Genomic DNA, 57671 nt, shown 5'->3' with positions numbered 1-57671 from the left:
GCCGCGAAATAACCGCCTTTCCAGCCGGTAGGCTGAACATGCCGGGCATCAACGCTCGCCATGTCTTCCTCGAACAGCGGTTCGCCAGGGTGGCTGAGCACATCGGTCGTGACCCAGTTGGTGAAAGTCACGGGATGCTCCCAACCGTAATGCTCCTCCTGCTCGGCCGTATAGTCAAGCAAGCTGGCCAACCAGTTTTCGAACGGAGCCGCGTCTTTTGTACCCGAAAAATACTTGCCCTGATAGGCCTTCACGTCGCTGTGCACCTTGTTCGTATTTTTGACCATACCCGGGTCCCATTCGGTTCCAAGATGCCATGCCATCAAGTACTTGCCGGCATTCGCCTTGTACTCCCCGCTTGCCGCACCCTGCTTCTGCGGGATCGTGACATCGCCGTATACCGCGGCCACCGCTTTCTTGATTTCCTCTTTGAACTGTTTCGTAATATCCCCCGAATAGGCGTCCTGCTGCTCGATCAGCTGTTCTTCAGGCGACCAGATCCCCTGCATAAAATACAGAGGGTCGTCCCCCTTGTCTTTGTTGTACTTGACGAGAGCCTGATAGAATACGGGCTGGTGAATCGTATAGACCCGTATGACGTTAGCGCCCATGTCGTCAATTTCTTTAAACCAGCGCAGATAATCTTCCTCGGTCGCCGGCAGCTCCCCCGGAAAATGTCCCGGTACCGTGGCGCCAAGATTAACGCCTTTAACGAATATCTCTTTCCATGTCCCGTCCTTCTCGTACTTCAGGAAACGGTCCCCCTGGGTTTTAAACGTAAATCTCGTACCGTCCGGATCTTTGTAGGCCGCAGCCGTCGGGTTCTTCAACATCAGTCCCGCCGCCCCGCCTCCGGCTATGAGAACCGCAGCCGCCGTGATCCAAATAAATAGTGTTTTACGTCTGATCATCGCCTCTTCGTTCCCACCTCGTTTTCGATTTTTGCCTCATCGGTCCGGGGCTTGGCCTTCGCCTAAATCTAATTTTTAACTATTCGGCCCCGATCTGTAAACTAGGCTAGTAGTTGGAAATTTCCCACCCCGCCGACCTAGCCCGCCACTCCCTCGTGCGGACCATAGAGCCCTGCCATCCCCTGTCAGCCGGCCCCGTTACGAATAACAAAGAAACGTAAACCAAGCCTTGAGGCGACAGGTTAACTGGACATTTATACGCCTCAAAATTGCTAAAGTTGTGGTCTATTTAACAGCTTTATCCATAAAGATTACAAAATTGATACCATAGTCCGATAAAGCGACAGCGAAAAACCGCGTCACATCAACGTTTGCCAATTTATGTCACATTACAAAAATGAGAACGTGGTCCCGGGTAGGACCTCCTGTCTTTTTTTCACCAAATCATTCCAATTACTGGATTCCAATTACCAGACTTTTCGTTCATTTTAGTGGTCCTTTCTCCCCGTTCCCCCGCTTCTTTTTGACTAGGATCATCGGGCAGGTTTTTCAAAAATCAATCGCTATGGGGGCTTTTTTTAAAATCGTAATTTGTTGAAATTTACCATTGGCGGCCTTTTTCCCGCCGAATTGCAAAACGTATGATCCCCCGGATTTCCAAAATAGGAAACAGGCCCCATTCCGTTCTTGGGTGTTCCACTCCCATACCTACCCCGGATCCCGGCGGCTGAACCTGGTAATTTCTGCTGTACGCTTCCTATCCATCGTTATGGCCACAGCGGCCTGGATGTCCGCCGATCCTGATCTCGCCCAGGTACGACACGGCCAAAAGCCCGTTGTCTCCCAGACAAGACAACGGGCTCCATTCGGTTATTTCTGCTTATGATCCTGCAGACGGGCGTACAATGCCGTAATCAGCCGGTCCGAGTACCGTCCGATTCTTACGCTGACCTCCGTGCGCATATAATCCCGCGTGATCGTAAAGGTATCCTCATACCCATGAAACGAATACCGGTACCAGATCATCTGGGTGTCCTTTCCCTCCTGGGTCAGATCGATGCGCTCATCGAGCATGGTTTGCTCCACCTTGGACAAATCCTTTTGGATGTCCTGCAGCAGGACCTGGGCCACCTTCGAATAAAGGTGCTTCAAAGCCTCGCTTGACGCCTCGATCGCCTGGATCCGCTTCTTCACAATCGATATCATGACCGGGAGCAGGATCCTGTCCCGCATCAGCTCCAGGTCCTCCCTGCGGGGCGGCCGGTGTTCCTCCGGCTGCTGCGAGCGCCGCTTCAGCAGTTCCTCCCGGTGCTGTGGCAGCATCATGCGGCTGGATTCCCAAATCCCGTTATTCTCAAGCTTCTTGCTCATTTATAATGCCCCCCGATTTTCATGGACCGCTCCGCTGCCTGGCCGGCGCCCGTAAGGGAAGAGGCTCTTACGATCGCCATGCTGCCGTACCGCTGCTTGATATGGTCCGTCGCCTTTTCCAGAGCCCGCAGCCGCTCCTGGTCTTCAAACAGCGTCAGCTGGTAATTCCGGTCGTCGCTGAGCTCGCTCAGCATGACCCCGGCGCGCCTAACGGGCATGCGGTCCCAGTGCTTATAAAAAATCGTTTTTACGGCTTCATACACTTTGTTCGTGTTGTTCGTGGGATCCGGCATCTTCATTTGCCGGGAAAAGCCTGTCGGCGCGTCATAAGGGCTGCACATGCAGCTGACCGTGACGACCGAGCCCATATATCCCTTCCGGCGGCAGTCGCGACATACTTCTTCCGTCAGCTCCAGCAGAATCGTGTCGACCTCCTTGGGGATGGCGTAGTCCCGGGGCAGCGTCATCATATGCCCGACCGATTTGGGAGGCTTGTCGAACGTTTCCGGGGTCACCTTGCTGTCGTCCATGCCATTGGCGGTGCGCCACATCACTTCGGCCTGGATATCCGACTGCTTGCCGAACCGCGCCCGGAATTTATCCTTTAGCTGGGGAAGAGGCGTTCTCGCCACATCCCCGATCGTCGTCATGCCAAGCTTGGCAAAATGGGCCGTCATGCGCGAGCCCACTCCAAACATCTTATGGACCGGCTGCGGCCAGAGCTTCTTCTCGATGTCGGCTTTGGGCAGTATAAAAATGCCCTCCTTGTTCTTCTTCGCCCAAATGTCGGTGGCGATTTTAGCCAAAATTTTGTTCGAGCTGATGCCGACCCGCACCCAGACTCCCGTCTCCTCCATCACCTTCTGCTGGATCGACTTCGCAATGCTCACGGGGTCGCCGAAGAGAGCCAGGCTGCCGGTCACGTCCAGAAACTGCTCGTCGATGCTGAATATTTCGACCAGATCGGTATATTCCTCGTAAATCCGGGTAATCTGAAGCGAGACATCGATATAATGCTGCATTCTTGGACGCATAATGACGAGATCCGGGCACTTCTTGAGCGCCTCCCCCAGCCGTTCGGCGGTGGATACCCCGTAGCTCTTAGCGATCGGGCAGGCGGCCAGAATGATACCCGATCTGCGCATCGGGTCTCCGGCAACGGCGAGCGGCCTGTCTTTATACTCCGGATGATCCGCTTTCTCTACGCTTGCATAAAAGCTCTGACAATCGGCCAAAAATATAATTCTCTCCTTTGATCTGCTCAAGCGCACACACCCTCCACATCCACTTTGGCATTTCGTTAAACCGGTTTGGGTCGGGCAGCTCCGAGAAGCTCCAGCTTCCTCAAGACCGCTCGTCAAAAAAACGATCCGGGCCGCTTCCCTCTCCACGAAGCATGCTCACTCGGTAAGCGAACGTATATTCGTATTATATACCAAACACATGTTCTCTATGCAAATGTATTTTTTGACAGCCTTCCCTTGCTGCTGGCAGACAGGCTGGCGTAAACCGGCATCCCGCGGTACACTGTTTACAACGATCATTCCACAAAAGGGGGAGTGCCTGATGTGCGGCCGTTATACACTGACCGTGTCGATGGAAGAATTGATGCTGCGCTATGAGCTTGAGCTTGCGCTGAACTTTCATCCCCGTTATAATATCGCTCCGGCGCAGAACGTACTGGCCGTCATTCATGATGGAAGCAACCTTCGCGCCGGTCAGCTTAAATGGGGGCTGGTCCCGTCCTGGGCCAAGGACAGCAGCATGGGGAGCAAGATGATCAACGCCAGAAGCGAAACGCTGGCGGACAAGCCGGCCTATAAGCTGCCTTTTGCGAGGAAGCGGTGCCTGATCCCCGCCGACGGATTCTATGAATGGATGAAAACCGACAGCGGCAAAGTCCCTTACCGGATCACCCTCCGGGGTGGGGGAATCTTCAGCATGGCCGGCCTCTACGACACCTGGCTGCAGGAGGACGGCAGTAAGCTGAGCACCTGCACGGTCATCACTTCCGGGCCCAATGCACTGATGGCGCCGATTCATGACCGGATGCCCGTCATTTTGCGCCCGGAGGACGAAATGGCCTGGCTGGACCGCGGGCAGACGGACGTAAACGCCCTGCAGAAGCTGCTCGTGCCCTATCCTGCCGAGGAAATGGAAGCTTACCCGGTCTCAAGGACGGTCAATTCGGTTAAAAACGATACGCCCGATTGCATCGAACGGGTGCCGGAAGGTGCGTAACCGTATATATGCCAAAAAAAGCGCCGCCTTGCGCGAACCTTTACGGTCCGGCTGGGCGGCGCTTTCTCGATTCTGCCTCCGGTTTCGTTCAGAAGGCAGTCCGGTGCTCCATCATCTGCTAAGCCAATTTATTCAACAATCAGGGTCCCCTTCATATCGCTGTGGCCGGCACCGCACATAACGGAGCAGTGGAACTCATGCTCACCTGCTTGATCGGCGGTAAACTCCGCAGAGCTTGGCTTCTGCAGGTCCACGTTGAAATCGGGAATGGCCAGACCGTGGTTTCCATCTTTGTTCTCCAGCGTAATTTTGACTTTTTCGCCCTTTTTGACCTTGATCTCGGATGGCTCAAACTTAAAGTTTGACGCCGTCACCTTGATTTCCTTCACGCCGTCCGAGCCGCCGGAAGACGAAGACTCGTCCGACGAGCCGCTCCCGCTTCCGCCGCTGCTTCCGCAGGCGCTAAGCACAAAAACCAACAGCAGCGTAAGTCCCATCAGCATCCATTTTTTCATGTTAAATCCCTCCATTTAAAATAAATAAGTATGTTGTTCTGTTATCCTTCCTGGCGGCGCCCCGCCTCTTGCTTCTCCTCATCCTCTTCCGTCAGTTGCCGCGCAGAGCTGCGGAATTCGTGAAGCGTCGTTCCCACCGCCTTGCCGAGCTGCGGCAGTTTGGACGGCCCGAACAGCAGCAGGACGAGCAGCAGCAACAGCAGCAGCCCCGGTACTCCGATCGTCGAAAGCATGGCCGATCCCTCCTTTTCCATGAAGTCGCATGACCGTCACGCAGTAGCCCGAAAGCACTGCCTGTTCAGACAAGCATGCCTCCCTGTTTCAAATACTTCTGGATCCCTTCCGCCGCCCGGTAGGCAAGTGCGCCGACAGTATCGGTCGGATTGTAGCCGCTGTTATGCGGAAATGCTGAAGCACCTACCACAAACACGTTTTCCGCTTCCCACATCTGCAGATAACTGTTCACCGCCGACGTTTCCGGGTCCGCGCCCATAATGACCCCGCCGGTATTGTGGGTGGATTGGTAAGGAACGATATTGTAAGGATCCAGCTTGTCCTTGACCTCCACATGGGAAGGACCCATTTCCTTCATGACCTCACCGGCCTTGTCTGCCAGAAACTTCGTCAGCTCACGGTCCTGATCTTCGAAATCAAACGTAATCCGCAGCAGCGGTTTGCCGTAAATGTCCTTGTAGGTCGGATCGAGATCCAAATAGTGGTGCTTCCAGGGCAAGCTTGCCCCCTGCGTCGCTACGGTCAGCACGCGGTTGGCGTACTTCAGCGTGGTCTTCTTCCATTCCTTGCCCCAGGTCGGCGTGCCCTTCGGCGCCGGATTGTTCTCGATCGGGCGCAGGCCGTTCTGGCTGATCCGGATGCCCGCCCCGTGCAGAAACTTCAAATCGGAATGGTCAAAGTTATCCCCGTTGAAGTCGTCGAACTCCATCCCGAGCGCCCCGGCACCCATGAACGTGCTGAACTCTTCATCATCGTAAAAGCCGACCGCGTGCCCGGAGTTGACCTGATACGCATAATTCCGGCCGATCGTTCCCCGGCCGGTTTTCCGGTCATAGGGCGTTCCGAGCTTGGAGCTCAGCAGCAGGCGCACGTTATTCAGCACGAAGCTGCCGAGAATGACCACGTCCGCCGGCTGGGTCACCTCTTCCCCGGTCACCGTGTTGATGTACACCACGCCAGTCGCCTTTTTGCCGTCATGGAGAATTTCGGTCACGTTCGAGAACGTGCGCACCTCCAGCTTGCCGGTGGCCATCGCCGTCGGGATCACAGTCACGACCGGATCCGCCTTGGCGCCGTACTCGCAGCCGAACCGCTCGCAAAATCCGCAGTACTGGCAGGCCGCACGGGAGACGCCGTCCGGGTTTTTGTAGTTCTCGCTCAGGTTGGCCGAAGGGATCATGTACGGATGGTACCCGAGCTTTTTCGACGCCTCCTCGAACCTTTGCAGGATCGGCGTTTTTTTCATCGGCGGAGTCGGAAACGGATGGGACCGTTTGCCAAGCATCGGGTTCGCTTCCGATTCCCCGGAAATGCCGGCCATCTGCTCGAACTTGTCGTAATACGGCTCGATTTCATCATACGTGATTCCCCAATCCTGCAGCTGCATGCCGGCGGGAATTTTGCCTTTTCCATACCGATCGACCGTCTGGCTGTAAATCTCAAAGTCATACGGCAGGAAGCGGTGCGTCTGCCCGTTCCAATGCGATCCGGCGCCGCCGAGCCCGTCCCCCAGCAGGAAAGAGCCATAGCTGCGCATCGGCAGCGCCCTCATCGATTCCGTATTGCGGAACGTGATCGTTTCCTTGGACAAGTCCTGCATCAGTTCAAAACGCCGCGCATACCGCAGCTCATCATGATCCATGAAATAATCTTCCGTACTCCGGCTTTTTCCGCGCTCCAGTCCGACGACCTGGACGCCCGCTTTGGTCAGCTCGGCTGCAATGATGCCGCCGACCCAGCCCATTCCAACAATAACCACTGGTACTTTAGGTAATTTGGCCACGTCTGATGTCCCCTTATATCTGTGAAATTTATTCGCTCATGTGAGCCTGCAGGCTTTTCGGCTGGATCTGGACCAGCCCTTCCTTCGTAATCTGCTGGGCGTAGCTCATCTGGTTGCCCGGAAAATTCCGCATCTTCCACCCGTTCATATTCCGGTTGCCGCCATAGAGCGGATCGGCGTATACGCCCTCGATCGTCAAATTTTTCAGCATGTTGAAGAAGCTGCTGCTCGTCACCCCGCGCATGGGGAATTTGTCCCCTTTCTCCATAGCGGTCAGCACTTCGTCCTGCTGCTGGCCCTCAAGCTCCGTAAAAGCCTTTTGGTGCTTTTGCTGGCAGTAGCTCTTCAGTCCCTCCAGGCCCAGCGTGAACATCTCGTTGCGCTTCAGCCGCGACTGCTCCCCCTGGGTTGTCTGGGCCTGGACAAAAGGACCCATCATATAGTCCCGCGCATTATACCCCCATGGGCCTGCGAGCTGATGATCAATAAAAAAGGCGACGCCCAGCGCCTTGGCACCGGGACCGTTCTCATCTTCGGGATAAATCCTTTCGGCCGCCGCTTCGGTCATTTTAAACTGCTCCTGGTTAAAGAACATCAGCGCATCCTGCAGCGATGCCTCAGGCTTGCTGTCGGCAGGCGCCGTCTTGGGTGCCTGATTTTTCTCCAGACTGTCCGTCAGGACGCCTCCGAACACACCGCCGACGACCAGACCGCCAAGCGTCATTCCCGAGGCTTTCAAAAATTTTCGCCGGGATTCATCCGGTTCTTTCGACCGGGCCGGCTTGCTGCTCTTCCCCAATTTCAGTCCTGGCAACATGATCCCTCCAATTATGAATATTGTGGATGCAATAAAGAAGACCACTTCGAATCAGTTACCCAAAATTTCTCTGTTTCAAACGCAATATCTGACATCAGACGTCATATTGCGACCAAATGACTAGGACGAACCTCGCGGTTTCCATCACAACCGCTGGATTGATCTTCAAAGGAAGAGAGTCCGCCAATCACCTGACCGCCTAATACGTCAAGAAGTTCGGGCAGGTTACGCTGCTGCCTGCTTTGAATACAAAAAAAGCCCCCCGGGTTTCTCCCGGAGGGCTGCATTCTAAGCGCTTGTATGCTTTTTTAGCGAAACATTCCCCACAATTTGATCAGGTGGAACGTATTATTGGGATCGATCTTTTGGGCGATCACAAACCGGACGATTTGTCCTTCCTCGGCGCCGGTCAGCTTCTCGTTCAGGATGGACGATGCCGACTTGACCAGCCGCTGTACCCTGGCCGGATCCTGCAGGTCCTGTTTGTTTACGCCTTCGATCAATTTTTTAATGCGCTCCTTGGTGGCCGGATTTTTCATCTTCAGCTTGATCCGTGCGACCAATTGGGGGCTGATTCCGTACTGCTGATAACCCATATTGGCACCTCCCGTCTAATGCAGTCCAACTAAGTATATGACGGGAGGGGTTGTCCACTGACCTAATCGACCAAATCTCCTTGAAAAATCTGTTCCTGCTGCAAATAGTCTCGCAGAGGCCCGTACGCCGGGGAGGTCCAAAACGCCGGATCCGCCACCAGCCGGGCGGCGTCATCCCTCGCCTGCTCCAGCACGGCAAAGTCGCTCACCATGTCCGCCAGGCGGAACTCGGGCAGACCGCTCTGCTTCGTGCCGAAGAAATCTCCCGGTCCGCGAAGATCCAGGTCGCGCCGGGATACTTCAAAGCCGTCGTCCGTCTCGGTCATGACGTTCATGCGCTCCTGACCGACCTCCGACTTCGGGTCGGCGATCAGCACGCAGTAAGAAGCGTGCTCACCGCGTCCGACACGGCCCCGAAGCTGATGCAGCTGCGACAGGCCGAAACGGTCCGCGTCCATAATGACCATCAGCGTCGCATTCGGCACGTCCACCCCGACCTCGACGACGGTGGTCGAGACGAGCAGCTGCACCTCGTTTTCGTAGAAGGCCCGCATCACTTCCTCCTTCTCGGCCGGCGTCATACGGCCGTGCAGCAGGCCCACCTTGTAGGAAGGGAACGCCTGCTGCATCTGGACATGCAGATCGATCGCGTTCTGCACATCCAGCTTGTCCGACTCCTCGATCAGCGGACAGATCAGGTACGCCTGGCGCCCCTGGTCCACCTCGCGGGCGATGAAGCCCAGCACCCGGTCGAGCATATTGTGCTTGACCCAGTACGTCGTGATCGGGATCCGTCCTTTCGGGCGCTCCGACAGCGTGGACACGTCCATGTCGCCGAACGCTGTAATCGCCAGCGTCCGCGGGATCGGCGTCGCGGTCATCGTCAGCACGTCCGGATTATACCCCTTGCGCCGCAGAATGCCGCGCTGGTTGACACCGAACCGGTGCTGCTCGTCGGTGACCACCACGCCCAGCTTGCGGAAAAACACGTCCTCCTGGATCAGGGCGTGCGTTCCGACGACGATGTCGGTCAAGCCCATCTGCAGCGAGGCGAGCAGGTCCTTGCGCTTGCGCCCCGTAACGCTGCCGGTCAGCAGGCCGACGGTGATGCCGAACGGCTCAAACAGCTTCTGCAGCGAGCGCGTATGCTGCTCGGCCAAAATTTCGGTCGGCACCATCAGCGCGCCCTGATAGCCCGAACGCACCGACGCGTACAAGGCGATCGCGGCCAGCACCGTTTTGCCGGAGCCGACGTCTCCCTGCAGCAGCCGGTTCATGCAGTGCGGCGAGCGCATGTCCTGCAAAATTTCGAGCTCGACCTTCTTCTGCGCATCGGTGAGCTCGAACGGCAGGCTGCGCACGAACTCGCGCATCGTTTTGTTGTCCACCGTATGGACGACGCCGTCCATCCGCTCCCGGTTCAGGGCGCGGAACGCCTGCATTTTCAGCTGAAACAGAAACAGCTCCTCATAGACCATCCGCTCGCGACCCTGCTGCCCTTCCCCGGTATCCTGGGGCTGGTGGATCGTGGCGATCGCCTTTTTCCGCGGCATCAGATGGTACTTCCGCAGCAGTTCCTCCGGCAAAATTTCCGGGATCATTTCCCCGTACTGCTCGAGCGCCTGGGTCATCGTTTTGCGCATCCAGGTCTGCGTAATTTTGCCCCCGACCGAATAGACCGGCTGCACCGTACCGCTGCGCCATGCCCCCTGGTCCGGAAACTCCGATTCCGACACGGTCAGCTGCATACGGCGCTGGTCCCATTTGCCGACGAGCACGATTTCGCGCCCGGAGGTCAGCTGATCCTTCAGAAAATGCCGATTGAACCAGGTGGCGGTGAACATCCATTCCTCAGCCATCATTTTGCAGCTGAGGCGGGACTTTCGCCCGTACCGCTGCAGTACGGGAACGCCCATCACCTTCGCCTGGATCGTAATTTTGTCCCCGTCCTTCACGTCCTGCAGCGAACGGAGCCGGTAATCCTCGTACCGGAACGGATAATATTCCAGCAAATCCTTCACCGTAAAGATGCCAAAGGCGTGAAGCTCCCCTTCCTTGAGGGCGCTCACGCCGCGGACCTGCCGTACCGATATTTGTTCAAGACTCAGACTCATGGTTATCCCTCATTTAAGCGGGCCATATAAACACGGCCAGCGTCCCGGGCCCGACATGGGTTCCGACGACCGGTCCGATGTTCGTCAGAACGACCTCCTGCAGCCGGAAGTCCCGCGACAGATCCTCGAGCACGGGCTCGGCTGAAGCCGGGTCGGCCGTATGGCCCACTGCCACATTGATGTTTTGAACGCCGCCCAAATCCTCCCGAAAACGCTCCAGGATCCGGGCCAGCGCCTTCTTGCGGCCTCTGACCTTCTCCACCGCATAAATAATGCCTTCTTCGTCAATGGACAGAATCGGCTTGATGTTCAGCAGGTTGCCGATCATGGCCGCCGCCTTGCCGATTCGTCCTCCTTTTTGCAAATATTCCAGCGTGTCCACGAGAAAATACAGCTTGCGCTGCCTGCGCACCTCTTCAACGGAACGCACGATCTCCTCTGCGGTTTTGCCTTCGGCAGCCAGTCTGGCTGCATGCACGACCAGCAGGCCGAATCCGTAGGACGCCGATTTGGAATCGACGATCGTAATATCCGGGTCGCCCTCCAGCATGGACTTGGCAATCGTGGCCGATTGATACGTGCCGCTCAGCCCGGAGGAAATATGAAAGGAAATAATCGGCGAGCCCGGATAATCATTCATAATTTCTTGATAAACCTGCATATAATCTGCTGGAGAAGCCTGCGACGTAGTCGGAAGCTGCTCGGACTGGACAAGCCGTTTGTAGAACACCTCGGCGGAAATGTCCACGCCGTCTTCAAAGGTATCCTCGCCGAACATCAGCCGGAGCGGAACGACGTGAATGTCATGCTGCTTCGCGATATCCTCAGGTATATCGGCCGTACTGTCCGTTACAATTACCGGTTTGGTCATCGAATGGGGCCTCCTTCATTTTCATTCAAACTTCGATTTTCGGTCCCAAGGCTGCTCTCAAGATTCCACTGAAAAAATGTAATAGTACAGCGGCTGTCCGCCCTGATGCACTTCAATTTCCGCATCCGGGTACTGCTCTGCCAGCCACGCAGCCAACTCGCCCGTCATTTCCGGGTTCGCCTCTTCCCCGGCGAGAATGGTCACAATTTCGTCCCCGTTCTCCAGCATCTTGGTCAGAAGCTCCTGGCATGCAGGCAGAAGACCTTCGGCAGCCGTCACGATCTTCGAATTTTCGATGCCGATAAACTGGCCGGCTTTAATATCCAGCTGATCGATTTGCGAGTCGCGCACGGCATAGGTCACTTGACCCGACTTGATCCGGCCGATCGCTTCCAGCATGCTGCTCGTATTCGTCTCCTCGGAATCTTCCTCCGAAAAGGCGAATGCCGCGGCAATGCCCTGAGGCACCGTCTTGCTCGGAATGACCTTCACGCTGCGTTCGCCCTCAAGCAGTTCTCCCGCCTGCTGGGCGGCAAGCACGATATTGGAGTTGTTCGGCAAAATGTAAATATGGTGCGCGGAAATGGACGCGATCGCGTTCACAAAGTCCTCCGTGCTCGGGTTCATCGTCTGGCCGCCCGAGAGGACGACATCGACGCCCAGGCTCTTGAAAATGTCCGCAATGCCCTGTCCGGAGGCCACAGCGATAAACCCGTAAGGTGCCAGTTCATCGGCCGGCGGCTCGGCAGGCGCCTCTTCCGGCGTATGGTCCATCGATTCGACCGGAATATCGGCAAAAACCTCCGGCATCGGCGCGATGTCCATCCCGGCCGACAGCAGATCCCGGTGCTGCTCGCGCATATTCAGAATATGAATCTGGGTAATTTCGCCGTAACGCAGCGCCAAATTCAGCACCTCGCCCGGTGCTTTGGAATGCACGTGAACCTTGATAATCTCGTCATCGGCAATGACGATAATCGAATCCCCGTTCATTGACAACGCTTTCCTGAATTGATCCTCGTCGAAATGCGTACCTGCCGCATCCCCTAACTTCCGGTTAATGAAAAATTCCATATCATATAAAAATTCGATGTCTTCCGTTTCCAGGCGGGACTGCGCAATATCCGGGACTTCTGTCGCCACTGGCGCTGGCTTTACCTGGGTTCTTGCTGCCGCCGGTTGATCCTGGGCCGGCTGTACCGCACTCGGTGCCGCAAAGGACTGGTAATCATAGCCGCCTTCGCTGACGCTGTGCAAATATTGCAAAAATCCCTCGTAAATATAAACCAGACCTTGTCCCCCCGAATCGACAACCCCCACCTGCTTCAGGACAGGGAGCATCTCCGGAGTCTGGGCTAACGTTTCTTTTGCTTTGGCGAGCACCTGTTCCATGAGCTCTGTAATATCCGGTGTGCGCCGTGCCAAAAATACCGCATGCTTCGCGGCTTCCTTCGCAACCGTCAGGATCGTGCCCTCTACCGGCTTAACTACCGCCTTGTAAGCTGCGTCAACTCCGGTCTGCAGCGCCTGCGCGAACTGAACCGCATTCAGTTCATCATAGGTTGCGGCGTAGCGTCCAAAGCCCCGGAACAATTGGGAGGTAATCACGCCGGAGTTCCCCCGCGCGCCCATGAGCAGTCCCTTGGACAGCACGCCTGCGCTGTGCCCGATCGAATTCGAATTGTTTCTCTTCAGTTCAGCGACGCCGGCGCCCATCGTCAGATTCATGTTCGTTCCCGTATCACCATCAGGTACCGGAAACACATTCAATGAATTGACATGCTCGGCATGCTGCTGCAATTGTTCCGCCCCAGCCAGAACCATAGCGGTAAAATCAGTTCCATTCAAAGAACGCTTACTCAATGATAAATCCCCTTCCTAGCTTGATCCCTAAGCCATTGGCGTCCTTATAAATACGAATCAATGCACGTTTTCGTTTCGCCATTCGTCCAATTTTCGGATAATCCTATTCAAAAAAATAAATGTTAATTGATCCCATCTCAAAATAGTATGGGCTAATCAACATTGTACTATAAGACACCCCAGAAATAAATGTTTTTGCAGGCGGTTGACGAAGCATTTTTTGCTATGATAAAATATACAAGTATTGTTTTATGCAGGTGTTTGGAGCTAAGGAGGTGTAATCTATGTCTCGCAAATGTTATGTGACTGGCAAAAAACCAGGCAGCGGTAACCACGTATCCCACGCTAACAACCGTAACCGTCGTTCTTGGGGTGTAAACGTTCAAAAGGTTCGTATCCTTGTTGACGGCAAACCGAAGCGCGTTTATGTAAGCACTCGCGCGTTGAAAGCAGGTAAAGTTACCCGCGTTTAGTAATGACATATAAGCAAAAAGCACCTAGTTTCCAGCAGGTGCTTTTTTAATGCCTTTGGCCGGTATCAGTTGGCAGCCATGCCGCTGGCATCTGTCAGAGGTTTTTTTTGAAATATAAGGGTCAATCCGCCTGTGTTCTTATACCGGCCTTATATTTCATCCGCGAAACGCGAGCTCCGCCTGTAAGAAAAACGTCTATTGATGCGCTCTCATGGGAAGACCGACCGCGAAGCAGAAGTTTTTCTTGCGATCATAGAATCGTTCAGCTCCGCTGAACCTTGTATGTTCTATGATCTTCAATAAGGCGAAGCCGTTTACGGTTGTGCAAGCGGCATACCAAAGGGTATCAAGATCAGCTTTTGTGAAACGTGTTTAAAAGAGCCTTCACGAATCCTCCCAAAAACTTTGGCAGCTTAAACGTATAAAATTTCATATCTCACCCTCCCCATCATTCTCATGTCATCACGGTATGGTATGCCCTGAACCAGATCAATGTTAAGACGGAACAAAAAAAAGGTTACATGAGAACCTTGACTCATGTAACCATATGTATGCTCAAAGAGCACGCCCTATTCCTTTAGCCTCAAGCTGAAGCCGGAGACAATTGATAAAATTGGTAGACCGACAGCATAAAGATAAACAGCAGGTAGTACAGGATCGAAAAGATGACGTAGCCGATCCTTAATCCCTTGCGTTCGTTTTTCCGGAAATAATAAATGGCCAGCACCACCGCGATCAGCGAGGCGATGGCATTAAACGGCGATTTCAGAATGGAAAATATACCGAGCAACAGGCCTGTTCCGATACTGGCCAAAGTCAGATACAGCGCGTCTTTGAATTTCATGAAATTATTTTCCCCCGACGCTGCGGCGAATGGCCGAAATGGCAGCGGCTCTGTCGGGCTGCGCGTACACGGCGCTTCCCGCCACCAGCACGTCGGCACCCGCCTCGGTTACCAGCGGCGCCGTCTCGGACGTAATGCCGCCGTCCACTTCGATATGGACGTTAAACAGCGACAGTTCGTTGAGCCGCTGGCGGATTTGGCGGATTTTGTGAACGGTGCGCGGAATGAACGCCTGTCCCCCGAAGCCGGGGTTAACGGTCATGACCAGCACCAGGTCCAGATCCTCCAGCACTTCGCTGATCGCAGACGCCGGTGTACCCGGATTCAGGGCAACCCCCGCCTTTACGCCCAGCTCTTTAATCATATGCACAACGCGGTGCAAATGCGTGCAGGCTTCCGCGTGCACTGTAATGAAAGCCGCTCCCGCCTTGGCGAAATCCGGGATGTACCGCTCCGGATTCTCGATCATCAGATGCACATCCAGCGGCAGGGTCGTGTGGGGGGCAATGGCGCTGACGATCGGCGCCCCCAGCGTAATATTCGGCACAAAGTGCCCGTCCATGACGTCCACATGAATCCAGTCGGCTCCGGACTTCTCCGCTTCGGCAACCTCCTGACCCAGTTTGGCGAAGTCCGCCGACAATATCGATGGTGCGATTTTAATCATCGTGTTAATACCTCCGCTTCTTTTCTTTCATTTCCGTATAAAACTGCACATAATGCTCGTAGCGGCTTAATGCGATATCCCCGCTCTCCTTCGCCTCAACGACTTTGCAGCCCGGTTCGTGCGTATGGCTGCAGCCGCGGAATTTGCATAGCTCCGCGTAAGGCGCGAATTCCCGGAAGCAGGTGGACAATTCCTCGACGCCGAGCTCCAGAAAATCGAGCTGGCTGAACCCCGGCGTATCGGCGACAAACCCGCCGTTCTCGAGCTCGATCAGCTCCACATGGCGCGTCGTATGCTTTCCCCGCCCCAGTCTCATGCTGATGGCGCTCGTCTCGAGGGAAAGTCCGGGAACGAGCCGGTTCAGAAGCGAGGACTTGCCGACGCCCGATTGGCCCGAAAACACGCTGATGACGTCCGTAAGGCGTTCCTTCAGCTCGCTGCTTCCCAGGCCGGAACGTGAACTCGTAACCAGAACCTCATAACCGATCCGCTCATAGAGCTCCTTGACGGCCATTACCGGGTCCTGGGCATCCGTATCCGCGGCAAGCAGATCCTGTTTGGTGAGACAAATGATCGTCTCCAGGCCGGAATGCTCAATATGGACCAGAAATTTGTCAAGCAGGGACAGGTTGAGGTCCGGTTCACGAACGGAAAACAGCAGGACCGCAAGCTCCGCATTGGCAACGGGCGGGCGGATCAGTTCGGATCGGCGGGGCTTGATCTCATCCACCATCCCCTCACCGTTCTCGGTAAGGGAGTACACCACATGATCCCCGACAAGCGGAGAGGTGCCTCTCTTCTTGAAGATCCCCCGCGCACGGCACTGTACGGCTTCGGCGCTTCCTACGGCTTTTCCGTTCTCCAGCGGTTTGACATAGTAGTATCCGCTCAGAGCTTTCACGATTACTCCATCAGGCATACATTGCAAGGCCTCTCTTTCTTTCCGGCTTCTGCCGGTGAGGCAGGAGCCGGAGATAATATGATTTGTTAAAAGTTAACTAACTTTGACATCTATTCAATATGTCCGGATGACACGTTGGTTATCTGTAAATGACGTTTTCGGTGTCGGGCCCCTTACCCTTGTCCTTACCTTTGCCCTTCCCCGGGTGGTCGTTCAGAAATCCGGTCTCGTCTGATCCTGGATCATCCCCGTTGCCGGAATCTCCCTGATCACCGGGTTCACCCTCATGGCCCGGATCACCGGGATCCTCGCTCCCCATGGCCGGGAGCTCGATCGTCGGAACGGTGCCATTTCGTACATCGGTATACCGTATCGAATACGTATCGAACACCTGTCCGTCGCGAAGCACCGTGACGACAGCGTCCCTGTTCGGATCGACCACCAGATCGATCGGCAGCACCTGCGTCGTTTGGACCGTCTTCGTTCCCCAATCGACCGTTTTGCCTTCGGTATGGGCGTCCGAGTATTTGATCTGGATTTTCGTATTTTTGCCTTCCTCGACCGGAGCCACAGGCAGGTTCAGCGTATAGTTCAGGGCATCCGCCGGATAGCCTTTGCTTATCGTGAGCGTGATTTCGGCATTCGGCGTGGCCGGCATATTCGGGTCAAACGGGAACTGCTTGATGACCTTCCCTTTTTCCACCGTATAGCTGTCTTCCTCGACGACCCGCAGCAGCTTCAGCTTCTTCTGCGTTAGAAGATCTTGAGCCTCCTGCAGTGTCTTGCCGATCAAATCGGGCATTTTTACGGTTTCTGGGCCTTGGCTGACCGTCAGTGTAATCTCCTGGGTATCCACATCGATTTCGTCGTTAGCTCCAGGGTCAGAACTGATGATCAGTCCCTTTTCAACATTGTCGCTGAATTCCTCTTTCTTTTTGATGTTATCGTCTTTAATGCCCTTGGCATTCAATGCTTTTCTCGCATCGTCAAACGTATAACCCTTCACGTCAGGCATCGGTACCTTCGGCTTCTCCGTGCTCACCGTCAGCTGAATCGCCGCGCCTTCTTTGACGACCGTGCCTTCCGGCCTGCTCTGTTTATAGACGACGCCATCACCAAAGTCCTTGTTGTACTTCCGGATGACCGGATCTTCCACCAGGAGCCCCTTGTCACTTAGCGCTTTGCGCGCCTGATCCTCGGTCATGTTAATGACGCTCGGTACGGTGACGTTCGGCACGACCAGCTTCTGGTTGACGTACCACACCACACCGCCCAAAGCCAATAGAACGACCAGGGTCAAGCTGATCCACAGCGCTGCCCTGCCCGACTTTTTCTTCTTTGGCTTGCTTTTGCCGACCACCGGCTCGTCCGCCTCGTCATCGTCCTCCACGGCCTGTGCTTTCGCTCTCGAAATGGAGCGCGGCTGGGGCTTGATGGCCGGAATGACGCGGGTCCGATCCTCATCGTCCATATCGTCAAACTCGATCTTCGGCTCATTCCGGCGCTCCGGCAGCAGGCAGGTCTCCAGGTCCTGAAGCATTTCCTTGGCAGACTGGTAACGCTCCTGCGGATTTTTGCGCATCGATTTCAAAATGATGTTCTCGACGCTCTGCGGAATGAGAGGATTCACCTCACGCGGCTCCTCAAACTCCTCTTGAAGATGCTTAAGCGCCACGCTGATCGGGCTCTCCCCCAAAAACGGCAGACGTGCGGTCAGCATCTGGTACAGTACGATACCAAGAGAATATAAATCCGACTTTTCCCCGGTCACCACGCCCTTGGCATGCTCCGGAGAAAAATAATGAACCGATCCGACCACCGAACCCGTCTGCGTAATTGTCGTCGACGTAACGGCGCGGGCAATCCCGAAATCCGTTACCTTTACCCGGCCGTTGCGGCCGATCATAATGTTATGCGGCTTGATATCCCGGTGGATGATTTGATTCTGATGCGCGTGATCCAGCGCGTCGCAAATCTGCGAGGCGATTCGCACCGCTTCGTCCACCTGCAGGGGAGCCCGCTCCTTGATGATCTCATCGAGATTATGTCCCTCGACGTATTCCATAACGATATAATGAATGTCGTCTTCCTGGCCCACATCATAAATGCTGACCACGTTCGAATGCGATAGCGAAGCCGCTGACTGTGCCTCCCGGCGGAAACGGCGAATAAATTCCTCATCGTGCACAAACTGTTGGCGCAGCACCTTAATGGCTACGTTCCTGCCCAGTAAAATATCATGAGCTTTGTAAACGAGTGCCATTCCGCCGCCACCGATCCGCTCGATCACCTCATAACGACCGCCCAATTCGTGTCCGATCATGAATCCCACTCCTTTATGCTTTGCCCGGCGACTTCGTCTTGAAGTTCGAACAGGGCGACGGTAATGTTGTCATCGCCTCCGGCGAGAAGTGCCAGTTGAAGTAAACGGTCCGCTCTTTCTTCCAGCGGCAGCTCGCGGTTTCCGGATATTTGCCCGATGTGCTCGGAGCTGACCAGATCGCTTAAGCCGTCGCTGCACAAGAGCAGCACCTCTCCGGGGGAGAGGCTGATGGGATACAGGTCCACGGACACGTCGGCGTCCGTTCCAAGCGCGCGCGTAATCGCATTGCGCATCGGATGGACTTTCATATTCTCCAGGCTGATTTGTCCGCGTTTGTACAATTCATACACCAGTTTATGGTCTTCCGTTAATTGGACGACCTCGCCGCCGGCAACCTTGTAGGCCCGGCTGTCGCCGATATGTCCAATGTAGCCGGATTCCCCGCTCAGGAGCAGGGCCACGACCGTCGTTCCCATATTGTAAAATTCCTCGTGTTTGGAGGCCTCGGTATAAATCACATCATTGGCGTGCAGGATGGCGTCGCTAAGCGCGGCCTTCAGGCCTTCCGGCGAAATGCCCGATTCTAGCGAGGACAGGTCGCCCGTCATGGTTTCGACGGCCAGCCGGCTGGCCGTATCGCCTGCCTGATGCCCTCCCATGCCGTCAGCGACGATCCCGAGGGTATAGCCCTGCGGCAGCTGGCCGACCCATACCGAGTCTTCATTGACCGAGCGAACCCGGCCAACGTTACTGACATGAACAGTTTTGATCAAATTCCTCTCACCTCAACTCCATGTGCTTGGCCCGCAGCTGTCCGCAGGCAGCCGCGATATCGTGGCCCTGCTCGCGGCGGATCGTCACGTTCACGCCGCTATCGGCGAGAACCCGTTGAAACTGGAATATATCGTTACGGGACGTTCTGACATACTTCCGCTCCGGTACGTGATTGACCGGAATCAGGTTGACGTGGCACAGCATATCCTTGAGCACGTTCGCCAGCTCCTGGGCATGCTCCGGACGGTCGTTAACGCCGCCGATCAGCGCGTACTCAAACGTGATCCGCCGGCCTGTTTTGGCCAGGTAATAGCGAAGGGATTCCATCACATCCTCGAACGGATAACGGCGGTTCACGGGCATCAGCTTCGAGCGGAGCACATCGTTCGGCGCATGAATGGAAATCGCCAGATTGATCTGGGTGTCCTCGTTAGCGAATTTATATATGTTCGGCACGATGCCGCTCGTGGAGACGGTAATATGCCGCTGCCCGATGTTCAGTCCTTTTTCATGAATCATAATACGCAGGAACTTCATCGTCGCTTCATAGTTTTCAAAAGGCTCGCCCGAGCCCATGATGACGATGCTGCTGACGCGCTCCCCTTTCTCGTCCAGAATCTTCTGGGCCTGCACCACCTGGGCCACGATCTCCCCGGCCGTCAGGTTCCGCTTCAGACCGCCCAGCGTCGAGGCGCAAAAGGTGCAGCCGATACGGCAGCCGACCTGGGTCGTGACACAGATGCTGTTGCCGTAGCTATGCTTCATGATGACCGTTTCAATCGCATGGTCGTCATGCAGGCCGAACAGAAACTTGACGGTTCCGTCCTTAGATTCCAGCTTCGTAATTTCCTGCAGCGTCACAAACTGGAACTGGTCGTCCAGCTTTTTGCGGAGCTCCTTGGAGAGGTTCGTCATTTCGTCAAAGCTGTTGACCCGTTTGACGTAGAGCCAGTCAAAAATCTGGCCAGCGCGGAACGCGGGCTCGCCGTTTTCCTTCGCCCAATCTTGCAGGTCTTCCAAATTCAAATCATATATAAAAGGTTTCATCTTCACCACACCTGTCTTTTCATTCATATGCTTATTGTTTCTCATTCTTCCTATTTTAACACAAATAAAAGTAGCGGTAAAAGAGAAAACCCGCCAAGCTCGCGCCCGGCGGGTTACAGGAAGCAGCGGCTGCCCGTGCGGGCGGTCCGCTAGTTTAGGAGAGTCTCTGAATCCGTGCAATGTAAAATCCGTCGCTATGAAAATGCTGGGGCAAAATCTGTACGCCGCCGCCCCGCGTCAGCGCCGTGCCCAGCAGCCGTTCCCAGGCAGGAGGCGCCTCCGGTGCTATGGCGAACTCCGGGTGGTTCCGCAGGAACCGCTCGACGTTCTCTTCGTTCTCCCGCGGCTCGATCGTACACGTGCTGTATACGAGAATGCCGCCGGGCTTGAGCAGAGCCGATACCGATTCCAGCAGCCGGTACTGCAGGGCCGCGATCTCCTCGATGTCCCCCGGGGTCTTGGCCCATTTCAGGTCCGGCTTGCGCCGGATAACGCCAAGGCCGGAGCATGGGGCATCCAGCAGAATGCGGTCGAAGGACGCCGCCGGATACCTTCCGGCCAGTTCCAGCGCATCGCCGGTTACCGGCTCGATGGCGTCCAGCCCGAGCCGCTCGGCCTGCTCGCAGATCAGCTTCTGCTTATGCTCGTGCAGATCGTTGGCGATGATCTTCCCCTCGTCCCGCATCAGCTCGGCCATGTGCGCCGTCTTGCCTCCGGGGGCGGCACAGCAGTCGAGCACCCTCATGCCGGGCTCGGGACCTACCGCATCCCCGACCAGCATCGAGCTCTCGTCCTGCACGGACAGCTGGCCGTCCCGGTACCAGCCGGTCAGGGCCATGTTGCCCCCGCTGCGGACGAGAATACCTTCCGGCGTAAGCGGAGACGGCACCGCGTCCATGCCTTTCTCCTCCATCTCGCCAAGCAGGCCGTCGCGGCTGATCATCGTCGTGTTCACACGGACGCTGACGGCCGGAGGCTCGTTGTTCGCCCGGCAGATCGCCTCGGCCGCTTCTTCCCCGTACTGCCCGATCCAGCGCTGAACCAGCCATTCAGGATGGGAATGCTCCAGCGCGATCCGTTCGGCCGGTCCGAGACTTTCCGGCAGAACCAGCTTGTCGGGACTGCGCAGCACGTTCCGGAGCACGCCGTTCACCATGCCGGAAATGCCTTGGTGGCCGCGGCGCTTGGCCAAGTTCACAGCCTCATTGACTACGGCATGGGAAGGAATGCGGTCCAGGTACATGATCTGGTACAGACTGAGCCGCAGCAGGCTTCGCACCCAGGGCTGCAGCTTGCTCACGCCTTTGCTGACAAAGCGGTTCAGGAAATAATCCAGCGTGTTCATCCGGGAGATCGGACCGTACACGAGCTCGGTCGCAAGGCCGGCATCCTCGCGGGACAGGTTCGCGCGCTGCAGCGCAGCGTTCAGCTGCAGGTTGCTGTAGGCGCCTTCCTGCTCCACGCGCGTCAGGATATCCATCGCCAGCTCGCGTGCCGAGGGCTGGCGGCCTTTCCGTTCTTGAGTTCCGCGTCCGCTCACTTCAGCACCGTCCCGGGCGTCATGCTGGTTCCCCGGATAAACTGCCCGGCATCCATCGCCTTCTTGCCGCTCGGCTGAATATCGGTCAGCCACAAGGCCCCGTCGCCGGTTTTCACTTCAATCCCCTCCGGTGTAAGCTGAAGGACCGTTCCCGGAGCCGCTTCCTTGGATGCCTTCTCTCCTTTGCGGGAGCCCCAGACCTTGAACACGTCGTCGTTCCAGAACGTAAACGCCCCGGAAAAAGGCACCAGGCCGCGAATTTGATTGTAAATATCACGCGTCGACTTGCTCCAGTCGATTTTCTCGTCCTCACGCTTCAGGTTCGGGGCGTATGTAGCCTGCGAGTCATCCTGCACCGTCACCGGGACGCCGCCTTCCAGCAGCCGCGGCATCTGTTCTTTGAGCAGCGCCGCCCCGGCGGTGCTCAGCTTCTCGAACAGCGTTCCCGAGGTATCTTCCTCGGTGATGGGTACCTCTACTTGGGCGATCATGTCGCCCGTGTCCAGCCCTTCGGCCATGTACATGAGCGTAATGCCCGTCACCGTCTCGCCATTGATGATGCAGCGCTGAATCGGTGCGCCGCCTCTGTATTTCGGCAAAAGCGAGCCGTGAACGTTGACGCAGCCCTTGGCCGGCAGATCCAGCACCGCTTTCGGCAAAATTTGCCCGTAAGCGGCCGTAACAATCAAATCGGGCTTGTAAGCCGCGAGCTCGCTTACCGCTTCGGGATTACGCATTCGCTGCGGCTGCAGCACCGGCAGACCGTGCTCAAGCGCCACTTCCTTGACGGGCGTCGGCATCAGCACCTTCTTCCGTCCCTGCGGACGGTCCGGCTGCGTGACGACGGCCACGACGTTATAGCCCTCCGCAAGCAGCATGCGGAGACTGGGAACGGCAAACGCGGGCGTCCCCATAAAAACGATATTCATCAGGCATTACTCCTTTCCGGCGCGTTCCGGCGTATACTCATACACTCTTTCTGCAATGTCGGTAAACAGCACGCCGTCCAAATGATCGATTTCGTGCTGGAAGCAGCGGGCCAGCAGGCCGGTGCCCGTAATCGTCACTTCCTTGCCGTTCTCATCCAGCCCTTTCACCGTAACCTGCTCGGCACGGCGCACGTCTCCGTTTAATCCGGGAATGCTCAGGCAGCCCTCCGGGCCGAACTGCTCGCCATCCTTGGCTACGATTTCCGGGTTGACCATCTTGATCAGGCCGTGCTCATCGCCGACATCGACGACGATCAGTCTCTTCAAAATGCCGACCTGCGGCGCGGCCAGGCCAACGCCCTCCGCGTCGTACATCGTGTCCGCCATGTCGTTCAGCAGCTTTTTGACATTAGGGGTAACTTCTTTCACTTCTTTAGCGGTTTTATGCAAAACCTCATCCGGTTCTTTCACAATAATTCGGATCGCCATGCTGACACCTTCCTTATCGGGTTCAAATATTCATTGTTGGTTATTCATCCATGATTCCATATGATGACGGTACCCCGCTTAGGGCTGCTACATCAGCATTTGCGGGTCTACATCAATACTGATTTGAAGCTTCGGATTCTGCGCGGTATCCTCGAGCTGCTCGGCGGCTTCCCTGACCAGGCCGACAGCGTCGATGGTCCCACGCCATTTTATCATACATTGAAATCTGTATCTATTTTTTATCCGGGGCACAGGAGATGCCACCGGCCCCAGCACGTCAAAAGCGTCCGAGGTCAGCCGGTCCAGGCTGCCGTACCAGCCCTTCTGCCGCGCTTTGCCCTGGAGGACGGATACCATGTTCTCCGCCATCCGGACGAGAAACGGCAGCTGCTCATGCGACAGCGTGACCAGAATCAGCCGGCAGTACGGCGGATAGTGCAGGTTCCGCCGATGCTTCAGCTCCTCCCGGACAAACGAATCGTAATCATGCCCGCTGGCGTGAATAATCGAATAATGATCCGGTGTATAGGACTGGATCATGACCTCCCCTGGCAGCTGGTGGCGGCCGGCGCGGCCGGCGACCTGGGTCAGCAGCTGAAACGTCTTCTCTGCGGCCCGGAAATCCGGCAGGTTGAGCGCCGAGTCGGCCGTAATGACGCCGACCAGCGTTACGTCCGGAAAGTCGAGCCCTTTGGCCACCATCTGGGTGCCCAGGAGCACGTCCGCTTTTTTGTCCCGGAACTGCTTTAGCAGCTTCTCGTGCGATCCCTTCTCCGTCGTGGTATCCACGTCCATCCGGATCACCCGGATCCCGGGAAACAGCTTCGCAAGCTCTTCCTCAACGCGCTGTGTACCGGTGCCGAAATAGCGGATATGCTCGCTTCCGCATTCCGGGCACACGGACGGCGCCGGCTCGGCATAGCCGCAGTAATGGCAGCGGAGGTTGTTCGATTTCTGATGGTACGTCAGCGAAATGTCGCATTCGGGGCAGCCGGCCACGTAGCCGCAGCTGCGGCACATGACGAACGTGGAGTAGCCGCGCCGGTTGAGCAGCAGCACGGTCTGCTCCTTGCGTTCCAGCCGGGCCGCAACCGCCTGATGCAGCGAACGGCTGAACATGGAGCGGTTGCCTTCTTTTAATTCTTCCCGCATATCGATGATTTGTACTCCCGGCAGCTCATTGCCGAGCGCACGGGCTTTCATCTCGAGCAGCATTGGCGCAAACTCGTCATTTGCCTGCGATCTGGCGGCATGGTAGCTCTCAAGCGAAGGCGTCGCCGAGCCCAGAATGACCGCCGCGCCATGCTGCATCGCCCGCTGGACGGCCACGTCCCGGGCATGGTATTTCGGGCTTTCTTCCTGCTTGTACGACGTTTCATGTTCCTCGTCCATAATGATGAGCCCGATCTTGGCAAACGGTGCGAACACCGCCGATCTGGCGCCGATGGCGACGGCCGCCCGGCCTTCGCGGATTTTACGCCATTCGTCGTAGCGCTCCCCACCCGACAGGCGGCTGTGCATGACGGCGACCTGGTCGCCGAAGCGCCCTTTGAACCGTTCCACCATCTGCGGTGTCAGCGAAATTTCCGGCACGAGCACGATGGCCTGCCGGCCCTGCTCAATGCAGCGCTGGATACTCTGCAGGTAGATTTCGGTCTTCCCGCTGCCTGTAACCCCATGCAGCAGAAACACCCCGTGCCGCTGTGCATCGAGCACCGAGACAATACGGTCATAGGCGTTCTGCTGCTCCGCGGTCAGCGGCAGCGGATCGCTTGGCTTAAACCAGCGCCCCCGGTAAGGGTCCCTGAACGCTTCTTTGTCCTCAATCGTAATGTAACCTTTATCCGCCAGCCCTTTCACGGTCGCGGCCGACACCTGCATCGTCGCCAGGACATCCTTCAGCGCAAGCGGAAGCATCTCTTTCATTTCCACAATAAACTGCAGCACCTCACGCTGACGCTGTGCTTTCGGCGCGAACGACGCCAGCGCAGCCTCCGCTTCGTCCGGTGTTACCGCCAGATCGACGGCTTTCAGCGTCTTGATCTGCAGCTTGTCCTTGATGGATTGGTTTTCCTGCAGCACGCCCCGGCGCAGCAGCGATTTGATCACCGGTGCGCTGTCCGGAAACTGCCTGCTCAGCTGCTTGGAGGTGACCTCACCCTTTTTTTCGACGAAATCAAGAATCGCCCGCTCACCGCCGGAAGGCTCCAGTTCCAATTCGAACAAGCCGCCGGAATACAAATCCTCAGGCTCCTTCGGCTGCGGGGTTCCGAGCGAGATAAACCGTTCGGCCTTGCCCTTGAGGGCCGTAGGCACCATGACCTGAAGCGCCGTAATCATCCGGCAGGCATACCTGCGGCTCATCCACCCGGCCAGTTCCACCAGCTCTTCGGACAGCGGCGGAATGACGTCCAGCACTTCCTGGATGGCCTTAAGCTTCATACCGGCAGCCGCGGGCTCCGGCTCAAGGCCGACCACGAATCCCTGGACCGTGCGGTGGCCGAACGGCACACCAACCCGGCTTCCCACCTCGATCCATGCCCGCATGGATTCGGGAATGAGATAGTCAAAGGGACGGTCGGTATCACGCACCGGGACGTCGACGATCACCTTTGCCACACGCATCTCCATCAGGACAAAGCCCCGTTCATCCGGGCCGCAGCGATCGTCAGCAGGCGCCGGGCCACTTCGTCCTTGGTCATTACGGGCATTTGTTCGACCAGTCCGTCGGCATCGTACACCTGAACGATGTTGGTATCGGATCTGAAGCCGGCTCCCTCCGCCGTTACGTCATTGGCCACGATCAGATCGGCGTTTTTCCGTTTCAGCTTATCCTGGGCATATTTCTCCACATCATTCGTCTCAGCTGCGAATCCGATCAAAAACTGCTTTGTCTTCGTCTTGCCGAGCTCCTCCAGAATATCCACCGTTTTGACGAGCTCGAGCGTCATCGTATCCCCCGACTTTTTCATTTTGCTTGCGGCCGTCACCTTCGGACGGTAATCTGCGACAGCCGCCGCCTTGATGACCAGGTCGCTGTCCTCCCAATGTTCCAGCACCGCCCGGTACATCTCCTCTGCGGACTGGACTTTGACCGCGTCCACGTCTAAAGGGGGCTCAACGTCCGTATGGCCGTAAACGACATGCACCTCCGCGCCCATGTCTTTGGCGGCCTTGGCGATGGCAAACCCCATTTTCCCGGAAGAATCATTGGTGATGTAACGCACCGGGTCGATTCGTTCAACCGTTCCGCCCGAGGTGACGATGACCTTTTTCCCGCGGAGCAGCCCCTGCCCTTGTACGGATTCATTGTGAGCCTCAAAATAGCGCTCCACCACCTGGACGATCGTTTCCGGCTCCTCCAGCCGTCCCTTGCCCACATAGCCGCAGGCGAGCAGTCCTTCGCCGGGCTCGATCATCATCACGCCCCGGGACTCGAGCAGCCGCATGTTGGCCTGAACCGCCGGGTGGGCATACATATGCACGTTCATGGCCGGTGCGATCATGACCGGCGCTTCGGTGGCGAGCAGCGTCGTCGACAGCATGTCGTCCGCCAGACCATGGGCCATTTTTGCGATCATATTGGCTGTAGCCGGTGCGATGAGAACGAGGTCGGCCTCATCGGCCAAATGGATATGGGAGACAACGGATGGATCGCGCTCATCGAACGTGTCGCTGTATACCGGATTTTTGGACAGACTCTGAAATGTCAGCTCCGTAATAAACTGCTTCGCCGATTCCGTCATGATCACGTGGACATCTGCGCCTTTTTGCACCAGCTTGCTGCACAGACTGGCCGCCTTGAACGCCGCGATTCCACCCGTCACGCCGAGCACGATGGTTTTGCCGGTTAACATACGATTTCCCCGCTTTCCGTTTCATTTAGATAGAGAAAAAAATACAACCTTGCGGTTGTATCTGGAAGACGTCTATACGCTCTTGCTGCAAACTTATTATGAGTTCTTGTTAAGATCTGCCGCATAACAGCAGAAAAAGCCCCGTCCCGGGAAGAACAGGCTTACGCCTTATTCTCATCCCGTTCTGCGACCGGTTCCGGAATCACCCGAATCATATCCCCATAAATTTCCTCAAGCGCCACGCCCACGTATTTGTGGGATCTTGGATGCTTCAGGTCGGTCTTTGCGCCCTCGCGCAGCTGTCTCGCACGGCGGGAGGCCGCTACGACCAGCGAGTATTTACTGTCGACTTTATTCATCATTTCATCAATCGATGGGTACAACACTTGGCGACACCTCTTTTATTATTCTCAAATGGCTGCTGTCTTCGTTTATTTCTTGATTTTACAATGTTCGGCGATAATAATCGATTCTATTCGTTTGCAGGCGCAATCAATCTGATCGTTAACCACCGCATAGTCATAATGCTGCATCAAATTGATTTCGTCAACCGCCACCGTCATGCGGTGGTCGATCGTCGCCTGGTTCTCCGTACCTCGCCCGATGATCCGGTCCTTAAGTTCGTCCAGAGAAGGCGGCAGCAGGAAAATAAATACCCCCTCGGGAAACTTCTGTTTGACCTGAAGGGCACCCTGTACCTCGATTTCCAGAATAATATCGTTTCCGCTCTCCAGCGTCTTCTCTACGAAATCACGCGGCGTTCCGTAATAGTTCCCCACGTACTCCGCATACTCCAGAAGCTGGTCGTTCTGCATCATATCCAGAAACTGGTCACGGGTTTTGAAAAAATAATTGACCCCGTTCACTTCTCCCTGGCGCGGACTCCGTGTCGTCGCCGATACCGAATAGACCAAATCCGGCAGCTTCCCGCGCAGCGCGCTGCACACGGTTCCTTTACCGACCCCGGAAGGTCCTGACAATACAAACAATATTCCCTTTGACATATTACTCCCCATCTTGTTATTCGTCATTATCGTCATCTTTGCTGGACAGGCGATGAGCCACCGTCTCCGGCTGCACCGCCGACAGGATGACATGGTCGCTGTCCGTAATGATTACGGCGCGCGTCCTGCGGCCATAGGTCGCATCGATCAGCATGTGACGATCTCTTGCTTCCTGAATAATCCGCTTAATAGGCGCTGATTCGGGGCTTACAATCGAAATGATACGGTTAGCCGATACAATATTCCCGAAGCCGATGTTAATGAGTTTGATTGCCATATTCAGGTTCTTCCCCCTATTCATTTGACTCTCTCCTGTTTTCTGTCGAAATTGTGCCTTACTCTATATTGGCCAGTTGCTCTCTAATTTTTTCCAGCTCCGCTTTCATTTCGACAACACGGTTTACCAGAGTCAGATGATTGGCCTTGGATCCAATCGTATTGACTTCCCTGTTCATTTCCTGAATCAGAAAATCGAGTTTTCTTCCGACCGGTTCATCCGCACGAAGTAATCCTTTGCATTGCTCAAAATGGCTGTGCAGACGTATCAATTCCTCATCGATATTGCAGCGGTCTGCAAAAATAGCAATTTCCATGCCAAATTTATGTTCATCAAAAGCAAACGAACCGTCATTCAGTTCAGTCAGCCTTTGTCTGAGCTTATTGCGGTATTCTTCGACTACGCTGGGTGCGAGCTGTACCATTTCTCCGTGTAGCTTCTCCAGCCGGTTCAGGCGCTGCTCCACATCACGGGCAAGGAAGCTTCCTTCAGAAGTCCTCATCGCGACGAGTCCTTCCATGGCCCTTACAAGACCTTCTTCAAGCACGCGTCCCCACTCTTCAGGCTCCGGATCCTGGTTTGTCCCGACTTCCTCGGGTGTCAGAAACACGCCCGGCAGGGACAGCAGATCTCTTACCGTCAATTCGCCGTTCAGGCCATGCCTCTCGGATACCTCACGCGCCGCCTCCATATAAGTATTGACGGCTTTATGATTTAACAAAACAGGCGGAGCGGTATTCTCTTCCGCCTCCTTGTTAATAAAGACATCGATCCGGCCGCGCTTGACAAACCGCTGTACCGTTCTTCTCAAAGGGTCCTCAAAGCGTGTCCATTCACGCGGCAGGCGTATGACCACTTCGCAGTATCGGTGGTTCACGGATTTCACTTCAATTTCCACTTTATACCCTCCGAAATGAAGGGCGGATTGACCGTAACCGGTCATGCTGAAAGACATCGGCACCACATCCATTACACTATTGTAATTGATAACTATCTGTGAAACAAGGGGGGCTGCCGGCGTCCGGATTTCTCCCACACATGGCTGATGAGCTGGGCGCTCATGTCATACAGCATAAACGGCGTCATTAAGTAAATTCCGTTAAAATGCTCCATCGCCACGTCGAGCAGCTCTTTGGCAATGGCAACCCCCATGGCTCTTCCTTCTTCGCCTTCTAGGCCGCTCATCCGGCGGCGCACATCGTCCGAGAGCTGGATTCCCGGCACCTCGTTGTGCAGGTATTCTGCATTGCGCCCGCTCGCCAGCGGCATGATGCCGAGGAAGATCGGAATGTCGAGGTGGCTCGTCGCTTCCTTCAGCGCGCGGATCAGCTCCGGATCGTACACCGGCTGGGTCATGATATAATCGGCGCCGGCAGCGATTTTGCGTTCCAAACGCAGCACGGCTTTATCGAGATGCTTCCCGTGAGGGTTAAACGCCGCGCCGACGACGAAGTTCGCCTTTTGCTTGAGCGGCTTGCCGGAGAAGGCGATTCCCTCATTTAACTGCTTGATCATTCGTATAATCTCAAAAGAAGTCAAATCGTATACGGAGCTCGATCCCGGCAAATCGCCGAAGCGTGCGGGGTCGCCCGTGACAGCCAGCACGTGATCGATGCCAAGGGCATCAAAGCCCATAAGGTGCGACTGCGTTCCGATCAAGTTGCGGTCCCGGCAGGCGATGTGCACAAGCGGGCGCAAACCGGTCTCCGCCTGCACCAGATGGCCGAGAGCCATGTTGCTCATCCGCGTAACCGCAAGCGAGTTGTCGGCGAGGGTCAGCGCGTCCGCCCCGGCATCCTTCAGCACCTGCGCCCCCTTCATAAATTTGGCGATATCCAAATCGCGCGGAGGGTCCAGCTCCACGATGACGGTGTGACGCTCTTTGACGAGGTCGACCAGGTTCGGGCTGCCGCCTTCACCTTCACCGTCGCCGTCTGGCGCGAGATGTTCATGAATTTCGATCGGGGCAGGGGCGATGTCAATCGGCCCGTACGTAATCGGCTGCGGCTCGTACCCCTGAAGCGCGGACGAAATCGCCGCGATATGTGCGGGCGTCGTCCCGCAGCAGCCGCCGATAATCCGGGCGCCGAGATCGGCGAATTTCACTGCCATCTGGCCGAAATAATCCGGCTTGGCCCCGTACTGATATTCCCCATCCACATAATCGGCAACCCCGGCATTCGGGTACACCGACATCGGCACGGACATGTGGCCGCCGAGGGTCTTCATCGCGCTCATAATGCCGTTAGGGCCCGTGCGGCAGTTGAAGCCGATCACGTCCGCGCCCTGCTGCTGCATCATCCGGAACGCTTCCGGCATCGTATAGCCGTCCAAGGTCCGGGCTACGTCCTCAACCGCGAACTGGCAGATGACCGGCAGCGGGCTGAGCTTGCGCACGATAGACAAGGCCAGATACAGTTCTTCCACATCGTAGAAGGTTTCGAGCAGGATGCCGTCCACTCCTTCCTGAAGAAGGGCCTGAATCTGCTGCTCGAAGTATTTCTTAAGCTCGGCCGTCGAGACGTTGGTCCGTTTGCCGCCGCGGATGGAACCGATGGCTCCGACCACATAGCCGGCGGATCCCGCTACTTCCCGTGCAATCCGGACACCCGCCCGGTTGATATCCTCCACCTTCGACTCCAGGCCGTATTTGGACAGCTTGTCGAAGTTGGCCGAAAACGTATTGGTCTCAATGATTTGAGCCCCGGCTTCCACATAACGCCGGTGAACATCTTTGATGACCTCCGGTGAGGTCAGGTTCAGTTCTTCATAGGAAATTCCCACAGGAAAGCCCATTTGATATAGAAAAGTGCCCATCGCTCCGTCGCCGATCAGCACCTGTTGATCCCACGCTTGACGCAAATCCGGTTTCATGTTGGCTCCTCCACCCCGAAAAAGTAGTTTCACATTAATGTATCATAAATCGGCGCACAAGATAAGTCATAGAATCCTCCAGTTATTTTACTAGAGTCGGATTTGGACGATCTGCGCCCCCAAGAAGCAGGAAAGCCCGGCGGATCGTATCCGCCGATACGCTCCCCGGGCTATTAAGGTGTTAACGCAGGTTTTTCAAAAGTCCGGGCGATTAAACGTCCTGAACGCTTCCCGTATACACGACAGCCGCAGGGCCTGTCATATAGACGTGGTTGTCTTTCTCGCTCCACTCGATGAACAGGTCTCCGCCTTTCAGCCGGATCGATGCCGACCGGTCGGTTAAACCGTTCAGCACGGAGGATACGAGGGTTGCACACGCCCCGGTTCCGCAGGCCAGCGTCGGACCGGCACCGCGCTCCCAGACGCGCATGTCCACGGTACCGCGGTCCTTCACGGTCGCGAATTCGACGTTCACCTTTTTCGGGAATACCGGATGCACTTCCAGCTTTGGTCCCCAGGTGGCGAGGTCGAAGTTCACCGCATCTTCCACATAAATGACACAGTGCGGATTGCCCATCGACACGGCCGTAAACCGGAACTGCCGGCCGTCAGCCTCGATCGGCGCATCCACGACCGGGTTCGCGTCAATCGTCGTCGGTACGCTCAATCCGTCGAGCACGGGCTCGCCCATATCCACCGTGACGGTGGCGGCCAGGCCGTTGTCCACATGGATCGTTACCGGCTGCACGCCGGCCCCAAGCGTTTCGATCGTAATTTGCTCACTGCTGACATAGCCGTGGTCGTACACGTATTTTGCCACGCAGCGGATGGCGTTGCCGCACTGCTCCGCTTCCGAGCCGTCCGAGTTGATGATGCGCATGCGGAAATCCGCCTTCTCCGACGGCAAAATATATACCAGTCCGTCCGCTCCGATGCCGAAATAGCGGTCGCACCATTTCAAGGCGAGCTCTGCCGCGTTGTCCGGCAGAGCCTTCTCGCCGTAGATAACGATAAAGTCGTTCCCGAGTCCGTGCATTTTTGTAAATTCCATGGATGGTGCCACTCCTTTGTTATGCTAGCTTTTTACTGTCCACTAGCATACCTCAAAGGACCGGGCCGTGCTATTGACTTTATGCAGAAATGTTTGTACTTTTCGCCACGAGGCGGCCGCTTCCCCGCCGCTTGTTGCGTCTTCCGCCCCATACGCTGCCGATGCCCATCAGGAAGGTAGGCACGCCGGCGCCGACGATCGTAATGCACCATTCGCGGAAGCCGAGCGGAACGGTTTTAAAGATCGGCTGCAGCGGCTCGATGTACATGACGCCGAGCATGAGCAGGACTGAGGACAGCACCGCCAGCACCAGGTACTTGTTTTGCAGCGGGTTGCGGTGGAAGATCGATCTGGAGCTCCGGCAGTCGAACACGTGGATGAGCTGGGCCATAACGAGCGTGGCGAAAGCTACCGATTGGGCTTTGGTGACCTGAGCGGCGTTGTGCGGATCTACGCGGAGAGTTAGCCAGAACGCGCCGAGCGTGCACAAACCGATCAGGAAGCCGCGGCTGATAATCTTCCATCCCAGCCGGCGGGCGAATATATTTTCTTTGGCCCCGCGCGGCTTGTGCTCCATGAGGTCCTTCTCCGGCTGATCCACGCCAAGGGCCATCGCCGGCAGGCCGTCGGTCACGAGGTTGACCCACAAAATCTGGATCGGCAGCAGCGGCAGCGGCAGGGCGAGCATCATCGCAAAGAACATCGTCAAGATTTCGCCGACGTTCGATGCAAGCAAATACCGGATGAATTTGCGGATATTCTCATAGATGCTCCGGCCTTCCTCGATCGCCGCCACGATCGTCGAGAAGTTGTCGTCGCTCAGGATAAGCGCCGATGCTTCCTTGGTGACGTCGGTACCGGTAATGCCCATGGCAATGCCGATGTCGGCCGCCTTGATGGCCGGCGCATCGTTGACGCCATCGCCGGTCATGGCGACGACATGGCCTTTGCGCTGCAGCGATTTGACGATGCGGAGCTTATGCTCAGGCGACACGCGCGAGTACACATACACGTTGTCAACCTTCGCATCGAGCTCCTGGTCGTCGATCTGCGACAGCTCCTGGCCGGACATGGCTTCGCCTCCGCGCGGCATAATGCCAAGCTGTTGGGCGATCGCCTCGGCAGTCGTGCCATGGTCGCCGGTGATCATCACGGTCTTGATGCCAGCGCGGCGGCAGGTGCCGATCGCATCGCGCACTTCGCGGCGCGGCGGATCGATCATGCCGGCGAGGCCGACGAAGACGAGCTGGCTCTCGGCGTCCGCTTCGCTGTCCAGCGAATCATGCGGGCGCAGGTCGCGGTATGCCGTCCCCAGCACGCGAAGCGCGGAGGAAGCCATCTCTTCGTTGGCGGCAAGCACCTTCTGCCGGAGCGTGCCGGTAAACGGCACAACGTTGCCTTCCCACAATATATAAGTGCACTGGTTCAACAGCACATCGGGCGCGCCCTTGGTGCATAAAATTTTGCCGCCCTGGTGGCTCACCACGACCGACATCAGCTTCCGTTCGGAATCGAACGGAAATTCCTTATCCCGCTGATACAGTGCCGACAAGGACTGCGTCGTCATCCCCATTTTGGAAGCGAGGGTAATGAGCGCCCCTTCGGTCGGATCCCCTTTCAGCTCCCATACCGGGCCTTGAGGCTCCTCCTTGCCTTTGCGCTTGCCGCGCGACTCCGGAGCCGCCGTCTCGTAAATTTCCGCGTTGTTGCACAGCGCGCTGATCTGGAGCAGCCTGCGCAGCCCCTGGTCGTTCTTCACGTCGACCGGCTTCTTTTCTTCGAGGATTTGTCCGGTCGGCGCATAACCGTCGCCGGTGACCTCCAGGCTTCTTCCCCCAACCCATACGCGCGTAACCGTCATTTTGTTTTGCGTCAGCGTTCCGGTTTTATCAGAGCAGATGACCGATGCGCAGCCCAGTGTTTCGACCGACGGCAGCTTGCGCACGATCGCTTTCCGCTTGATCATCCGCTGCACGCCGAGCGCCAGCGCCACGGTCACGATGGCAGGCAGGCCCTCGGGGATCGCCGCAACGGCCAGGCTGACGCCGGCCAGGAACATGCCGACGGCAGGCTGTCCATGCAAAATGCCGGCAACGACGACCATGACCGTAAGCCCCAGCGACAGAATGATGAGCATTTTGCCGAGCTGCTCCAAGCGGTGCTGAAGCGGCGTTTCCTGCGAGTCTGTATTTTGGATCAGATCGGCGATTTTCCCCATTTCCGTATCCATGCCGGTGCGCACAACAACACCTTTGGCGGTCCCCCGCGTCATCATGGTTCCCATGAAGCCGGTGTTCTTCTGATCGCCAAGGGGCACGTCCGCTTCTTGAATAGGCTGGGCATGCTTGCCTACCGGCACCGATTCTCCGGTCAGCGCGGATTCTTCAATATAACAGCTGCTCGTTTCCAGCCAGCGGACATCGGCGGGCACACGGTCTCCGCTTTCCAGCAGAACGACGTCCCCGGGAACGAGCATTTTGGCCGGCACCTGAACTACCTTGCCTCCCCGAAGCACCTTCGCTCCCGGAGCGGACAGCTGCTTCAGCGCGCGCAGGGAGCGTTCCGCCTTGAACTCCTGGATGAAGCCGAGGACCCCGTTCAGCAAAATGATGGCGATAATGGTGATGGCGTCCAGGTATTCGCCGAGGAGGCCCGAAACCAGCGTTGCCCCCATCAGCACCAGCACCATGAAATCTTTAAATTGGTTCAGAAATAAGGCCAAAGGAGAAATACGCTTTCCTTCCGAAAGCTCGTTCCATCCGTTTTTCTTCCGTCTTTCCTCCGCCTCTTCTTCCGAAAGGCCCTGCTGCGGGTGAACGCCGAGGACATGCTGCAGTTCTTCCGCGTCCAACTGATGCCATTTTTTTTGTTCCATAGCTTCCCTTTCCCTCCCGGTCTTTGTGCGCTGCGGGTGTTCAACAGCTTTTCCACCTGTTCTATCGTAAATGTATTCGGACAGGGCCTAAAATATCACAAGCCTGGCCTCTTAAGTTTTTGGCCAAACTATGGCATCATAGTATGGAGGCAATCGTAACCAAGTACAGCGTAAAGATGGGAGATACACTATGGCATTAGATGGAATCGTAACGCGGGCCCTTGTCCATGAGCTGCAAAGCATTCAGGGCGCCCGGATCAGTAAAATATACCAGCCCAACGATCACGACCTGCTCTTTCACCTCCGGACCCGGGAGGGCAACGCCAAGCTGCTGCTGTCGGCCAACCCGACGTATCCGCGGGTGCACTTCACCGAGCGAAGCTTTCTGAATCCGCAGGAGGCGCCGATGTTCTGCATGCTGCTGCGCAAACACTGCGAAGGAGGCATCATCGAAGACATCCGGCAGGTTGGAATGGAGCGGATCATTCATATTACCGTCAGACAGCGGGATGAGCTGGGGGACGTCTCTTCAAAGCAGCTCATCATCGAATTGATGGGCCGGCACAGCAACATTATTTTGTCAGACCCTTCGAGCGGGACGATCCTGGACGGCATCCACCATGTCACCCCGAGCATCAGCAGCTACCGGGTCATCATGCCGGGCTTTTCCTATACGGAGCCTCCGCAGCAGCATAAGCTGAATCCGCTTGAGGTTTCAGGGGAGCTATTTGCACAAAAATATACCGAGGAAGCGGACGCCGAACCGATTTCGTGGATCGTGGATACGTTCAGCGGCGTAAGCCCGCTGGTTGCTCAGGAGATCGTGCATCGCGCCGGCCTTCAGTCCTACTCGGAAGAAGGGCCCGAAGCTGGCGAAGCACGCCGAAGCGCCCTATGGAACGCCTTTACCGGGCTGATGGACAGTGTCAGACAGCAGGCGTACCAACCGATGTCGGGAGCGAACGCCAAGGGGAAAATGGTTTTTTCCGCCGTCGAGCTGACGATGATTCAGGAAGAGGTCAAACGCTATGAATCCATCAGCACATGCATGGAGGATTATTACGGCGAAAAAGCCGAGCGCGACACCGTCAAGCAAAAGACGAGCGATCTGCTGCGTTTCCTGCACAATGAGCGCGCCAAAAACATTAAAAAGCTGGACCACCTGCACGCCGATCTGGAGGAAGCGGCCGATGCGGACCAGTACCGGATTTACGGCGAGCTGCTGTTTGCCTCCCTGCATACGATTGCAAAGGGGGACAAGGAGGCGGTGCTGACCAACTTCTATGACGAGGACCAGAAGGAAGTGGCCATTCCGCTGGACCCGCTGCTCAGCCCTTCCGATAACGCCCAGCGGTATTTTAAGAAATATAATAAGTACAAAAACAGTCTGGCCGTCATCGACGAGCAGCTTGCTATAACGAAGGAAGAGATCCGCTACATGGATGACCTGCTCCAGCAGCTGGCCCATGCATCCATGAACGATATCGACGAAATCCGTGAGGAGCTCGTTCAGCAGGGATATCTCCGCGACCGCAGCAAAAAAACGCGCAAAAAGAAGAAAAACGACCGCCCCACCCTGCATGTATTCACATCATCCGAGGGCATCGAAATTTACGTAGGCAAAAACAACCTGCAGAACGAATACGTGACCAACAAACTGGCCAGCGGCAGTGATACGTGGCTGCACACCAAGGATATCCCCGGGTCCCACGTCGTCATTCGCAGCAGCCAGTTCGGGGACCAGACCCTGGAGGAAGCCGCCCAATTGGCCGCTTACTTCAGCCAGGCCAAGGAATCCAGCAGCGTGCCGGTCGACTGCACCCTGATCCGCCATGTGCATAAGCCGAGCGGCGCCAAACCGGGCTTTGTCATTTATGATCACCAGCGGACGCTGATCGTCACGCCTGACGAGGAATTGATCAAGTCGCTTCCGAGCGTCATTAAATAATCATACAAAGCTTGAGATTTCAAAATAATAGAAAGAATGCGGTTGGACCGTGCTCAATGAACGTCCGTAAACTTGAGCACCCATAATAGAAAAGGCTATATCCTCCGTTCCTAAGAGCGGGTGGGATACAGCCTTTTTTGATGTCTTCCTGATTTATTGTCCCGTTTATTTCTTCCGGATTTCCCGGTTTAAGCGCTCGATGATGTCCGGCAGCTGCTGCATGCCAAGATCCCCTTCGCCCCGCTTGCGGACCGCCGCTGCACCCGCCTCCTGCTCGCTCTTGCCGACGACGAGCACGTACGGCACTTTTTCCAGCTCGGCTTCGCGGATTTTATAGCCCAGCTTCTCGTTTTTGGCGCTGACCTCAACCCGGATGCCCTCGTTCGCAAGCGACTGCTTAACCTGATAAGCATAATCCAGATCGTGCTCGGATACCGGGACGACCTTGGCCTGGACCGGTGCCAGCCACAGCGGAAAAGCTCCCGAGTAATGCTCCGTCAGAATGCCGATGAAACGGTCGATGGAGCCGTAGACGGCGCGGTGAATGATGACCGGGCGATGCTTCTGGTTGTATTCACCGACATAGCTGAGACCAAACTTCTCCGGCATTTGAAAATCGAGCTGGATCGTCCCGCACTGCCAGCTGCGCTTCAGGGCGTCGAGAATATGAAAATCGATTTTCGGACCGTAGAAAGCTCCGTCCCCCTCGTTCAAGCGGTATTCGATCCCCCGCCGCTCCAGCACGCTGCGCAGCGACTGCTCGGCCTGCTCCCACAGCTCATCCGAGCCCATGGAATCCTCCGGCCGCGTCGACAGTTCGATCCGGTAAGAGAAGCCGAATATGCCGTACATATAGTCGATCAGGTCGATGACGCCGGCGATCTCCTCCTCGATTTGGTCAGGTCTGACAAAGAGGTGAGCGTCATCCTGGCAAAACGTCCGCACACGCATCATGCCGCTCAGCGCGCCCGAATACTCGTGGCGGTGAACCTGTCCGAACTCGGCCAGCCGGATCGGCAGCTCGCGGTAGGAGCGAAGGCCGCTTTTGAAAATCAGCATATGCCCCGGGCAGTTCATCGGCTTCAGCGCATATTCCGTCTCGTCTACCTGGGTAAAATACATGTTGTCCTTGTAGTGATCCCAGTGCCCGGATTCCTCCCACATCCGCTTGTTCATCATAAGCGGGGTGCGGACCTCTTCATATCCTCTAGTGGCGTTCAGCTCACGCTCCAGCTGCTCCAGCTCGTTGCGGATGGTCATGCCTTTAGGAAGGTAAAACGGCATGCCCGGCGCTTCCTCTGAAAACAGGAACAATCCCTGTTCCTTGCCCAGCTTGCGATGGTCGCGCTTCTTCGCTTCCTCGAGCATGTGAAGATGCTCGTCAAGCTGCGCCTTTTTGGGGAAGGCGGTGCCGTAAATCCGCTGCAGCATCTTGTTGTCCGAGTTTCCGCGCCAATAGGCTCCAGCTACGCTCAGCAGCTTGAACGCTTTGATTTTGCCCGTGGAAGGAAGGTGCGGTCCTCGGCACAGGTCCACAAACTCTCCCTGCTCGTAAATCGAAATTTCGGCGTCCTCGGGCAGGTCCCGGATAAGCTCAAGCTTCAACGGTTCCTGCAGCTGCGCGAACAGGTCCAGCGCTTCCTTACGGCTGACCGCCTTCCGCCGGATCGGCAGATCCTCTTCCGCGATCCGCTTCATTTCCCGTTCAATCCGGGACAAATCATCGCTCGTCAGCGGGCTTGGAAGATCCATGTCGTAATAGAATCCGTCCTCGATGACCGGCCCGATCCCCAGCTTGACGGAAGATGCTCCGAATAAACGCTTCACGGCCTGTGCCAATAAATGCGCTGTGCTGTGCCGGTACACCTCGATCCCGTCCGGACTGTCCACCGTCACGATTTCAATGCTGCTGTCCTGCTCAACCGGCGTGCTGAGATCCACCAGGATCCCGTCAATTTTGCCTGCTGCGGCATTTTTCACGAGGCTGCTGCTGATCGATTCGGCGATGCTCTCCAGCCGGACGCCCTGCTCGAATGCTCTTACCGAGCCGTCCGGCAGCTTGATTTGTATTTCCTTGTTCATGTTCTTCCCTCCGTCAAATTCGGTCTATTTGGTGAACGCAAAAAAACGCATCTCATCCCAAGGGACGAGTGCGTTCAGCTCGTGGTTCCACCCTAATTCGACCTGCATCCGACGGTTCATCCGAACACGTACATATGCAAAGCCCTTATTAAGCATCCGATATCGGGGATTAACCGGTTCCTTCTACTGCCGCGGCTTGGACAGCGGGTTCAAAGGGACGGCTGCAAAGGGGTAATTTCTGAACCGGTGTCAGGAGAAGCTTGCACCACTCACTTCTCTCTCTGGGCAGTCCTGGATCGAAATCATGTCTTTGGTCATCGCCTTACTGTTTGTGCTTGTTGCTTGGTTCAACATTATAGTACGGCCCGCAAGCCCGGCGCAAGCCCCATTTTCCAATTTTGCAAAAAAAGGTTAAAACTCGCCCGGGCACCCATGACTATTTTGTTCCCCGCTGAAGCTGTTCCAATACGGTCACCGGGATCGTACGGCTGCCGATATCGCCGTGGAAGACGACGCCCTGCCGCTCCCCGTGAAAATCGGAGCCCGCCGTGACGATCAGCCCATGCTCATCTGCCATCCTCAGGTACCGCTTCTCATCGGCCGGGCCGTGGTCGGAATGGTAGACTTCGATACCGGCAGGTTTCGCTTCCCTAACAATCCGTTCCACCAGCGCGTCATCGCCGTAGATCCCCGGATGGGCCAGCACAGGCGTTCCGCCGGCTTCCCGAATCCAGGCGCAGGCATCCGCAGGTGTGATCCGCGGAACGGATACGTAGGCAGGCGCATCCTCGCCCAAATAGCGGTTAAAGGCGTCCCGCATGTCAGAGGCATAGCCCTTCTTGACCAATACGTCGGCCATATGCGGCCGCCCGACACTTTCATCCGGCTTCAGCTCGCGCCCCAGCCCGGCAATGACCTCCTCGAGCGTGATGGAAATTCCAAGCTGCTGCAGCTTGGCGATCATCTGATCGTTACGCCGTTCCCGGGTCTGTCTCAGCTCGGCGAGATGGTTCAAAAACGGCTCATGTGTTATGTCGATGTAATAGCCCAGGACGTGTATATCCTTACCGCCGGCACGGGTGCTGATTTCGACGCCGGGAACGACGGTGATGCCGAGCCGCTGCCCGGCTTCCAGTGCTTCCGGAATGCCTCCCACGGTGTCATGGTCGGTAATCGCCACGGCCGCGAGTCCCTTCCCGTGGGCGATCCGGACATTCTCCGAGGGTGGCTGCATCCCGTCGGAAGCCGTCGTATGCGTATGCAGGTCACCGTATTTCTGATCTGTGGACAAGTCCATTCCTCCTTCACTCATTCAGCGTCTTAAGCTGCGAAATATTCTTTTAACTGCCGGCTTGGCCCTATTCCCCCTGCTGTTCCTGCTGCTGTTTAAGAAAATTCAGAAAGGTCACGGCAGACAACGGAAGCAGGGTGGATTTCAAATGAATGGCATAAAACTGCCGCTTAAATTCGGCGTCCCGGATCGGAATGATGGTAAGCAGGTTCAGTGCGGTTTCATGTTTGACCGAGGCCGGCGACAGCATCGTAATGCCGAAACCGGCCTCGACGGCGGATTTCACCGCTCCCGTGCTGCCAAGCTCCATCGCGGTCTGCAGGCTTTGTGGATCGATCCCCTTGTGGATCAGCACACTTTCCATGACCTGGCGCGTGCCCGACCCTTTTTCCCGCAGCACAAACGGATAGGCAAGCACTTCCTCCAGCTCGACCGATTCCCGCTCCGCCAAGGGATGGCCGATAGGCACGATCAGCTTCAGCTCGTCCTGCATGACGGGATCGATGACCATATCCGGATGGTGGATCGTCGCCTCGATCAGGCCGAAATTCAACTGATGCTTCGTAATCTCTTCGATGATCTGTGTGGTGTTCATCACTTTCATCATAATGCTGATGTGCGGATACTGCTGTCCAAACGGACCGAGCAGCCGCGGCAGGAAGTATTCGCCGATCGTGAGGCTGGAGCCGAGCTGAAGCCGGTCCTGCAGCATATGGGTATGCGATGCCATCGCATTGTCCGTTTCCTTAACCAGGGCGATGCTCTTTGCCGCATACGGCAAAAGGGTGATCCCCGCTTCGGTCAGCTCGATCTTCTTGGTGGAGCGGATCAGCAGGCGCGTCCCGAAATATTCCTCCAGGGACTGAATCTGCATCGTAACGGCCGGCTGGGTCATGTGCAGCGCGCTCGCCGCCGCCGAGAAACTCCCACGTTCCGCCACGGTATAAAAAATGTGGAGCTGGTGAAAATTCATGGCATGCTCTCCCCCTCGTCGTTCTTATATTGTATCCGATTCGGCCGTGAACCACCAACGCCGTTTAACATTTTCAGCGACAGGTAAAGTCTGCGGAACCCGGCACATGAATCAACAAAAATGAGCATGGCTTCCCGGAGGGGGAATCCATGCTCACGCTTACAAAACGCGGTTATTTCCGCTTGCGAGTATTTTTAATCAACGTCATTCTCCGCGAATGGCGCAGCCAGGAATAATAAGACTTCAGGTCCCTCAGCTCGATCGTCTCCGACATTTTGCCAAGGAACGTCACGATAATCATCTTGTGCAGCGGATTTCCGCTGATGTCGGTTTCCCCTTCGATCTCCGCAAATTCCGCGACGACGACAAGATCCTCGTCAATCAGGTAAACGTCCTTCTCATTCCGGTAGTAGGGAGCGATCCGGCCCTGCTTCAGGCACTCCCACATCCATGCGGCTATATCATCTATACTATGGATATCACTATGAATCCGGTCGTTGTACCTTGTCTTCGCATGATGGGTAATGACGATGTCGGCCACCCGCTTATCCCCTAAGGTCACAAAAAAAGGTTCATAGGTGCTCCATCTTTCCATTCCTTTGTCGCGCATGGACTATCACTCTCCACTACATAGGACTTTGTATCTATGTATTTATGCCTATTATATTACATCATTACCACGTTCTTCACAAGCTCCAAACTACGTATCCCGGCATATTTTCATATACGGAAAAGAGGACCGTCGTATCTACACCGTTTCTTTCCGCTCCAATCGGATCATTTCCTTGCCGGATTCACAGGCTTTGCCGGCGCTGAAGCCGGAAGCCATGGTCTAAAAAAAGAAGCAGCCGAATTCGGCTGCTTCCTGACCATACGATAACTTTCCAGGTGGGATTGAAACTGATGACAGGCAGATGAACCTCCTACTATAAGCCATAAAATCTGGTCTTATCCGGTACGTCGCTCGAATATTCCGTTTTGATCTCGTTGCGGTAGGAGCGTTCGATTTTACGCACATAGGAAAGGCGCCGGATATTTTTGGCTACTTCCTCGGCCCGGTCCGCATTCACATACATGACGACATAGTGCATCCGGCGAGATATATAGTGAACGGTCCCGTACTTCTCCAAATTCCGCGCTGCCTTGATATCGCTAACCCAAATGATATACCCCGTCCGTTCTGCAAACATGATTTCCCCACCTCACTTATACTGGCTCTCTATATTTTACCCGCCGCAGGAGCATTTGCCCCCGCCCCCGCATCCTTTCAGATGCGAATCGTTGCCCGGCACCTTGATCGTTTCCGATACGGAATAAGCGATCATTTCGGACATTTGGTGCAGCATGTCATCCAAGTTCTGTTCGGCCAGCTTGAAGCGTCTCACTTCCTCGAACTGCTCCAGCTGCTTCTCCACGGCCTTGACCTCATCCTTTGCGCTGTGGTAATTCGGATGGAAATGGCCGAAACGCTGGGTCTCTTCGAAAAGCTCCTTCTTCTTCGCCAGAAGCCGGACAAGCTCCTGTACGGCCGGATTGCTGCCAACCTGCTGCTTCCAATATAAATAATCGGACACCTCAACCGACTGATTGATCATATCGCCTAATTCATAGGCGTTCATCAGCACGGCTGCCATGTCGACCGTGTTGATCTCCGATACGCTCATGAACTTCATCCCAATTCTATAAGAATGTTCTCCTCCGTCTGGAGTAGACTCTTTTATCATATCATAACCTTGGGCCCATAAGAAGAGGTTTGAACGCACTTCCTGCGGATACCCTCAGGTGAAAGAAGGCACAATCAGCCGGATTTGCTCCCAATCCCCCGGCGAGAGCAGAGCCCCGTCCTCATAACCGTCCCGTTCCGGATCAAAGAGAGTTCCTTCCACCGCCCAAGGGTGGCTCCGAATCGCCCTGGGGATGAATTCCAAACGGCTGCCTCCGCGGGAAATCAGCACCTTGGTCTGCCATTCCAAAGCCTGTTCCATAATGTGCTGGGCCGTCGTTCCGTGATAATTCCGGAAATCCTGGGTCCACATTTTCGGAACCTGCCCGTAACCCGGAAACAGGGACTCCGGTTTCGGAATGTCGGAATCCGGCTCGAAATACTGGATATTCCGGCCGCTGTACACCAGACCGCCGGCGGCGGAAAGCCCGGTTTGGCGGAACTTTTCTTTATCGATCCGCTGTCCCGCCAGGTCCGGTGTGGAGTCATGGATCAGCGGATATGTGGAAACGGTACGGCCGGGTTCAGCGATCGCCTTTAAGGGCGAGAGTCCCGACGAATCCAGGATTTTCCTCACTTCCGGCACCGCGCCGCGGTTCACGAGAAAATGCTTTGGACCGATCCGCTGCAAATGACCCTTCAACTTCGGATGCGTTTCGATCCGATCACCGTCTTCTTCAGCCGAACACGACAGCACCGTGGCTTCCTCAAAGCGGGTCCGGCCGATTTCCCGGCCCCACTGCTCCAAAGCCAGCCTTACGTTCTCCGGGACGCCGCCACTCGAGAAGTTGTCCAGCAGCTGCGTCATTTCGGCCGCGCTCATGCCGTTCTCCACCGCCCGGGCCGTGCTGCTGCGGGTCAAACGGTATATGGACATCCGTTCGCTCTGTACCCGCTCCGAGCAGGCAAGCAGCTTCCATCGGATCCGGTACGGCACATCCGGTGGAACGATGACGTCAAAATCCGGCTGAACATAGAAGCGCCCCTCTCCCGCCTCTCGATCTTGGCCGCCCGAAACCAGAACGAAGGCCGGATCCATGGCCCACCGGAAACAGCAGCGTCCGCTGCCGTCCTCACCGGTATCGCCCCAGCCAAACCCCGCCATCGCCGTCATCCATGCCCGGGCTCCCGCTTCCGAAGCAGATCGGGTGAGCAGAACCTCCCGCTCCATCCAATCCAGCATATTCGTCATATCGTACCAGACGCCTGGTTGGAAAGAAGGATGGCAAAGAAGGTAGCGGAAATGCTGCAGCGCCGGACTGTTCATGCCGTATCGGTCCAGCACCGCCGGGAGCAGCACCCGGTTCATCTCCTGTTCAGACAGCCCCAGCCACTCGCCGAGCCGCTCCTCTTCCAGCAGAATCTCCTGGCTTTCTTTCACCGCAAGGCCGAGCCACAGCATCATATCGAGCAGCACCGCGGCCGCAAGCGGATAGATTTCAGCATGCGCGTATTGGAGCTGCAGCGCTTCAAGGTCGGAATCTTTCAGGTGCACGGCTTCCAGCAGCTTCTGGATATTTTTTTTGTGTACCGTTCCTTTCGCCGTTAAGGGAAGCCCGTGCTCGGCCGCAGCCGCAAGCGCATGCAGCAGATCCAAGGCCAGGCCCGGCTTGGCTTCGCTGATCCGATGCACTTTTGAATCCGGGACAACTTCTGCTTTGGGGGTAAAAAACTGCCGATACAGTAGACCCAGGCTTTCCAAAGGAATGTAGTAGAGCTTTTCTCCCCAAGCCTTTTTCACCGCCTGGATCAGGCCGGCTCGTCTCAAACGGATAAAGGACAGCTCAAGCTCCGCACCACTTCGGCCGCTGCTTTTCACCGTGGTCCGGGCGTCGTCGCTGAACGGCTGCCCGGCAAAACGGACGATCAGCCGTTTAAGCAGCTCCGCATCCTCCGGAGCCAGCGTACGCAGGATGGATCGGATCGCGGATTCCTGCGGCCGGTCTTCGTTCATTTCAGTGCTCATGGTCGGGATGATGCCTCCTTTAGGTCTGGAATGGGACGGTCCTTCGCAGGACGGGAAGAAGCCCGCTCATGACTGGACCCGGAACGAAACAGCCCGGGATCCGAATCATATCGGACGGAATACTCGTACCCCTGTTCGACCAGGAACAGCTGGCGGCGGATGGCAAAGTCCTCTTCTTTGCTTTCTTGGGATACCAGTGCGTAAAAATATGCCCGGTTGTTTCCGCTTTTCGGACGCAAAATCCGTCCCAGGCGCTGGGCTTCCTCCTGCCTGGAGCCGAAGCTGCCCGATATTTCAATCGCCACGGAAGCGTCCGGCAGGTCGACGGCGAAATTGGCTACCTTGGAAACGGCCAGCACTCTGATCTCGCCCCGTTTAAAAGACTCGTAGAGCCTTCCGCGTTCCTTGTGCGCCATTCGCCCTGAAATCAGCGGAATGCCCAGCGATTCGGACAGCTGCTTCAGCTGATCGATATACTGGCCGATAATGAGGATGCTCTCCTCCGGATGCTTAGCGAGCAGCCTGCGGACGACCTCGAGCTTGCCGGGATTTTCGGCAGCGATGCGGAACTTCTCCTTGCCCTCCGCATACGCGTATGCTTCACGCAGCTCCGGCTCCATCGCCACCCGGACTTCCGTGCAGTCGACCTTCGCAATCCAACCCATGGACTCCAGCTCCTTCCAGGGCATCTCGTAGCGTTTCGGCCCGATCAGCGAAAATACATCCTGCTCGCAGCCGTCCTCCCGTACGAGCGTAGCGGTCAGTCCCAGCCGGCGGGTCGCCTGGATATCGGCCGTCGCCCGGAACACCGGAGCCGGCAGCAGATGCACCTCATCGTAAATGATGAGCCCCCAGTTCCGTTCGTTAAACAGACGCATATGCTCAAACTCGTCCTCTTTGGAGCGGCGGTGCGTCAAAATTTGATAGGTGGCCACGGTGACCGGGCGCACCTCCTTCTTCTGCCCCGTATACTCCCCGATCTGGGAAGGATCGAGCGTCGTCTTGTCCGTCAGCTCCGCGATCCACTGTCCGACGGAGGTCGCATTCGAAGTCAGAATCAGGCACTCGCACTGCTGTTTCTCCAGCACGCCAAGGCCGATGACCGTTTTTCCGGCTCCGCAAGGGAGCACCAGCACCCCGCTGCCTCCGCTCCCGGCCACCCCTTCAAAAGCGTCGGCCGCCGCCTGCTGGTAGTCCCGCAGCGCAAATGAGCCGCCCCGCGCTTTCCAGCCCAACTGCAGCGGCTGTCCCTCATGATATCCGGCCAAGTCCAGGACCGGATATCCGAGCCGCGTCAGCTCCTGCTTGATCCGTCCGCGGCGGACCGCATCAAGCTCGGCCTGCTCCGGCGCGGCGCGCCGCAGCCCGCTGGCCTGCACGGCGGGGATCGCCAGCAATTCATCCAGCAGCTGCGGATCGGATGCCGTCAGCCGGAGCTTCCCGGCCTCCGCTTCCCCTGCCTCGATCCGTAGCTTCCCGTATCTGCCCACCAGGCTGCGGATGTCCTGGATTAACGCGGATGGAACCTCCCATCTGGAAATCGAAGCCAGGGCGTCGACGATTTCCTCTGCGGCCCATCCCAGCGAAGCGGCATTCCACAGCGATAACGGAGTGATCCGGTACGTATGAAACGCAGAAGGACTCTTGACCAGCTCTGCAAAATGGGCCAGCTTCCCGCGGGCTTCCTCAAACCCCGGATGTCCGCATTCCAGCAGGACGGTCCGGTCCCGCTGCACGATGCACGCTTTTGTATCGCTCATCAAATCCCCTTCTTTCAATCCGATTTGTTCTTTCAGCCTTCAAACATATGAAAAAGTTCATCTCCTAGAGCGGAAATGAACTTTTCCTCTTCCATTTCAAGTTTTCCCATCGTCCGCCAAAACATTCGTGCCTTCAGGAACCATCACTCTGCAAGACCGGGAGACTCGGCGGCCCGGGCCTGCCTATTCCCATCCCTGATAGGATTGGGTCATCGTTACCAGCAGCTTGGCGGCGCTCAGCATGGCCGATTCGTCAAAATCAAACCTTGGATGATGATGCGGGTAGACGGCCTGAAGCTCTTCGTTGCCTGCGCCCACGAACATAAAGCACCCGGGGATTTCCTGCAAATAGTATGCGAAGTCCTCCGCAGGCATAATCTTCTCGCAGCGCTCCACCTTCGATTCCCCGAACACCTTCGGTGCTTCGCGGAAAAACCTCTCCGTCTCCGCTTCATCATTCACAAGCGGCGGGTAGCCCATCAAATATTGAATTTTCGACTCGGCTCCATAAGTCTGCGCCGTAAGCTGGGTTATTTCTTCGATCCGTCCGCGGATCAATTGGCGCGTCTCCTCATCAAATGTCCGTACGGTCCCGGTAATCCGGCACGATTCGGCGATGACGTTCTGCGCGCTTCCGCCCTGGATCGTTCCAATCGTAACGACCGCCGGCCGAAGCGGGTTGACCGAACGGCTGACGATGCTCTGCAGCTGCATGACCAGCGCCGATCCGGCCACCACGCTGTCCACCGTCACGTGCGGCATGCCACCGTGGCCGCCTTTACCGATGATATCGATAAAGAACTCATCCGCTGCCGCCATCATCGGGCCCGGCGTGCTGGCCGCGGTCCCTGCCGGGAACGGCGTCCATAAGTGCACGCCGTACACCGCGTCGGCCCCATCCAGAACGCCGGCCTCGATCATCCCCTTGGCTCCGCCCGGACATACCTCCTCCGCCGGCTGAAATACGAACCGGATCTCTCCGGGGAGATCATCCTTCCGGGCGCTGAAGTATGTCGCCACCGCCAGCAGGATCGACGTATGCCCGTCGTGACCGCAAGCATGCATGACGCCCGGAACTTCGGACGAATAATCGCACGACTTTTCATCCTGGATCGGAAGCGCGTCCATGTCAGCCCGCAGCACGACCGTTTTCCCCGGCTTGCTTCCTTTTAATACGCCGACTACCCCATATCCGCCGCCAAACCGCGTCCGGACGTCGATCCCCAGCTCCCGCAGCCTGTCCGCCACGAACGCCGACGTCTTCTCCTCGTGGTAAGACAGCTCCGGATGCCGGTGCAGATACCGCCTCCACTCCACCATTTGCGGCTGCAGCTTGCTCAGCAATGCTTCTTCTTTCATATGTATCCGTCCTCTCGCCATAGAATGGATGTTAAGTTGCCGATATGTCATCCCACATCACGGTTGTGAACCCTTTTTTCTATTGTAGCAGAAACGCTTAAGATGGGGTATCGCCCCAATACTGCCAAGGCTTGCACAAGTGTTTAAAACATAATATCATGAGTAAAGAACTTTACAGGCAACCAATAGAGGAGGATTTAGTAACCATGATTTTTGAAAATACGGGACTGGACGGCATCAAAGCCGACCTGGCGTTTATGGACGAAGTAGCCGAGAAAGTAGGCTTTGTCCGCTGGCAGTGGGAATACTACCGCGCTACATATGACTATAAGATCGAAGATAAAAACACCAATTCGGAGTATTTCGTCCGGATCAACACCCGTGCGGTGGAGGGCAAGCTGGAACACCCAAGTGCCGTGCTGCAAATTGAAGCCGTGTACATGGGCAAAGCGACCTTCCCTCACGGGCTGGAATACGAATCTCCGATTCCGTCGTCCATCATGGGGATTGCAACCAAGAAGCTTCAGCAGTTTAAAGCCGCTCTGGAAGCCTAAGCAGGTCTCATATGAGAGAAGAAAAACCCCAACAAACCAAGAGAGGGACGCCGGATTTCCAACTGCTCATCCTCACCTTGCTGTTGGTTGGTTTTGGGCTGGTCATGGTATTCAGCGCCAGTTCGAGCTTGGCCATCGCTAGCAAGGATTTTCACTATGACTCGCTGTATTTTACGAAAAGACAGTTCATGTGGGCCGCACTGGGAACCATCGCCATGTTCGTCGCGATGAACATCCCTTACACCAGGTACAAGAAGCTGTTTGCCCCGCTGTTTATCGTGACAGTCATTATGCTAGTGCTGGTACTTTTTATAGGGAAAAGCCTAAACGGCGCCCGAAGCTGGTTCGGTGTCGGATCTCTCGGCATCCAGCCGACGGAAATCGCGAAGATCGCGATTATCCTGTATCTGTCCGCTTTGATCAGCAAAAAAGGGGAGCGCTTCCGCGACCTGCGGACAGGCTATATCCCGGTCATGGTTATTGTCGGCTTCGTCGCTGGGCTCATCATGATGCAGCCGGACCTCGGTTCCTGCCTCATTCTAGTGGCCACGAGCGCCCTGATCATCTATGCCGGCGGCGCGAGCCTCAAGCATATGATAGGGTCAGCCCTGCTGCTGATCCTCGGTGCAAGCCTCGTGCTCGGAGCTAACGCCCTGATCAAGTCGGTGTCCCATAGCGGGGAGCAGGCGGTGCAATCGAGCAACTATAAGCTCGGCCGGATTAACGCCTTCTTGGACCCGACTAAGGATCCACAGGGGGAGGGCTACAATCTGCTGCAGTCGCTGACCGCAATCGGTGAAGGGCAGTTGACCGGAGCCGGATTCGGCAAAAGCGTCCAGAAGCTTCATTATTTGCCTAACCCCTATAACGACTTTATTTTCTCCGTCATCGGCGAAGAGTTCGGGTTTATCGGAACGTCGATCTTCCTGATCGTCTATATTTACTTCATCTGGCGCGGAATCATCATCGCGCTGAGGTGCCCCGATCCGTTCGGAACGCTCGTCGGCATCGGGATTATGGGCTTGATTGCCATCCAGGCGTTTATCAACATCGGAGGCGTCACCCAAACGATCCCGCTGACCGGGGTAACCCTACCGTTCATCAGTTACGGCGGAACTTCCCTGCTGATCATGATGGCGAGCATGGGGATCATGCTCAGCATCTCGCGGATCAGTACGCTGCCGTCGAAGCAGGAGCAGGTGAAGTCGGTGACTGTCAAGAAACCGTCGGTCGCCGTCTCCTCCCGCAATCAGACACGGCGCTTTAACTGAACCTTCAGGGGATACCCTGAGGCTACTCATACCAAAAAGACTAGAGGACGCTTAGGTCCCCTAGTCTTTTTTTGTCTTATCGTGTGTTCGTGTGCTTATTTGGTGCGCGTAGGCACCTCTTCGATCATGTCATCTTTAAAAGCGACGCCTTCCACTTTCACGTTCACTTCGACCACACGCAGACCGGTCATGCTTTCGACAGCTTCACGCACGTTTTGCTGAAGCATGCGGGATACTTCGTGAATCGGGGTTTCGTACAGCACGATGATTCGCAGGTCAATGGCCGCTTCCAGCTGGCCTACCTCCACCGTGACACCCTTCTGCACGTTTTTTCCGCTCAGGCGCTTGGCCCATCCTTCCGACAAACCACCCGACATAGCTGCGATCCCTGGTGTTTCGAGTGCGGCCAGTCCGGCGATTTTCGCTACGACATCATCTGCAATCCGTATGGTTCCATTCTCTAGTTGGAGTTGTTCCGACATGCTCCATCCTCCTTTACATCCATTATCCGTTATTGTAAATCCTAACAGGCCCAAAAAGCAAATCCCAAGCCCTGCCGATTTGTTTACAACCTTATGCAATTTGGGTATATTGAATAAGAATCGAACTTACATAAGGCAAGAGGTGTCAAAAATTGAAAAAATGGATCAGCCCCACCCTGCTCATCGCCTTCTTTATCCTTAGTGCTGTGGGACATTTCGCAGGCTGGGACGCAACGCTGCAGTTTATTCTGTCCGCGATTTCTGTCATCTTTGTGGCCGGATTTTTGGGCAAAGCGACGGAGAACGTATCGCATTATGCCGGACAGCGGCTCGGTGGATTTCTGAACGCCACCTTCGGTAACGCAGCGGAGCTGATTATCGCCATCTTCCTCGTGAAGGAAGGCTTGTTCGACATGGTCAAAGCCAGTCTGACCGGTTCGGTAATCGGAAACTTGCTGCTGGTACTGGGACTCAGCATTTTTGCCGGAGGACTGAAGTTTAAAGTTCAGAGCTTCAACGTATCACTGGCGGGTATGAACGGCTCGCTGATGCTCGTCGCCGTGATCGCCCTGATCGTGCCTGCGGTCTTCCTTCGCAGCCATTCCATTACCGGAAGCGATACCCAGCTGCTGAGCCTTATCGTGGCTTGTATCTTAATCGTGGCTTACCTTGCCTGGCTTGTCTTCTCGATGATTACGCACAAGAAGTACTTGGCGGATGTCACCGACGAAGAGGATGAAGAGCTGCCTCATGAACGCGAGCCGGAATGGTCCAAGGGCAAATCGATCCTGTATCTCCTTCTGGCGACCGTTATGGTCGCTTTCGTGAGTGAATGGCTGGTAGATACGCTGGAGACCTTTACGACGCGATTTGGGCTTAGCGAGCTGTTCGTGGGCGCGTTCCTCGTGGCCATCATCGGCAACGCGGCAGAGCACAGTGCGGCTGTCATGCTGGCTATGAAGAACAAGATCGGCGCAGCGGTCGAAATCGCCGTTGGCAGCAGCCTGCAGATCGCTTTGTTCGTCGCCCCCGTGCTGGTGCTGGTCAGCTATTTCTTCGGGCCTACCACGATGGACCTGGTGTTTACAACCATAGAGCTGCTTGCGATCGGCGTGTCGGTATTTATCGCCAAGTCTATTATCCAGGATGGCAAGACGAACTGGTATGAAGGTCTGCTGCTGCTGGTCGTATACGTTATTTTGGGCGTATCATTTTTCTTGGTGTAGCAAGGCAGCTTAAGCTCTTAACCCTGCATAGCAGGGAAACGCAAAAAAGGCATGCGCTCCAGCGGAGTGCATGCCTTTTTATACGTATAAATTTATAAATCTCGGGACCTCCGATGTGAAGGCCAAGCTGCAACTACTCATCATCGTGTGATACAGGTACACAGGTGGTCTGTACTTTGCATCTTATGTAAGCCTGCCTGCGACAGGCTGATGATTTAGGCTTCCCTGTTGTTCAGGGCTTCATAGAGGTTGGCCAGATTCTTCTCCAGCTCACTGACCAGCTGTTTGCCAGTAAGTTCGGGCACAAGACCGGCACGTACGGCAAAATCAACCTCACGTGAAAATCCGTACATCTGGGTGTCCAGCACTTCCTCATAGAGAGGGCAATAGCGTGTGGCCAGATTCTCCATTTGTACTTCAATAAGCTTCTCTATTTTCTCTGCATCATCTTTCAGCAGATTAATCGCCTTAATATTCAACTGCTCCTGCAGCTCAGATGAAGTCATGCATCTTCCCCCCTATGTCCAAAATCCTACAATTACACCCTTGTATTCTATTCTTAATATTAGACGAAATTGAACACCAATACAAGAACCTGGCCCAGAAAAACGTCCCCGGGAAGCCGAAGGAACAGGAAACTCTGGCCCATCGTCCGCAAAGACCCCAGGTTTCAATGCCAAGCGCGGCGCAAAGGGACTCTAAGGGGAAGGCTGGCGGCGGTGCAAGGTTCTAGAATAACCCCGGTAAATATCAAGGTTATGACTTTAAAAAAAGCGCCCTTACTGTTGCCAGCAGGTGCGCTCTTCTTCATCGCTTACTCAGAGACCACGTTGACGTTCAGGCCGTGTTTGGCAAACACTTCCTTCATCGCCGTTTTAGCCTCGTCCGCATCCGGTCCATGAACATGAAGCTCATAGCTTTGGCTGCTTACGAGTGTCGTAAACAGACCGAGGATACTTTTGACATCGATGTACTTGTTTTCCGCTTGAAGTACGATCGAAGAGGTAAATTGGCTTGCTGTTTGGGCGATTTCTACAACAGCTGCGTTGTTACTGGACATAGGATCCCTCCGTAGCTTTTGATATCAAGTATACTATGATTTTACCACTTTTATGATACATTGAATCCGCTTTCTCGCGCAAGGAATTTCTGAAAAGCGCTGAACCTGGGGCCTTACGGGCCGGGTTCCCTTTTTTAGCTATTCCTATTTCAAGTTTTCAGGATTCAGCCCCTGCAGTTCCGGAATGACGAAGATGCCGTCTTTGCGGATCAGCACGTCGTCGAAGTAGATCTCCCCGCCGCCGTAGTCTTCACGCTGAATCAGCACGATATCCCAGTGGATGGAGGAGCGGTTGCCGTTATCCGTTACTTCATAGGCTTGACCCGGGGTGAAGTGGATGCTGCCGGCAATTTTTTCGTCGAACAGAATGTCCTTCATCGGGTGCAAAATATACGGATTAAACCCGATCGCGAATTCGCCGATATAACGTGCCCCTTCGTCCGAGTCCAAAATGTTGTTCAGGCGCTCGGTATCGTTGCTGGTCGCTTCCACGATCTTTCCGTCCTTGAAGGTAAACTTGATATTTTCGAACGAAATGCCGTTGTATACCGTGCTGGTGTTGTAGCTGATCGTGCCGTTGACGGAATCACGCACCGGTGCGCTATATACCTCGCCGTCCGGAATGTTTTTCTCGCCTGCGCATTTTTCGGCGCCGATTCCCTTAATGGAAAAGCTGAGATCGGTGCCCGGGCCGACGATACGGACCTTGTCCGTCTTTCTCATCAGCTCGGCAAGCGGATCCTGCGCTTTGTCCATCTTGGCGTAATCAAGGTTGCATACGTCAAAATAGAAGTCCTCAAAGGCTTCCGTGCTCATATTGGCCAACTGGGCCATGCTTGGATTCGGATAACGCAGCACCACCCATTTGGTGTGGTTGACGCGCTGCCCGCTATGTACCGGATGATTGTAGAGCGAATTGAACAGCTTTACCTTTTCGTCAGGAACGTCGGCCAGATCGTTGACATTCTCTCCGGCACGGATGCCGATATAGCAGTCCATCTGCTTCATCCGGTTCAGGTCGATGTCCGCCCATGTCTTAAGCATCTCCTCCGATGCGTTCATCAGCATCGTACGCTGCACCGATTTGTCGGTAATTTGTACGAACGGACGCCCTCCCCGCTTGCCGACTTCATCAATGACAGCCTTCAGCAGGTCGCGCTCCGAGCCGATCATCTCGACAAGGACGTTCTCCCCCGGCTGTACGTTCACGGAATAACCGACGAGGTTTTCCGCCAGTTTTTGAATTCTAGGATCACGCATGACTTATTTCCTCCCGTTGACATAACCTGTAAGCTATTTATTTGAACAAAGGTTAATTCATTCAGACTTATTGTAGCACGCATGGCAAGTCCCGTCAGCATGAGAGCTGCGGATGCAGCGAAAAGCCCGAAGTCTGCCGGTCGGATGATGACCAAATGAGCAGCCGCCCGATCGTCCGGTGCGGAACTTATCGTCACTGGGCGAGCCTAAGGCTGGAATGATACATCGTTGACCATCGTCTCCCGCGTCTGCGCACCGTCCAGATTGACATAGTCGATCGCGCTCTCGGAGGTCAGACGAACCGGAAATCCGGACTTGCGGTTAATCGTCAAATGATAGACCGTGCTGACCTGGGCGTCGTTCAGCATCCGCCGCAGCTGCTTGTCCCCCTGATTCCAGAGCGTCTGCAGCTTTTGCTTTTGCCCGGACTGTGCATGAGTGTATCCTGGCTGCTTGCGGAGACCCTCCATTTCCGATTCAAGCTGCTTCGCCAAAAAGTCCTTTGCGCTGGAGCTTTCCAGTTCGATCCGCAGCACTTTGGTGCCGCGGCCGGCGCTGGACTCCACCTTGATGCTTTTGGGAAGCCCATGAATGCCGTCGAGCTGCTGTAGAGGGTTTAACCGGGTTAATGAAGGAGAGTTATCCTCAGGGTTCGCTTCGCTCGACAGCCTCACCCATCCCCCGTCCTGCCTGCGGAAATTCGTCACCTTCACGGTCTTCCCGGTGATTCCCCGTGCCTGGAGTCCCGTGGTTTGAACCGCCTCCCCAGTAGGGATCACGCTCTCCATGGTCAGCTGGTCGTGGCCCGTGAGCCTGCCGGTGTAAGCAAAGTTCTGCACCTGCCCCTGATCCTGGGCACGGACCGAAGCCAGGCCGCTAAATGAAAACGAATCGATGCCGGCAAGTCCGGTAATCGTCTGGGAAAACCACTCCTCCGGCGATTTCGAGTCCTGAAACATGCCGCAGCCTGTCAAACCGCCGCAAAGGCCGAGCAGCAGCAAGGCGGGAAGTACCATTTTTTTCATCATGGGTAAACTGCCTTTCCGGACAAAATGAACCAAGGTTCATTCTTCGATCATAGGTCCTTTTTGCTTTATAGACTGTCCCCCGCCCTGCCAGTTCATGCAAAAATAAGGCGCCCCCACCCGAGAGTGGGGCCGCCTGCTACATATCGTTCATGTTCTCCATTTGGATTTGGTTGCGTCCGCTGTTCTTCGCCCTGTAGAGGGCCATATCCGCTCTGTAGAACAAGCTGTCTACACTCACCTGCGGGTCCGTCCAGCACCATTCCGCGATTCCACTTGAAATCGTAACGGACGGGCTTGTCTCCCGGGCGACCCGGCTTCGGATCACTTCAGCGACTTTGACCGCCTGGTGCACCCCCAGCTGCGGCATATACACCGCGAGCTCTTCCCCGCCCCAGCGCGCAGGCACGTCTTCCTCCCGAATGGAGGATTTCACGATATCGCTGACCTGCCTGAGAATGTCGTCCCCTTTTTGGTGGCCGTATGTATCGTTAACCTGTTTGAATTCATCAATGTCTACCACGATCAGAGACCCGCAAAAATCGCTCACTTGATACTGCTGAATCATCTTATCAAGGTAATGGCGGGCGTACATGTCGGTCAGCATGTCCCGGTTGGCCATCCGTCTCAGCTCGGCGTGGAGCAGCGCGTTGCTCACCGACAGGCCGATGTGGCTGGACAAGGTCTGCAGAAGCCGGTAGTTGTCATAGGAAAAATAATGAGGGCTGCGGTGCGTCAGCAGAATCGCCCCCATCACCTTGCCGTTTACGGTCAGCGGTGAAGCGATGAGGGATTGCGAATGCGTGATTTCCATCAGCTTTGAGGGGACTTTGCCGTTCAGCGAATAGTCTGACAGAATTACAGGTTCCTTTTTATGAAAGACAAGTCCGCCGAAGCCGTACTCTGCATCAAAAGACGGGGCTAGGCCAGAAACGTTGGACGCCATGACCTCCAGAACGTTCCGCTCCTCATTGTACTGCAGGAAGCAGCAGTAATCCGCCTGAAAAATATCCAGCATCTCTTCGCTGGCAAACTTGTAGATATCCCCCAGCTTGAGGCTCTGGTTCAGCCGCTGAGTCAATTCGTTAATGAGGCGCAGCTCATGAATCAGCAGGTTCGACTGCTCATAGAGCTTCGCATTTTCGAACGCGTTCCCCGCCGTGTCGACCACCATGCCGATCAGCTGCAGGTCTAAGTCTTCCCGGAGCTCCCGGGACATCACCAGATGCAGCACCCCATAGACGCCCTGCTTACCGCCGAGCGGTATGGCAATTTCGGTCTGGCCTTCCATTCCTTCGCCGCTGCCATCCTGCATCATGAGCCTTCCATCCATAAAAGACCTGACGCAGATATCCTCGCCCCAGGGATGAAACACGAGCGGTTCTACCCGCGGATTGCGGCTTTGATGGTCCTGGGACATGAGCAGCCTCGCCCGGACGGTGGGGTACAGTACTTCAAGGCTGTCCAGAACTTCCGTCAGCACGGTTTCGACGTCGATCTGATCATGCATCCGCTGCATGATTTGGAACAGGATGGACCGGCGGTTGGCTTCCCTTTCCGTGCTTTCCTGTACCTTCAGAATGTCCGATACGAGGGCGAACTTAAAGCTTTTGTACAGGCAGGAACGATAGTGAAGCGCCATCGCGGCAACGGTGTCCCGGGTTCCTTCATCCAATAAGCGTGCGGGAATCCCGCAGACCAGAAGGCACACCAGCGCATGGTCCCGGCGCGTAAAGACCGGAATAACCGTCGTGACCCAGGAGCTTCCGCGATCCGCCGGGTCATCAGGATGGTCCCAGACTTGTTCCCCCGACTCCAGGCAGCGGCCGATCTCTCCCGTCAAACCGCAGAAAGGTTCCGAATGGAGAGCTTCATCGCCTTCGATCCAGCGCCCTTCGTAATCCGTCACGGCCCACAAGGCTTGTCCGCTTAACGTCAGCGCCTGCCCTTCGGTGCGCCACTGGAGAAAGGCTTCCTGAATCACGTGATCCACATAGGGCAAATCATGAATGGACAAGTCGATCTCCTGCAGCCAGGAAGTAGCCGACTCTGAGGGAAACGCCAGCTCGGTATTCGTCTGGAACAGGCTTTGATGCTTGGTTGTTTCTCGTTGGTGTTCTGACATAGACAGGCGCTCCTTTACACCGTGCCCAGAGGGTGTCTTTCAAGGCACCATAAAATCACAATCAATCATTGTCATCCTTGCAATATGAAAATCCCCTGACAAAGTCGGGTTATGTCGGATGTGTTATAATAATCATATTCTACTCTGTTCCAAGCAATTTTGCACTCATATTTCAGATATTCGTCCTACTTTTTTAGGACTATAGCCCTATCGACAAAATTAGACTTTTCCAACACAATGTCAGGCCTTGACTTTTGCCTACTCTATAATATAAAATCTATTGTTGAAAAAGACTGCAATATAGTCTTGATTTGGGCGTAACGTT

The 57671-nt window shown here is 55.8% G+C and carries 51 protein-coding genes (1 of these 51 cut by a window edge); 6 read left to right on the top strand and 45 right to left on the bottom strand.

Features of this window, described 5'->3' with window-relative positions:
- The 3 genes from C7820_RS02135 to C7820_RS02125 all read right to left on the bottom strand — a co-directional run.
- Window positions 1–911: the 5' portion of a hypothetical protein gene (locus tag C7820_RS02135; RefSeq protein ID WP_397334076.1), read on the bottom strand. 1324 nt of this gene lie to the left of the window's left edge; 911 of the gene's 2235 nt are visible here — the first part of the coding sequence; its start codon is at window positions 909–911; the stop codon falls past the left edge of the window.
- An 870-nt stretch (window positions 912–1781) separates the two neighbouring features.
- Entirely contained in the window at window positions 1782–2282 is a 501-nt protein-coding gene (locus tag C7820_RS02130; RefSeq protein ID WP_076169954.1) for a YhjD family protein, read from the bottom strand.
- Complete coding sequence (locus C7820_RS02125; RefSeq protein ID WP_116229605.1) at window positions 2279–3547, bottom strand: DNA polymerase IV; 1269 nt, start codon at window positions 3545–3547, stop codon at window positions 2279–2281. The genes C7820_RS02130 and C7820_RS02125 overlap by 4 nt, the downstream gene beginning before the upstream one ends.
- A 301-nt stretch (window positions 3548–3848) precedes the next feature.
- Between C7820_RS02125 and C7820_RS02120 the strand changes: the two genes are divergently transcribed.
- Window positions 3849–4523: an SOS response-associated peptidase gene (locus C7820_RS02120; protein WP_116229604.1), complete on the top strand. Its 675-nt coding sequence runs from the start codon at window positions 3849–3851 to the stop codon at window positions 4521–4523.
- Window positions 4524–4651: 128 nt separating this feature from the next.
- Here the strand turns inward: C7820_RS02120 and C7820_RS02115 are convergent, their stop codons facing one another.
- The 8 genes from C7820_RS02115 to C7820_RS02080 all read right to left on the bottom strand — a co-directional run bounded on the left by C7820_RS02115 (window position 4652) and on the right by C7820_RS02080 (window position 13316).
- Complete coding sequence (locus C7820_RS02115; RefSeq protein WP_076169951.1) at window positions 4652–5038, bottom strand: cupredoxin domain-containing protein; 387 nt, start codon at window positions 5036–5038, stop codon at window positions 4652–4654.
- A gap of 41 nt (window positions 5039–5079) precedes the next feature.
- Window positions 5080–5271 carry a twin-arginine translocase TatA/TatE family subunit gene (tatA, locus tag C7820_RS02110; RefSeq protein WP_116229603.1) on the bottom strand — a complete coding sequence of 64 codons (192 nt, stop codon included), beginning with the start codon at window positions 5269–5271 and terminating at the stop codon, window positions 5080–5082.
- Between the two features lie 65 nt (window positions 5272–5336).
- Window positions 5337–7016 carry a GMC family oxidoreductase gene (locus C7820_RS02105; protein WP_076169949.1) on the bottom strand — a complete coding sequence of 560 codons (1680 nt, stop codon included), beginning with the start codon at window positions 7014–7016 and terminating at the stop codon, window positions 5337–5339.
- A 67-nt stretch (window positions 7017–7083) separates the two neighbouring features.
- Complete coding sequence (locus tag C7820_RS02100; protein ID WP_116229602.1) at window positions 7084–7872, bottom strand: gluconate 2-dehydrogenase subunit 3 family protein; 789 nt, start codon at window positions 7870–7872, stop codon at window positions 7084–7086.
- Window positions 7873–8180: 308 nt separating this feature from the next.
- A complete protein-coding gene (locus tag C7820_RS02095; RefSeq protein ID WP_076169947.1) occupies window positions 8181–8468 on the bottom strand; it encodes a stage VI sporulation protein F in 288 nt (95 codons plus the stop codon).
- A gap of 62 nt (window positions 8469–8530) precedes the next feature.
- Entirely contained in the window at window positions 8531–10582 is a 2052-nt protein-coding gene (gene recG / locus C7820_RS02090) for an ATP-dependent DNA helicase RecG (RefSeq protein WP_089548132.1), read from the bottom strand.
- A gap of 13 nt (window positions 10583–10595) precedes the next feature.
- Window positions 10596–11453, bottom strand: coding sequence for a DegV family protein (locus tag C7820_RS02085; RefSeq protein WP_116229601.1), 858 nt, complete (start codon window positions 11451–11453; stop codon window positions 10596–10598).
- A 57-nt stretch (window positions 11454–11510) separates the two neighbouring features.
- Window positions 11511–13316 (bottom strand): DAK2 domain-containing protein, encoded by a 1806-nt coding sequence (locus C7820_RS02080; RefSeq protein WP_116229600.1) that lies wholly within the window; start codon window positions 13314–13316, stop codon window positions 11511–11513.
- A gap of 284 nt (window positions 13317–13600) precedes the next feature.
- Between C7820_RS02080 and rpmB the strand changes: the two genes are divergently transcribed.
- The gene (gene rpmB / locus C7820_RS02075) at window positions 13601–13789 is read left to right on the top strand and encodes a 50S ribosomal protein L28 (protein ID WP_047910965.1); all 189 of its coding nucleotides are present in this window, start codon (window positions 13601–13603) and stop codon (window positions 13787–13789) included.
- A gap of 352 nt (window positions 13790–14141) precedes the next feature.
- Here the strand turns inward: rpmB and spoVM are convergent, their stop codons facing one another.
- From spoVM to C7820_RS01980, 19 genes are all read right to left on the bottom strand, one after another.
- Window positions 14142–14222 (bottom strand): stage V sporulation protein SpoVM, encoded by an 81-nt coding sequence (gene spoVM / locus C7820_RS02070; RefSeq protein WP_036707696.1) that lies wholly within the window; start codon window positions 14220–14222, stop codon window positions 14142–14144.
- A gap of 150 nt (window positions 14223–14372) precedes the next feature.
- A complete protein-coding gene (locus C7820_RS02065; RefSeq protein ID WP_076169943.1) occupies window positions 14373–14633 on the bottom strand; it encodes a hypothetical protein in 261 nt (86 codons plus the stop codon).
- 4 nt (window positions 14634–14637) lie between these two features.
- On the bottom strand, window positions 14638–15300 hold the full coding sequence (gene rpe / locus C7820_RS02060) for a ribulose-phosphate 3-epimerase (RefSeq protein WP_089548135.1): 663 nt from the start codon (window positions 15298–15300) through the stop codon (window positions 14638–14640).
- A gap of 4 nt (window positions 15301–15304) precedes the next feature.
- Entirely contained in the window at window positions 15305–16219 is a 915-nt protein-coding gene (gene rsgA, locus C7820_RS02055; RefSeq protein ID WP_116229599.1) for a ribosome small subunit-dependent GTPase A, read from the bottom strand.
- A 121-nt stretch (window positions 16220–16340) separates the two neighbouring features.
- A complete protein-coding gene (gene pknB, locus C7820_RS02050) occupies window positions 16341–18524 on the bottom strand; it encodes a Stk1 family PASTA domain-containing Ser/Thr kinase (RefSeq protein WP_116229598.1) in 2184 nt (727 codons plus the stop codon).
- Window positions 18521–19297 carry a Stp1/IreP family PP2C-type Ser/Thr phosphatase gene (locus C7820_RS02045; protein WP_076169939.1) on the bottom strand — a complete coding sequence of 259 codons (777 nt, stop codon included), beginning with the start codon at window positions 19295–19297 and terminating at the stop codon, window positions 18521–18523. Before C7820_RS02045 ends, pknB begins: the two co-directional genes overlap by 4 nt.
- Window positions 19298–19304: 7 nt before the next feature.
- Complete coding sequence (rlmN, locus tag C7820_RS02040) at window positions 19305–20345, bottom strand: dual-specificity RNA methyltransferase RlmN (protein ID WP_076170163.1); 1041 nt, start codon at window positions 20343–20345, stop codon at window positions 19305–19307.
- Between the two features lie 154 nt (window positions 20346–20499).
- The gene (gene rsmB / locus C7820_RS02035) at window positions 20500–21825 is read right to left on the bottom strand and encodes a 16S rRNA (cytosine(967)-C(5))-methyltransferase RsmB (RefSeq protein ID WP_116231590.1); all 1326 of its coding nucleotides are present in this window, start codon (window positions 21823–21825) and stop codon (window positions 20500–20502) included.
- A 56-nt stretch (window positions 21826–21881) separates the two neighbouring features.
- A complete protein-coding gene (gene fmt, locus C7820_RS02030) occupies window positions 21882–22814 on the bottom strand; it encodes a methionyl-tRNA formyltransferase (RefSeq protein WP_116229597.1) in 933 nt (310 codons plus the stop codon).
- A 6-nt stretch (window positions 22815–22820) separates the two neighbouring features.
- Entirely contained in the window at window positions 22821–23303 is a 483-nt protein-coding gene (gene def, locus C7820_RS02025; protein WP_076169936.1) for a peptide deformylase, read from the bottom strand.
- An 87-nt stretch (window positions 23304–23390) separates the two neighbouring features.
- On the bottom strand, window positions 23391–25928 hold the full coding sequence (priA, locus tag C7820_RS02020) for a primosomal protein N' (protein ID WP_116231589.1): 2538 nt from the start codon (window positions 25926–25928) through the stop codon (window positions 23391–23393).
- Between the two features lie 5 nt (window positions 25929–25933).
- A complete protein-coding gene (coaBC, locus tag C7820_RS02015; RefSeq protein ID WP_116229596.1) occupies window positions 25934–27160 on the bottom strand; it encodes a bifunctional phosphopantothenoylcysteine decarboxylase/phosphopantothenate--cysteine ligase CoaBC in 1227 nt (408 codons plus the stop codon).
- 161 nt (window positions 27161–27321) lie between these two features.
- Entirely contained in the window at window positions 27322–27546 is a 225-nt protein-coding gene (gene rpoZ, locus C7820_RS02010) for a DNA-directed RNA polymerase subunit omega (RefSeq protein WP_076169934.1), read from the bottom strand.
- Between the two features lie 45 nt (window positions 27547–27591).
- Window positions 27592–28164, bottom strand: a complete 573-nt coding sequence (gmk, locus tag C7820_RS02005; protein ID WP_116229595.1) for a guanylate kinase — start codon at window positions 28162–28164, stop codon at window positions 27592–27594.
- 16 nt (window positions 28165–28180) lie between these two features.
- Complete coding sequence (remA, locus tag C7820_RS02000) at window positions 28181–28441, bottom strand: extracellular matrix/biofilm regulator RemA (RefSeq protein WP_006209218.1); 261 nt, start codon at window positions 28439–28441, stop codon at window positions 28181–28183.
- Between the two features lie 58 nt (window positions 28442–28499).
- Complete coding sequence (locus C7820_RS01995; protein WP_116229594.1) at window positions 28500–29396, bottom strand: YicC/YloC family endoribonuclease; 897 nt, start codon at window positions 29394–29396, stop codon at window positions 28500–28502.
- Between the two features lie 35 nt (window positions 29397–29431).
- Window positions 29432–31315: a bifunctional homocysteine S-methyltransferase/methylenetetrahydrofolate reductase gene (locus C7820_RS01990; protein WP_116229593.1), complete on the bottom strand. Its 1884-nt coding sequence runs from the start codon at window positions 31313–31315 to the stop codon at window positions 29432–29434.
- A gap of 211 nt (window positions 31316–31526) precedes the next feature.
- Window positions 31527–32366: a diaminopimelate epimerase gene (gene dapF, locus C7820_RS01985; protein ID WP_116229592.1), complete on the bottom strand. Its 840-nt coding sequence runs from the start codon at window positions 32364–32366 to the stop codon at window positions 31527–31529.
- A gap of 79 nt (window positions 32367–32445) precedes the next feature.
- Window positions 32446–35241 (bottom strand): calcium-translocating P-type ATPase, SERCA-type, encoded by a 2796-nt coding sequence (locus C7820_RS01980; RefSeq protein WP_116229591.1) that lies wholly within the window; start codon window positions 35239–35241, stop codon window positions 32446–32448.
- A gap of 190 nt (window positions 35242–35431) precedes the next feature.
- Here C7820_RS01980 and C7820_RS01975 point away from each other — a divergent pair, with 190 nt between their 5' ends.
- Window positions 35432–37189, top strand: coding sequence for an Rqc2 family fibronectin-binding protein (locus tag C7820_RS01975; protein ID WP_116229590.1), 1758 nt, complete (start codon window positions 35432–35434; stop codon window positions 37187–37189).
- A gap of 165 nt (window positions 37190–37354) precedes the next feature.
- Here C7820_RS01975 and thrS read toward each other — a convergent pair whose 3' ends face one another.
- The 9 genes from thrS to C7820_RS01930 all read right to left on the bottom strand — a co-directional run bounded on the left by thrS (window position 37355) and on the right by C7820_RS01930 (window position 48343).
- Window positions 37355–39271, bottom strand: coding sequence for a threonine--tRNA ligase (gene thrS / locus C7820_RS01970; protein WP_116229589.1), 1917 nt, complete (start codon window positions 39269–39271; stop codon window positions 37355–37357).
- Window positions 39272–39707: 436 nt separating this feature from the next.
- Complete coding sequence (locus tag C7820_RS01965) at window positions 39708–40568, bottom strand: PHP domain-containing protein (protein WP_116229588.1); 861 nt, start codon at window positions 40566–40568, stop codon at window positions 39708–39710.
- Window positions 40569–40629: 61 nt separating this feature from the next.
- Entirely contained in the window at window positions 40630–41535 is a 906-nt protein-coding gene (locus C7820_RS01960; RefSeq protein WP_116229587.1) for a selenium metabolism-associated LysR family transcriptional regulator, read from the bottom strand.
- Window positions 41536–41707: 172 nt separating this feature from the next.
- A complete protein-coding gene (locus tag C7820_RS01955) occupies window positions 41708–42145 on the bottom strand; it encodes a hypothetical protein (protein WP_076169925.1) in 438 nt (145 codons plus the stop codon).
- A gap of 316 nt (window positions 42146–42461) precedes the next feature.
- Window positions 42462–42725: a YlbG family protein gene (locus C7820_RS01950; protein ID WP_094598855.1), complete on the bottom strand. Its 264-nt coding sequence runs from the start codon at window positions 42723–42725 to the stop codon at window positions 42462–42464.
- A 36-nt stretch (window positions 42726–42761) separates the two neighbouring features.
- Entirely contained in the window at window positions 42762–43199 is a 438-nt protein-coding gene (locus tag C7820_RS01945) for a YlbF/YmcA family competence regulator (protein ID WP_116231588.1), read from the bottom strand.
- A 114-nt stretch (window positions 43200–43313) separates the two neighbouring features.
- A complete protein-coding gene (locus C7820_RS01940; protein ID WP_116229586.1) occupies window positions 43314–45224 on the bottom strand; it encodes a helicase-associated domain-containing protein in 1911 nt (636 codons plus the stop codon).
- A complete protein-coding gene (locus C7820_RS01935; RefSeq protein WP_116229585.1) occupies window positions 45221–46984 on the bottom strand; it encodes a DNA repair helicase XPB in 1764 nt (587 codons plus the stop codon). The genes C7820_RS01940 and C7820_RS01935 overlap by 4 nt, the downstream gene beginning before the upstream one ends.
- A gap of 183 nt (window positions 46985–47167) precedes the next feature.
- Window positions 47168–48343: a M20 family metallopeptidase gene (locus C7820_RS01930; protein WP_116229584.1), complete on the bottom strand. Its 1176-nt coding sequence runs from the start codon at window positions 48341–48343 to the stop codon at window positions 47168–47170.
- A 206-nt stretch (window positions 48344–48549) separates the two neighbouring features.
- Here C7820_RS01930 and C7820_RS01925 point away from each other — a divergent pair, with 206 nt between their 5' ends.
- Both C7820_RS01925 and ftsW read left to right on the top strand, forming a co-directional pair.
- Window positions 48550–48897 carry a YugN family protein gene (locus C7820_RS01925; protein ID WP_076169921.1) on the top strand — a complete coding sequence of 116 codons (348 nt, stop codon included), beginning with the start codon at window positions 48550–48552 and terminating at the stop codon, window positions 48895–48897.
- Window positions 48898–48908: 11 nt separating this feature from the next.
- Window positions 48909–50168 (top strand): putative lipid II flippase FtsW, encoded by a 1260-nt coding sequence (gene ftsW, locus C7820_RS01920; RefSeq protein WP_116229583.1) that lies wholly within the window; start codon window positions 48909–48911, stop codon window positions 50166–50168.
- Between the two features lie 95 nt (window positions 50169–50263).
- Here ftsW and C7820_RS01915 read toward each other — a convergent pair whose 3' ends face one another.
- Window positions 50264–50650 (bottom strand): Asp23/Gls24 family envelope stress response protein, encoded by a 387-nt coding sequence (locus tag C7820_RS01915; RefSeq protein ID WP_076169919.1) that lies wholly within the window; start codon window positions 50648–50650, stop codon window positions 50264–50266.
- 152 nt (window positions 50651–50802) lie between these two features.
- Here C7820_RS01915 and cax point away from each other — a divergent pair, with 152 nt between their 5' ends.
- Window positions 50803–51876 carry a calcium/proton exchanger gene (gene cax, locus C7820_RS01910; protein ID WP_076169918.1) on the top strand — a complete coding sequence of 358 codons (1074 nt, stop codon included), beginning with the start codon at window positions 50803–50805 and terminating at the stop codon, window positions 51874–51876.
- 215 nt (window positions 51877–52091) lie between these two features.
- Here the strand turns inward: cax and C7820_RS01905 are convergent, their stop codons facing one another.
- The 5 genes from C7820_RS01905 to C7820_RS01885 all read right to left on the bottom strand — a co-directional run bounded on the left by C7820_RS01905 (window position 52092) and on the right by C7820_RS01885 (window position 57346).
- A complete protein-coding gene (locus C7820_RS01905; RefSeq protein WP_076169917.1) occupies window positions 52092–52382 on the bottom strand; it encodes an Fpa/YlaN family protein in 291 nt (96 codons plus the stop codon).
- Window positions 52383–52690: 308 nt separating this feature from the next.
- Window positions 52691–52936 carry an HPr family phosphocarrier protein gene (locus tag C7820_RS01900; protein ID WP_076169916.1) on the bottom strand — a complete coding sequence of 82 codons (246 nt, stop codon included), beginning with the start codon at window positions 52934–52936 and terminating at the stop codon, window positions 52691–52693.
- A gap of 144 nt (window positions 52937–53080) precedes the next feature.
- The gene (locus C7820_RS01895; RefSeq protein WP_076169915.1) at window positions 53081–54196 is read right to left on the bottom strand and encodes an aminopeptidase; all 1116 of its coding nucleotides are present in this window, start codon (window positions 54194–54196) and stop codon (window positions 53081–53083) included.
- Between the two features lie 206 nt (window positions 54197–54402).
- Window positions 54403–55224: a hypothetical protein gene (locus C7820_RS01890; RefSeq protein WP_116229582.1), complete on the bottom strand. Its 822-nt coding sequence runs from the start codon at window positions 55222–55224 to the stop codon at window positions 54403–54405.
- 136 nt (window positions 55225–55360) lie between these two features.
- On the bottom strand, window positions 55361–57346 hold the full coding sequence (locus tag C7820_RS01885; RefSeq protein ID WP_116229581.1) for a sensor domain-containing diguanylate cyclase: 1986 nt from the start codon (window positions 57344–57346) through the stop codon (window positions 55361–55363).
- Between the last annotated feature and the right edge of the window lie 325 nt (window positions 57347–57671).

The sequence above is a fragment of the Paenibacillus sp. VMFN-D1 genome (assembly GCF_003386155.1).
Lineage (GTDB): Bacteria > Bacillota > Bacilli > Paenibacillales > Paenibacillaceae > Paenibacillus_AQ > Paenibacillus_AQ favisporus.
This window is presented reverse-complemented; position numbering and strand designations above follow the sequence as displayed.

Excerpts from the sequence above, each read along its gene's own strand:
- coaBC (WP_116229596.1), bottom strand. The coding sequence starts at position 27,160 with ATGTTAACCGGCAAAACCATCGTGCTCGGCGTGACGGGTGGAATCGCG.
- fmt (WP_116229597.1), bottom strand. The coding sequence starts at position 22,814 with ATGAATATCGTTTTTATGGGGACGCCCGCGTTTGCCGTTCCCAGTCTC.
- C7820_RS01925 (WP_076169921.1), top strand. The coding sequence starts at position 48,550 with ATGATTTTTGAAAATACGGGACTGGACGGCATCAAAGCCGACCTGGCG.
- C7820_RS01940 (WP_116229586.1), bottom strand. The coding sequence starts at position 45,224 with ATGAGCACTGAAATGAACGAAGACCGGCCGCAGGAATCCGCGATCCGA.
- tatA (WP_116229603.1), bottom strand. The coding sequence starts at position 5,271 with ATGCTTTCGACGATCGGAGTACCGGGGCTGCTGCTGTTGCTGCTGCTC.
- thrS (WP_116229589.1), bottom strand. The coding sequence starts at position 39,271 with ATGAACAAGGAAATACAAATCAAGCTGCCGGACGGCTCGGTAAGAGCA.
- rsgA (WP_116229599.1), bottom strand. The coding sequence starts at position 16,219 with ATGCCTGATGGAGTAATCGTGAAAGCTCTGAGCGGATACTACTATGTC.
- rpmB (WP_047910965.1), top strand. The coding sequence starts at position 13,601 with ATGTCTCGCAAATGTTATGTGACTGGCAAAAAACCAGGCAGCGGTAAC.
- rlmN (WP_076170163.1), bottom strand. The coding sequence starts at position 20,345 with ATGAAACCTTTTATATATGATTTGAATTTGGAAGACCTGCAAGATTGG.
- C7820_RS02115 (WP_076169951.1), bottom strand. The coding sequence starts at position 5,038 with ATGAAAAAATGGATGCTGATGGGACTTACGCTGCTGTTGGTTTTTGTG.
- C7820_RS01995 (WP_116229594.1), bottom strand. The coding sequence starts at position 29,396 with ATGTCTTTCAGCATGACCGGTTACGGTCAATCCGCCCTTCATTTCGGA.
- recG (WP_089548132.1), bottom strand. The coding sequence starts at position 10,582 with ATGAGTCTGAGTCTTGAACAAATATCGGTACGGCAGGTCCGCGGCGTG.
- spoVM (WP_036707696.1), bottom strand. The coding sequence starts at position 14,222 with ATGAAATTTTATACGTTTAAGCTGCCAAAGTTTTTGGGAGGATTCGTG.
- ftsW (WP_116229583.1), top strand. The coding sequence starts at position 48,909 with ATGAGAGAAGAAAAACCCCAACAAACCAAGAGAGGGACGCCGGATTTC.
- C7820_RS02105 (WP_076169949.1), bottom strand. The coding sequence starts at position 7,016 with ATGGGCTGGGTCGGCGGCATCATTGCAGCCGAGCTGACCAAAGCGGGC.
- remA (WP_006209218.1), bottom strand. The coding sequence starts at position 28,441 with ATGGCAATCAAACTCATTAACATCGGCTTCGGGAATATTGTATCGGCT.
- gmk (WP_116229595.1), bottom strand. The coding sequence starts at position 28,164 with ATGTCAAAGGGAATATTGTTTGTATTGTCAGGACCTTCCGGGGTCGGT.
- C7820_RS01935 (WP_116229585.1), bottom strand. The coding sequence starts at position 46,984 with ATGAGCGATACAAAAGCGTGCATCGTGCAGCGGGACCGGACCGTCCTG.
- C7820_RS01975 (WP_116229590.1), top strand. The coding sequence starts at position 35,432 with ATGGCATTAGATGGAATCGTAACGCGGGCCCTTGTCCATGAGCTGCAA.
- C7820_RS01890 (WP_116229582.1), bottom strand. The coding sequence starts at position 55,224 with ATGATGAAAAAAATGGTACTTCCCGCCTTGCTGCTGCTCGGCCTTTGC.
- C7820_RS01965 (WP_116229588.1), bottom strand. The coding sequence starts at position 40,568 with ATGGACTTGTCCACAGATCAGAAATACGGTGACCTGCATACGCATACG.
- C7820_RS01905 (WP_076169917.1), bottom strand. The coding sequence starts at position 52,382 with ATGACTTCATCTGAGCTGCAGGAGCAGTTGAATATTAAGGCGATTAAT.
- C7820_RS02085 (WP_116229601.1), bottom strand. The coding sequence starts at position 11,453 with ATGACCAAACCGGTAATTGTAACGGACAGTACGGCCGATATACCTGAG.
- priA (WP_116231589.1), bottom strand. The coding sequence starts at position 25,928 with ATGCGTGTGGCAAAGGTGATCGTCGACGTCCCGGTGCGTGATACCGAC.
- C7820_RS01950 (WP_094598855.1), bottom strand. The coding sequence starts at position 42,725 with ATGTTTGCAGAACGGACGGGGTATATCATTTGGGTTAGCGATATCAAG.
- C7820_RS01960 (WP_116229587.1), bottom strand. The coding sequence starts at position 41,535 with ATGAATTTTCACCAGCTCCACATTTTTTATACCGTGGCGGAACGTGGG.
- C7820_RS01915 (WP_076169919.1), bottom strand. The coding sequence starts at position 50,650 with ATGTCGGAACAACTCCAACTAGAGAATGGAACCATACGGATTGCAGAT.
- C7820_RS01895 (WP_076169915.1), bottom strand. The coding sequence starts at position 54,196 with ATGCGTGATCCTAGAATTCAAAAACTGGCGGAAAACCTCGTCGGTTAT.
- C7820_RS01900 (WP_076169916.1), bottom strand. The coding sequence starts at position 52,936 with ATGTCCAGTAACAACGCAGCTGTTGTAGAAATCGCCCAAACAGCAAGC.
- C7820_RS02065 (WP_076169943.1), bottom strand. The coding sequence starts at position 14,633 with ATGAAATTCAAAGACGCGCTGTATCTGACTTTGGCCAGTATCGGAACA.
- C7820_RS02130 (WP_076169954.1), bottom strand. The coding sequence starts at position 2,282 with ATGAGCAAGAAGCTTGAGAATAACGGGATTTGGGAATCCAGCCGCATG.
- rpe (WP_089548135.1), bottom strand. The coding sequence starts at position 15,300 with ATGATTAAAATCGCACCATCGATATTGTCGGCGGACTTCGCCAAACTG.
- def (WP_076169936.1), bottom strand. The coding sequence starts at position 23,303 with ATGGCGATCCGAATTATTGTGAAAGAACCGGATGAGGTTTTGCATAAA.
- pknB (WP_116229598.1), bottom strand. The coding sequence starts at position 18,524 with ATGATCGGACACGAATTGGGCGGTCGTTATGAGGTGATCGAGCGGATC.
- C7820_RS02120 (WP_116229604.1), top strand. The coding sequence starts at position 3,849 with ATGTGCGGCCGTTATACACTGACCGTGTCGATGGAAGAATTGATGCTG.
- C7820_RS01930 (WP_116229584.1), bottom strand. The coding sequence starts at position 48,343 with ATGAAAGAAGAAGCATTGCTGAGCAAGCTGCAGCCGCAAATGGTGGAG.
- C7820_RS01885 (WP_116229581.1), bottom strand. The coding sequence starts at position 57,346 with ATGTCAGAACACCAACGAGAAACAACCAAGCATCAAAGCCTGTTCCAG.
- C7820_RS01945 (WP_116231588.1), bottom strand. The coding sequence starts at position 43,199 with ATGAGCGTATCGGAGATCAACACGGTCGACATGGCAGCCGTGCTGATG.
- C7820_RS02095 (WP_076169947.1), bottom strand. The coding sequence starts at position 8,468 with ATGGGTTATCAGCAGTACGGAATCAGCCCCCAATTGGTCGCACGGATC.
- C7820_RS01955 (WP_076169925.1), bottom strand. The coding sequence starts at position 42,145 with ATGCGCGACAAAGGAATGGAAAGATGGAGCACCTATGAACCTTTTTTT.
- rsmB (WP_116231590.1), bottom strand. The coding sequence starts at position 21,825 with ATGGATATCCTGACGCGCGTGGAGCAGGAAGGCGCCTACAGCAACCTG.
- C7820_RS01980 (WP_116229591.1), bottom strand. The coding sequence starts at position 35,241 with ATGGAACAAAAAAAATGGCATCAGTTGGACGCGGAAGAACTGCAGCAT.
- C7820_RS01990 (WP_116229593.1), bottom strand. The coding sequence starts at position 31,315 with ATGAAACCGGATTTGCGTCAAGCGTGGGATCAACAGGTGCTGATCGGC.
- C7820_RS02100 (WP_116229602.1), bottom strand. The coding sequence starts at position 7,872 with ATGTTGCCAGGACTGAAATTGGGGAAGAGCAGCAAGCCGGCCCGGTCG.
- dapF (WP_116229592.1), bottom strand. The coding sequence starts at position 32,366 with ATGGAATTTACAAAAATGCACGGACTCGGGAACGACTTTATCGTTATC.